This is a genomic window from Bacillus sp. GW823-FHT06A11, assembly GCF_058795355.1.
On sequence record NZ_JBXAHS010000002.1, the window covers coordinates 376,502 to 434,172 of the forward strand.

Consider the following 57,671-nt stretch of genomic DNA (forward strand, 5'->3'; position numbering starts at 1 on the left):
TAATCAAATGCCGAATATGATGCCGATAATGGATAACAATCAAATGCCGAATATGATGCCGATAATGGATAACAATCAACCACCGAATATGATGCCATATCAAATGCCGTATCAACAGCCCATGATGCCGCCGAATCCGTATTATCAACAACCAAATCCATATCAAATGCCATATCAGCAAGGAGCGCCGTTTGGACCACAATATACGTCTATGCCAAATCCGAATATGATGCCAATGGATAATAATATGCCGCCGCTTGTGCAGGGTGAGGAAGATTGTGGATGCGGAGGAGAAAGTAGACTATATAGTCCACAACCAGGTGGTCCGCAATATGCGAATCCTTTATATTATCAACCAACTCAGTCTGCATATGCACCACAGCCAGGAACGATGTATTATCAACCAGATCCACCAAATGTATTTGGAGAGCCCGTTTCAGAAGAAGAGGACGAAGAAGTTTAAAAAGGCGGGAGTATTCCCGCCTTTTTTGCATTCGTGTTAATTAAGAAAATGCAGTTTTTTTATGAAGTGCTAGAAAATTCCCAGTGAAATATTAACAGTGTAAAAACCTTCTCTGTTACTCATCATAAGAGGGAGCTTTTCAGTAGAGAAGCTCATTCTAACAGAGGGGGTTTTTGTATTGAATACGAAAGTAAAAGTGATTGCTGCTTCTTTGTTAGTTACCAGTGCATTAGCTGCATGTGGTACACCGAAAGATAACAATGCAATGGATGGACGTAACTACAATTACGAACGTACATCTTATAATGATACACACCAGTATCGTGATAATGTGACACGTAATGATCGTTATACAGATTATGTAACATATAGAAATGGTCGTAACGATACAGGATACAATTATTATCGAGATGTAAATTACAATGGACAAATTGCTAATCCGCATCCAACTCGTAATATTACAATGAACAATTCATACATTAACAATGATGGTAAAACAGCTGAAAGAATAACAAATCGTGTGAAACGTATGAATAACGTAGACCGTGTGTCTACAGTTGTATATGGAAACGATGTAGCGATTGCGGTAAAACCACGTAACACAGTGACAAATGAAACGGCGATGGCGAACGAAATTCGTCAAGCGGTTTCAAATGAAGTTGGAAACAGAAACGTATATGTTTCTGTAAGAAATGATATGTTTACTCGTGTCGATGCAATGAGTACGCGTCTACGTAACGGTACAGTTACAAACGATTTTAATCGTGACATAGTGAATATGTTCCGAGACATTCGTTACGGTTTAACTGGTACAGTGCGATAACAAAACAAAAGAGGAAGGGTGAGCCCTTCCTCTTTATTCATCGTTGTCTTGTAAACGACGTTTTTTAATAAAATAACTAACGGAGTAAGAAACTAAAAAGCATATGAAAAGAATACTACCTGTTAAAATAGCTTCAAACAGTGGTCTTTCTGGACTGAAAATAATATAAATAATAGCCATAACGATTCCTACAATAAGGGAGCGGAAGACAAGTTTATAATAAGGAGTTGACTTTATTTCCTTTTCACTTTCTTCTACATCGATTGAAACACTTAACTGTAAATAACTAAGGACGATACTTGTAAGAATAAATAATAGCCATAATGGAGATTTCGTAATTTGATCCATTCCTTCAGTGAATCCGATATAGCCTAAAATGCCAATTATACCAAGCGATTGAAAAAGAAAGGCAATACGTATGTTTTTTAATGTTTTCAGAATGAGACGTTCATCCTTTATTTTTTTCACAATATCCATCTCCTGTTTATTATGATTTCGCTGTTATATTAATTGTAATATATATATTACTTTTATCAATTTATAATTTACATATTATTCAGTTGGATAAAAGAGGGAATAAAATATTTTTATAAACATGTTGCACTTATAATTTATTAATGTTATATTAACAAAGCGATGAGCTAATTTACGTAAGACGAGAGATATGCTTAAGTGCTAAACACGCGAATGTGGTCGCCTGGTCTCTCGCCGTAAACGCATCAAGACGCCTGCTTTGCAGGCGTCTTTCATTTTATATAAAAGTAAATGATACATGCAGATGAGGTAAACCCTTATCTGCATTTTTTATTTTTCGAAAGAAATGTAATATGGATAAAACCCCCATTTCCGGAAAAACTACTAATGAAAGTATGATCTTGCCTAAAAGAGGTGAACGGAAATGAAATGGATACTGATTGCGATGCAAGCTTTCGTTATGATGTTTTGTTTCGTTTATGAAACGAATGTGAAGGCGGAAGGGCCAGTACCAGAAGTAACGGAAAAAGAACCTGAGGTTACAATTTTATTAGAGCGTATGTATGTTGATGGAGAAGTAAGTGAGGAAATACTTACAGAAAAAGTAGCGGATTTAGAAAAGTTTTTACAGCAATATAAAGAATGGCAACTTGTTGATCGTGATGATGTACAAATCGTATTACAAAAGAAAGTTGATGATATTTCTCCGTTATTGAAAACGAGCGGATATTTTGGTGTTTCAGAGGAAGGGATATTACAAATTTTCAAAGGTGTGCCAAAAAGTGATAATGCGATCCATTCTTTCTTTCAAATTGATATGAAAAAGCTTGAGAGTTATGAGCGTGCGAAATTGAAGCGTGGTATTCGGATTAAATCAAAAGAAGGTTTTGTAAAGACGATTGAAAAAATGAAACAATACGCAGTGCAAAATAAGAAAAAAAGCAGCTCATGGTGAGCTGCTTTTTCTTACTTATTTTTAGCTAAAATTTCTTTTGCGATTTCATCAATTAGCATATTTTTTCCAATTGGATTGAATGCTTTCGTATTGAAGACTTCATTTGATACTTCATATACGTGATTATTTTTAACTGCTTTATTGTCTTTCCAAACAGCACTGTTTTTGTAGTCTTCGTACACTTTATCAGCTTCGCCGCCGAAGTTTACAATAAACATTTGATCAGGCTGGAATGCAACTAGACCTTCTAGTGATACTTGCGCCATCGTTTGTTTTAAATCTGTACCTTTTGTTGCAGGAAGTTTTAAGTCGTTAAAGATGATGTCACCGTATCCGAAGCTGCCGTATACACGGAAGTTTTGAGGTGTAACTGCAACGAACATAAAGTTCTCATCTTTTGTTTTCTCTTTAATTTTTTTAGATAAAGAGTCTGCTTTCTTATCGTAGTCTGCAATCCATTTGTCTGCTTTCTTCTCTTCGTCAAATAGCTTACCTACTTCTTTAAACTTACCACGCCAGTCTTCTAAGTTTGTTTCTAGAACAACTGTAGGTGCAACCTTTTCTAGTTGATCATAAATTTTTAATTGACGGTTGTTTAAAATTATTAAGTCTGGTTTTAAAGCAGTAACAGCTTCTAAATCAACTTTAGGTGCCCAGTACCAACCAACTGCTTTTACTCCATCTAATTTGTCTGTTAAGTGATTTTGGATTTTATCTTTATATGTATTTGCTGTACCAACAGGTTTGTGTCCAAGAAGTAATAGTTCTTCTGTTGATCCAGATAAGTCAACAATTCTCTTTGGATTTACTGGAATTGTAGCTTCACCTTTAGCATGTTTTACAACTTTTGTTTTCGGTTGTTCTTTTGCTTTTGATTCTTCTTTTTGAGAAGAACAGCCAACGATAGAAAGAACAACAAGCATAATAGTAAATAAAATAAATAGCTTACGTTTCATCCTGATGTAACCCCTTTAATTAGTATTGATAATCATTATCGACCTCTGTATATTAAGGTGCTTTAACCTTTCTGTCAATGGAAAATAACAGAAGTTTCAAGTGGAGAACATTTGTTGGGGCAGTCTCGCTTTTCTATCATTAAATATGTTAAAATGGAATACATGATTTAAGAGGGAGAGATCGTATTTTGTTTGAATATGTTACAGGTTACGTGGAGTATGTAGGGCCGGAATATGTCGTAATTGACCATAATGGAATTGGTTATCAAATTTTCACACCGAATCCGTATGTATTTCAAAGAAGTAAGCAAGAAATCCGTGTCTATACATATCATTATGTGAGAGAAGATATTATGGCACTTTACGGGTTTAAAACACGTGAAGAGCGTTTATTATTTACAAAGTTGTTAGGCGTGTCTGGCATTGGGCCAAAAGGCGCTCTTGCAATTTTAGCTTCTGGTCAAACAGGACAGGTCGTTCAAGCGATTGAGCATGAAGATGAGAAGTTTTTAGTGAAATTCCCAGGCGTCGGAAAGAAAACAGCACGCCAAATGATTTTAGATTTAAAAGGAAAACTAGCAGATGTCGTACCAGATGCATTTGTGGATTTATTCTCAGACACAGAACGTTTTGATGAGAAGAAAGGTTCATCAGCTGAGCTTGATGAGGCACTGGAAGCTCTGCGCGCACTTGGATACGCAGAACGCGAAGTTTCTCGCGTTGTACCAGAGTTATTAAAAGAATCATTAACGACGGATCAGTATATTAAAAAGGCACTTAGTCTTTTACTAAATGGTAAGAGGTGAGTATAATGGACGAACGTCTCCTTTCAGGGGAATCTGCATATGAAGATGCGGATTTAGAATATTCATTACGGCCACAGACGCTCCGTCAGTATATTGGCCAAGATAAAGCGAAACATAATTTAGAAGTATTTATTGAAGCAGCGAAAATGCGTGAAGAAACGTTAGATCACGTGCTTTTATATGGACCGCCAGGTCTTGGTAAAACGACGCTTGCGAATATTATTGCAAATGAAATGGGCGTTAATGTTAGAACAACTTCAGGTCCCGCGATTGAAAGACCAGGAGATTTAGCTGCTGTATTAACAGCGCTTCAGCCAGGGGATGTATTATTTATTGATGAAATTCATCGTTTGCATAGATCAATTGAAGAAGTATTGTATCCTGCGATGGAAGACTTTTGCCTTGATATCGTAATTGGAAAAGGGCCTTCAGCACGTTCTGTACGCCTAGATTTACCGCCATTTACATTAGTTGGAGCAACGACACGCGCCGGAGCATTATCGGCACCGCTTCGTGACCGCTTCGGTGTACTTTCAAGGTTAGAGTACTACACAGTAGATCAGCTTTCTGCGATTGTTGAACGTACAGCAGAAGTGTTTGAAGTTGAAATCGATTCGTTAGCTGCATTAGAAATTGCAAGACGTGCTCGTGGTACACCTCGTATTGCGAATCGTCTTTTAAGACGTGTACGTGATTTCGCGCAAGTTCGTGGTAACGGAACGGTTACGATGGAAATTACGCAAATGGCATTAGAGCTACTGCAAGTAGATAAATTAGGTCTAGATCATATTGATCATAAATTACTGCTTGGTATTATTGAGAAATTCCGTGGTGGTCCAGTTGGATTAGAAACGGTTTCAGCAACAATTGGAGAAGAATCTCATACGATTGAAGATGTGTATGAGCCGTATTTATTACAAATTGGCTTTTTACAACGAACGCCAAGGGGCCGAATTGTAACGCCGCTTGCGTATGAACATTTCGGAATGGAGATGCCAAAAGTATGATGGAGATGCCCAAAATGCTTATTACAGCGGGAATCTTACTCATCGTTGTTGGATTAGCTTGGAAGTTCATTGGCAGGCTTCCAGGCGATATTTTTGTGAAAAAAGGAAACGTTACCTTTTATTTTCCTATCATTACATGTATTGTGTTAAGTATTGTACTATCTTTTATTATGTATATAATAAATCGATTTAAATAAGAAATAGGTGGATATAGCTATGGATATAAATCTGTTTGATTTTCATTTACCAGAAGAACTTATTGCACAAGTCCCGTTAGAAGATCGTGAAACATCAAGATTAATGGTGTTAGACCGTGAAACAGGTGATATTGAACATAAACATTTTACGGACATTCTTTCTTACTTACATGAGGGGGATTGCTTAGTTTTAAATGAAACGAAAGTTATGCCTGCTCGTTTGCACGGTGTGAAAGAAGATACAGGCGCGCACATTGAAGTACTTCTTTTAAAACAAGAAGAAGGCGATAAGTGGGAAACGCTTGTAAAGCCAGCGAAACGTGTAAAAGAAGGAACTGTTATCTCTTTTGGCGAAGGGAAATTAAAAGCAACTTGCACAGGAACTGCAGATCAAGGTGGACGTCAGCTTGAATTTTCATATGACGGCATCTTCTATGAAATTTTAGATGAACTTGGGGAAATGCCACTTCCTCCATATATTAAAGAGACGCTAGAAGATCGCGATCGCTATCAAACAGTATATGCGAAAGAAATCGGTTCAGCAGCAGCGCCGACTGCGGGACTTCACTTTACAGAAGAGTTACTTGAGAAGTTAAAGCAAAAAGGCGTTCAGTTGGCATTCATTACACTTCACGTAGGGCTTGGAACATTTAGACCAGTTTCTGCAGACACGATTGAAGAACACCATATGCACGCAGAATATTACCATATGTCTGAAGAGACAGCGGCATTATTAAATCGTGTGAAAGAGAATGGTGGACGTATTATTACTGTAGGTACGACATCAACTCGTACGTTAGAAACAATTGCAACAGATCATGACGGTAAGCTTTGCGCCGCTTCTGGATGGACAGATATTTTCATGTATCCGGGATATGAATTTAAAGCAATTGATGGTTTAATTACAAACTTCCACTTGCCGAAATCAACATTAATCATGCTTGTAAGTGCATTTGCAAATAGAGATAATGTACTTCATGCTTATAATGAAGCAGTAAAAGAAAAATATCGTTTCTTTAGCTTCGGTGATGCAATGTTCGTTGCATCTCACGCTAAAATGAGAAACAAATAAAAGGAGTAAGTTATGACAGCAATTCGTTATGAATTTATTAAGACATGTAAACAAACGGGTGCCCGTTTAGGTCGTGTGTATACACCGCACGGTTCATTTGATACACCAACATTTATGCCAGTTGGTACACTTGCGACAGTTAAGACAATGTCACCGGAAGAATTAAAAGCAATGGATTCTGGCATTATTTTAAGTAATACGTATCATTTATGGCTACGTCCAGGTCATGAAATTATTCGTGAAGCAGGCGGCTTGCATAAATTTATGAACTGGGATCGTGCAATCTTAACAGACTCTGGTGGTTTCCAAGTATTCAGTTTAAGTGACTTCCGTCGTATTGAAGAGGAAGGCGTTCACTTCCGTAATCACTTAAATGGAGATAAATTATTCTTATCACCAGAAAAAGCGATGGAAATCCAAAATGCATTAGGTTCGGATATTATGATGGCATTTGATGAGTGTCCGCCATTCCCGGCTACTTTTGAATATATGAAGAAATCTGTAGAGCGTACGAGCCGCTGGGCAGAACGTTGCTTAAAAGCGCATGAACGTCCGCAAGATCAAGGTTTATTCGGTATTGTACAGGGCGGGGAGTACGAAGAGCTTCGTCGTCAAAGTGCGAAAGACCTTGTTTCAATGGACTTCCCTGGTTACGCTGTAGGTGGTTTATCTGTTGGTGAACCGAAAGATATTATGAACCGTGTACTTGAGTTTACAACACCACTTCTTCCAGATAATAAGCCTCGTTACTTAATGGGTGTAGGTTCTCCTGACTCATTAATCGATGGTGCAATTCGTGGTATTGATATGTTTGACTGCGTACTTCCAACTCGTATCGCTCGAAATGGTACATGTATGACAAGTGAAGGTCGACTCGTTGTAAAAAATGCGAAATTCGCAAGAGACTTCGGTCCGCTTGATCCAAACTGTGATTGCTACACATGTAAAAACTACTCACGTGCGTATATTCGTCACTTAATGAAATGTGATGAAACGTTCGGAATTCGTTTAACGTCTTATCACAACCTTCATTTTCTGTTAAACTTAATGGAGCAGGTGAGACAAGCTATTCGTGAAGACCGTCTTGGCGATTTCCGCGAAGAGTTCTTTGAACAGTATGGCTTTAATAAACCGAATGCTAAAAACTTCTAATACATAATTTAAAAGGAGGAACAAAAGATGAATGCAGGTATGATGAATATCGTTATGATCGTTGCGATGTTTGCGATTTTCTATTTCTTATTAATTCGCCCGCAACAAAAACGTCAAAAAGCAGTTGCTCAAATGCAAAGTGAGTTAGCAAAAGGTGATGCTATCGTAACAATCGGTGGTTTACACGGTACAATCGAATCAGTAGATGAGACGAAAATCGTTATTAAATCTGGTGGTTCACACTTAACTTTCGATCGCAATGCGATTCGTGAAGTTGTGAAAAACTAATGTGGAAGGCCCTGCATGAAATGTGCAGGGCCTTTTTTAGTTACTTTGCTTTGACATATTTACACCGAAAATACCACCGAGTGTACTCGCCCCCATTAATGCTAATTGATAAAGTAATTGTGAGTTCGATAAGGTTTGAGAAAAGCCTAAATAGTTAACTAAAAAGACGAGTATAGTGAATGTGAGCCCTGTTGTGAAACCTACTAGCCAACCTTTTCCTTGAGCCTTTTTGCCGGCAGTAAATCCAGACATAAGCATAGATAAAAGAGCGAGTATAAAAATAGTAACGGTTAATGTCCCTTCATTTATATTTGTAAACTTTAATAAAAGAGCCATAATCATACTAGTAATAGATGCGAGAATTAGTAGTGTAACAATACCGAAGCCAATTGCAGTTGATAATTTTTTCGTTCCATCCATTTATGCATTCCCCCTTTTTAATACAAGCATATTTTCCTTTTGCCCAAGTTAGACTAGTTTCTTTTTTATAGGGGAGTCTATACGTAAAAAAGGAGATGTAGAAATGGAATGGATATCAATAATTGGACGGACAATGCTTTTGTATATCATCATCTTAATTATTTTTCGTCTTATGGGTAAACGTGAGATAGGAGAGCTAAGTGTATTAGATTTAGTCGTATTTATTATGCTTGGAGAAATGGCCGTAGTGGCAATTGAAAATACCGATAAATCACTTTGGCATCAATTAGTTCCGATGACTTTTCTTATGTGCATCCAAATTATTTTGTCAGTCATTTCCCTAAAGTATCAACGCTTTCGGCATTTAATAGAAGGTGAGCCAGCTATTCTTGTAAACGCGGGGAAGATTGATGAAAAGAAGATGAGAAAGCAACGGTATAATATAGATGATTTAATGATGCAATTAAGGGAACAAGGAGTTGGAGATATTCGGGATGTAGAATATGCTATTTTGGAACCGTCTGGGAAGTTATCTGTCTTTCAAAAACAAAAAAATAAACAAGATACATTACAGTTTACGCTTCCTCTTATTATTGATGGAGAAATTCAATCTAGTCATTTACAAATGATTGAGCATACAGATGAATGGCTTATTGAGAAATTAAAAAACTTAGGTTATAACGATGTAACACAAATTTTATACTGTAGTTTTCAAAACGGACAATTTTTTGTTGATGTAAAAGAAAATTAGAGATTTATCCTTTGAAAGAGTAAGAATGATTGGTTTAACTAATAATCAGTGGAGATTACCCCACTGATTAAAGTTTCATCTTATTTCAAAAATGAAAGTTTACGAATGATAGGGAGACGACTTAACTCTTCTTTTCGAATGAGTTTGAAAGTGAAGAGAAGTACGATATAAACAATTGTTGTTAAAGTGATTTCCCATAATGTTTGTATGCCAAGGGAATGAGAGAAAATAATATATTTATGGAGATAAAAACCGAAGGCGCCTGCGATACCGATGGCAAGTCCGCCGAAAATATAGTCTTTTGCGTAAATGGTAAATGTAATCTTTTTTAAAACAGTAGCGTAGTGAAGAAATGTTACTGTTACAATATTTGCAGCGATAGCAAGTGCAACCCCCATCATTTGAAATTCTGGCCTTGATGCTAGTACAAAAATAACGATTAATTTCACGATGGCACCAATAAATGTATTCATCATTGCAGCCCTTGCTAAGTTTAAAGCTTGCAAAACAGAGGTAAGTGGACTTTGGAAATAATGAAATAAAAAGCAAGGCGCAAGAAGTTGAATGAATGCTGTTGCGCTGTCTGATCCATACATAAGAGTTAAAACAGGAGAAGCGAATACGTATAATATAACGACAGACCATCCGCCGGTAATTAATGAAATTCGAAGTGCTTGTTGTAAACGGTGCTCCACTAATTTATGTTGTCTTTTTGCCATTGCTTCACTAATAGAAGGGACGAGCGCTGTAGAAAGAGCGTATGTAATAAAGGCGGGTAGTGATAGAAGCGGGAATGCATAACCGTTTAATATACCGTATTGCTGGGTTGCAACAGAAGCAGCGACACCAGCGATTGCTAAGCTTTGCATAACGACAATAGGTTCAAAAAAATATGAAACGGAGCCGATTAAACGACTTCCTGTAGTTGGAAGGGCAATATCCATCAGAGAATAAAATGTCCCTTTGCTTTCCTTTACAGTAGTGAAAAATCCAGAGCGTATTGATAAATGTTTTTCTCGCTGAAATAACGTGAGTAAAAATAATAAGGATGCAACTTCACCGAGAACAGCTGATAACATAGCGCCGGCTGCAGCGTATTCTATGCCGTAAGGTAAAAATAACTGGATGCATATAGCGATAATGGTAATGCGGACGACTTGTTCTAGAACTTGCGCATAAGCGCTAGGTTTCATGTTTTGTTTCCCTTGAAAGTAACCACGCAAAACAGAAGAAACAGCAATAACGGGGACAACGGGCAAAATAGCCATTAATGGATAGTACGTTCTTTCGTCGGTTAATAATGTTTTTGCTAAAATAGGCGTGAGGAACATAATTCCGATTGTTAAAATGATACTAATAACGGATGTAACAGCTAGTGATACGGTTAATATTTTTTTAACTCTTTGTTTATCGTTCACAGCTTCTGCTTCTGCTACAAATTTTGCGATGGCGACAGGAAGACCAATTTGTGTCAATGTAATTGCTAAAATGAATGTAGGAACGGCCATCATATAAAGACCAACGCCTTCTTCTCCTAAAATACGTGCCATTACTATGCGGTTGATAAAGCCGAGTATTTTTGTAATAAAGCCGGCTATCATTAAAATAAATGCGCCTTTTAAAAAGCTTTGTCTCGTCATGTTCTTCTCCTACCTTCTCAAAATCAATGGAATGATTTACAATAATTTATATGCACGTACGAGACAAGAATGACAAGCATTTAAGAGAGTGAAGTATGATAGTGCTCTTGAAAGTAGTTATTGCTGTCCATTAGAGCGGGATTAAAGCGACTTTTTCGTGCTGAAATAAGAAGGAGATGTTATAAATGTTAGATAGAGAGGCTTTGGTAGAATCATACCGCGGACAGTTACAAGTCGTTTTAGAAAGTAAAGTAGAAGAGTTTCAAATGTTCGGTTACGACCGAGTAACAGATGATGACATTTGGAAGTTTCTCAAAGTGAAAAAGTGGAAGAAGATAGACAGCGATGTTAGATTGTATGAATTAGTTAATGACGTATTAACAGTAAGTACTAATGAATATATGACATATTTAACTGTTGAAGCTTATCAAGCACCGCTTTGGTCATTTGATGAGTACGAAAATAAATAACCGACTGCAATTGGTTTGTTCTTCCTTTTGCAGTATAATGATATGTATTGATAAAGAGGAAATAATTGTGTCTAAGATTATATATAAAGGAGGTCGTGAAGAGGAAAATAAATGATGAAAGTGTAGGTAGTGTAAAAGCCTACCTATACAGCTAGTGATGAACTAGCAAAAATTATAGAAAGGAAGTCTACTAACTAGGCGTATGCACACGTATAGCAGTGAATCGTAAAAGATTTATTGAAAGTGTTAGTAGCAGAAAGAGGGTACATATGGCAAAGCGTGGTACGAGAATTGCCGCCTTTTTCCTCATCGTCTTATTAATCGGTGGAGTAATTGGTGCGGCAGGAAAAGACATAGCAAAAGGAATTAGTCTAGGACTAGACCTTCGCGGCGGTTTTGAAATTCTGTATGAAGTAAAACCAGCCAAAAAAGGTGATAAAATCGATCGAGACGTACTTGTAAGTACAGTAGGTGCTCTTGAAAATCGTGTCAATGTTCTCGGTGTAAGTGAGCCGAACATTCAAATCGAAGGGCAAGATCGAATTCGTGTACAGCTTGCTGGTGTACAAGATCAGCAAAAAGCACGTGAAATGTTATCAACACAAGCGAAATTAACATTCCGTGATGTGGATGATAACCTTCTTATGGATGGAACGGATTTAAAAGGCGGCGGAGCGAAGCAAACATTTGATGAGCAAGGCCGTGCGAGCGTAGGTCTTACACTAAAAAGCGCTGAAAAATTCCGTGAAGTAACTGAAAAAATTTCTAAAATGCCACCACCAACGAATTTAATGGTAATTTGGCTTGATTTTGAAGAAGGAAAAGATTCGTATAAAGCAGAATCTGCAAAACCGAATCCAAAGTTCTTATCAGCAGCAACAGTAAACCAAGTATTTAACCAAGCTGAAGTATCTATCGTAGGTGGAAACTTCACAGTTGAAAGTGCGAAACAACTTTCATCTTTATTAAATGCAGGTGCACTTCCTGTTGATTTAAAAGAAATGTATTCAACATCTGTTGGAGCGAAATTTGGTCAACAAGCGTTAGAGCAAACGATTTTCGCTAGTGCGATTGGTATCGCTCTTATTTTCTTATTTATGCTTGTATTCTACCGTTTACCAGGACTTGTAGCGGTTATTATGTTAGGTTTATACATTTTCGTTACATTACTTGTCTTTAACTGGATGCATGCAGTTCTTACGTTGCCAGGTATTGCGGCGTTAGTGCTCGGAGTAGGTATCGCAGTTGATGCGAATATTATTACGTACGAGAGACTGAAAGAAGAGCTGAAAATTGGTAAGTCCATGATGTCGGCATTCCGAGCTGGTAACCATCGTTCATTAGCAACAATTTTAGATGCAAACGTTACGACTCTTGCAGCAGCTGGTGTGTTATTCGTTTATGGTAATAGCTCTGTAAAAGGATTCGCAACAAGTTTAATCGTAAGTATTTTAGTTGGTTTTATTACGAACGTATTCGGTACTCGTTTCTTACTAGGTTTACTTGTAAAGAGCCGTTACTTCGATAAAAAACCAGGATATTTTGGTGTGAAACAAAAGGATATTATTCCATTAACAAAAGGTGTAGTGCATCCGCCAACGAGATTTGATCGTATTAACTTCGTGAATATCGGTCATAAATTCCTTATCTTCTCAATTGTAGTTGTAATTGCAGGTGCAATTATCTTACCAATTTTCAAATTGAATCTTGGGATTGACTTTGCAAGTGGTACACGTATTGACTTGCAATCAAAACAAGCCGTTACGGTATCTGATGTTCATAAAGATTTTAAAGAATTGAACATTGATGTGAAGGAAGAAAATATTGTACCGACTGGAGATGACAATAAAGGTTTCGCAGTTCGTACATTAGGTGTTTTATCAAAAGATGAAATTGCCAAAACAAAAACATTCTTCCACGATAAATATGGTACAGATCCAAACATAAGTACAGTTTCACCGACAATCGGTAAAGAAATTGCACGAAATGCATTTATCGCTGTACTGATTGCTTCTGCAGTTATCATTTTATATGTAAGTATTCGATTCCGATTTACGTATGCGTTATCTGCAGTGCTTGCGTTACTACATGACGCATTCGTTATGGTTGTTATGTTTAGTATTTTCCAATTAGAGGTAGACTTAACGTTTATCGCTGCAGTACTAACAATCATCGGTTATTCTATTAATGACTCAATTGTTACATTTGATAGAAACCGTGAATTATACAAGCAGAAAAAACGAGTGCGCGATATAAAAGACCTAGAAGAGATTGTAAATGCAAGTATCCGCCAAACGCTTGGTCGTTCGATTAACACCGTATTAACAGTGTTATTCCCAGTAATTGCACTGCTTATCTTCGGTAGTGAGTCACTACGTAACTTCTCGTTTGCGTTACTTGTTGGATTAATTGTAGGTACGTACTCTTCTGTTTTCGTTGCCTCTCAAATTTGGTTAATGCTTGAAAACCGTCGTTTGAAAAAGGGGAAAAACAAGAAGAAGGTTGAGAAAGTAGAATCTGAACCGCAAGTATAGAAAAGATGATGCCTTATTATGAGGCATCTCTTTTTTCGTTTGTGGATACAATAAGATAGCAACTTTTTGATGGGAAGAAGATGGAAGAAAGTGGTGGTGTTATCGCTGTTTTTGTTAAAATAAAAAGATAGGTTAAGAAAAGAAGGGATTTTAATTATGGAAAAAGATGAACGTTTTAAACAGGCCGAGTTTGGTGCTATTGTCGGGATCGTTGGTAATATTATATTAGCAATTGTAAAGGCGGTAATTGGTTATATTGGGAACAGTAAAGCACTGCTAGCAGATGCGGTGCATTCTGCATCAGATGTAATTGGTTCGCTAGCTGTACTTTTTGGATTGCGAGCGGCAAAGCAGCCACCTGATGAAGATCATCCGTATGGTCATGGTAAAGCGGAATCGATTTCAGCGATTATTGTTGCGGTATTATTATTTATTGTGGGACTTGAAATCGCGATTTCATCTATAAAAGCTTTTTCGCAAGAACTAGAACCGCCGAAAGGAATTACGATTTTTGCTGTTGTTCTTTCAATCGTCGTGAAAGAAGGAATGTTTCAATATAAATTCCGACTAGGGAAAAGGGTAAATAGTGATGCAATTATTGCAAATGCATATGAGCACCGTTCGGATGTATTTTCTTCAATTGCAGCTTTAATCGGTATTTGTGCAGCTATACTCGGTGGTAAGCTTGGTATAGACTGGCTTGTATATGCTGATCCGATTGCAGGATTAGTTGTTTCGCTTCTTGTTGTAAAAATGGCATGGAGCATTGGAGCGGAAGCAATTCATGCAACGCTTGACCATGTTCTTCATGAGGAGGATGTTATTCCGCTTAGAGAAGCAGTTCTTCAAGTAGATGGTGTGAAAAAAATTGGTTCTTTATATGCACGGGAGCATGGTCATTATGTTATTGTCGATATTAAAGTGTCTGTAGATCCATACATTACTGTAGAAGAAGGACACCGTATTGGAAAACATGTGAAAGAAATACTTATGAAACAAGATAATGTACAAAATGTATTCGTACATATAAATCCGTATTCTCCAAATTAAACATCATTAACATTTTAGTATATAGATATTGCATCGTAGTTTGCATTATATTGTCACCCCTTAATCTGTCTTGTATAATGAACAGGTTAAGGGGTGATTTCGTGTTACAACCGAAGACGCGTTGGAAAGAAAAAGAATATAATGACGAACGAGTGAGTGAATTAGCAAGTAAATTACAGTTATCGCCACTTGTCGTTTCATTATTCCTCGGTAGAGGACTAGATACAGAAGATAAGATTTTAGATTTTTTAAATACAGAAAATCAAGAATTTCATGATCCATTTTTATTAGAAGGAATGGATAGAACGGTAGAACGTGTAAATAAGGCGATTCAAAATGGAGAACAAATATTAATATTTGGTGATTACGATGCAGACGGAGTAAGTAGTACAACTGTGTTATATCTTGCTCTTCAAGAATTAGGTGCAGAAGTAGAATTTTATATTCCAAATCGTTTTACAGAAGGGTATGGGCCGAACGAAGAAGCGTTTCGTTGGGCGCATAGCGCAGGGTTCTCACTGATTATTACTGTCGACACTGGCATCGCAGCAGTACATGAAGCGAATGTAGCGAAAGAGCTTGGAATAGATCTAATTATTACAGATCACCATGAGCCACCGCCAGAATTGCCAGAAGCACTTGCGATTATACATCCGAAATTAGATGGCGGTGTATATCCGTTTCACTATTTAGCTGGTGTAGGTGTTGCGTTTAAAGTTGCGCATGCACTATTAGGCCGTGTACCAGAACATTTATTAGAGATTGCAGTAATCGGTACAGTAGCCGATTTAGTGTCACTTCATGGTGAAAATAGGTTGCTAGTGAAACGCGGTTTAAAACATATGCGTATGACGAAAAATATTGGTTTAAAGGCATTGTTTAAAGTTGCTAACGTTTCGCAAAGTGAAATTACAGAAGAGAGTATTGGCTTCTCAATTGCACCGCGTATTAATGCGGTCGGGCGTTTAGAAGATGCAACGCCGGCTGTACACCTTTTATTATCAGATGATCCTGAGGAAGCGAAAGAGTTGGCCGAAGAAATTGATGAGCTGAACAAACTGCGAAAAGATATTGTAAAGCAAATTACAGAAGAGGCTATCGCTGAAGTTGAAAATAACTTCCCACCAGAAGAAAACAAAGTGTTAGTACTTGCAAAAGAAGGTTGGAATCCAGGTGTAATTGGGATTGTCGCTTCTAAATTAGTTGAACGTTTTTATCGTCCGACTATTGTATTATGTATTGATCCTATAAAAGAAACAGCAAAAGGCTCAGCGCGTAGTATTGCAGGATTTGATTTGTTTGCAAATTTATCAGATTGTAGAGAGTTATTGCCACACTTCGGAGGGCATCCAATGGCAGCGGGAATGACGCTACATATGAATGATGTAGATGAATTACGTCGCCGCTTAAATGAACAAGCAGATGCAATTTTAACAGAAGAAGATTTTATTCCAATTACAGCAGTTGATGTTTTTTGTAAAGTAGAGGATGTAACACTAGCGGCAATTGAAGATATGCAAAAACTAGCCCCGTTTGGTGTTGGAAATCCGAAACCACGTATTGCAGTGAAAGATGCAGAGTTAGAAAGTATTCGCGCGATCGGATCAGATGGCTCTCATTTAAAAATGGCTCTTCGTGATGGACAAGCAACACTGGATACAATTGGATTTGGTTTTGGTGCATATGCGAAAGAAATCTCTCCAGTTGCAAAAGTATCTGTAATAGGAGAAGCATCCATCAATGAATGGAATAATTTTAAGAAGCCACAATTAATGGTACAAGATATTGCTGTAGAGGCGTGGCAATTATTTGATTGGCGTAGTATGCGTAATGCAGAAGCAAATTTAGCAGAACTTCCGAAAGAAAAAATAACAATGGTGTATTTTTCTGAAGAGGTATTGAATAAATTTTCTTTAGAGAGCTATAAAGAAAAGCTCATGCATGCTTCAGAAGTAACGCATTTAGATGATCAATATATCGTGTTACTTGATTTACCAAAAGGAACAGATGAATTAAGTGAGCTATTTAAAGTAGGATTCCCAGCGCGAATTTATACGCTATTTTATCAAGAGAATAACCACTTATTTAGTACAGTTCCGACGAGAGAACACTTTAAATGGTACTATTCTTTCTTAAGCCAAAAAACACCATTTTCTTTAAGACAATATGGAGAACAACTATGTCGTCATAAAGGTTGGTCAAAAGATACAGTAAATTTCATGACACAGGTGTTTTTTGAGTTAGAATTTGTTACAATAAAAGATGGCGTCATTTTTATGGCAGACAAAAAACAAAAGCGTGATTTAATTGAATCGAACACATATCGTGAGAAAATGAACCACTTACAATTAGAAAAAGAATTGGTTTATAGCACATATCAGCAACTATATACATGGTTTGAAACGATTCGTAATCATAAAGAAGTAGAACAGTTAGGGTAAAGGATTTGTATTTACAAACCTTTTAGATCTGAGGAGGATTCAGAAATATGGATTTCAAGCAACATATCGCAATTGTACCGGATTATCCGAAAGAAGGTATTGTGTTTAAAGACATTACACCTTTAATGAATGACGGTAAAGCATACAAAGCAGCAACAGATGCAATCGTTGAGTACGCAAAAGAAAGAGATATCGATGTTGTAGTAGGACCAGAAGCTCGTGGTTTCATTATCGGTTGCCCAGTTTCTTATGCGTTAGAAGTAGGATTTGCACCAGTTCGTAAATTAGGAAAATTACCACGTGAAGTAATTACTGTTGACTACGGTAAAGAATATGGTAAAGATGTTTTAACAATCCATAAAGATGCAATTAAGCCAGGTCAACGCGTATTAATTACAGATGATCTATTAGCTACAGGTGGAACAATCGAAGCGACAATTAAGTTAGTTGAAGAGCTAGGCGGAGTTGTAGCAGGGATTGCATTCTTAGTAGAGCTTACTTACTTAGATGGTCGTAAAATGTTAGATGGTTACGATGTATTAGTATTAGAAAAATACTAATCACTATATAGGTAAAACTACGGTGATAAAAAGTACCCGTGAATCTCTTGGAGAGGAGCGGGTACTTTTGTATAATTGAACAAAAAATCATGGTGAAATGTCAGTAAAATCTTTTCCTTTTCACAATTCACAATCATTGGGTTATAATGATAGAATATAATTTATTCTATTAAATAAAGATAAAGTCAATTTTCAATAAAAGGTGATTCGATGGCAAATGAGCAGGTACTAACAGCTGAACAGGTACTCGAGAAAGCAAGTCAATATTTAGCGGATGAAGATATTGAGCTAGTGGCACGTGCCTATGAATATGCACGAGATGCGCATAGCGAACAATATAGAAAATCGGGTGAACCGTATATTATTCATCCGATTCAAGTTGCAGGTATTTTAGTTGATTTACACATGGATCCAGCTACGGTATCAGCAGGTTTCTTACATGATGTAGTGGAAGATACAGAGATTACGTTAGAAGATATTGAACGGGAATTTAACAAAGAAATTGCTATGCTTGTTGATGGTGTTACAAAGCTTGGGAAGATCAAATATAAATCTCACGAACAACAACAAGCCGAAAACCATCGCAAAATGTTTATTGCAATGGCTCAAGACATTCGAGTTATTTTAATTAAATTAGCTGATCGTCTTCATAACATGCGTACATTGAAACATTTGCCTCAAGAGAAGCAGCGTCGCATTGCGAATGAAACGTTAGAAATCTTTGCACCTTTAGCACATAGACTCGGAATTAGTACTATTAAATGGGAGCTAGAGGATACGTCACTTCGCTATTTAAATCCACAGCAATATTATCGTATTGTAAATTTAATGAAGCGTAAACGTGCAGAGCGTGAAGAATACTTAGACGAAGTAATGACTGGTATTCGTGAGAAATTAAAAGAAGTTGCAATTCAACCTGAGATTTCTGGAAGACCGAAACATATTTACAGTATTTATCGTAAAATGGCACTGCAAAATAAGCAGTTCAATGAAATTTACGATTTATTAGCTGTACGTGTCGTTGTAAATAGTATTAAAGATTGTTATGCGGTGCTTGGAATTATTCATACGTGCTGGAAGCCGATGCCAGGTCGTTTTAAAGATTATATTGCAATGCCAAAAGCAAATCTATATCAATCTCTTCATACGACTGTAATTGGACCAAAAGGTGATCCACTTGAAGTGCAAATTCGTACGAAAGAAATGCATGAAATTGCAGAATTCGGGATCGCGGCACACTGGGCGTACAAAGAAGGAAAAACAGCAGAAACAACAGGTACATTAGAGAAGAAACTCACATGGTTCCGTCAAATATTAGAATGGCAAAATGAAGCTTCTAATGCAGAAGAATTTATGGAGTCATTAAAAATTGATTTATTTTCTGACATGGTATTCGTCTTTACACCGAAAGGCGATGTAATGGAATTACCACTTGGATCGGTTCCGATTGATTTCGCGTATCGTGTCCATTCGGAAATTGGGAATAAAACAATTGGTGCAAAAGTAAACGGTAAAATGGTGACTTTGGATTATAAATTAAAAACAGGCGACATCATTGAAATTTTAACGTCGAAACATTCATATGGCCCAAGTCAAGATTGGGTAAAACTTGCTCAAACATCTCATGCGAAAAATAAAATTCGTCAATTCTTTAAGAAACAACGTAGAGACGAAAATATTGAAAAAGGCCGTGAACTTGTTGAAAAGGAAGTACGTGGTCTAGAGTATGAGATGAAAGAAGTATTAGCGCCTGATAACTTAAAACGCGTCGCTGAGAAATTTAACTTTGCAAATGAAGAAGATATGTTTGCAGCAGTTGGATATAGCGGAATTACAGCTTCGCAAATTGTTACGCGACTAACGGACAAGTTCCGTAAACAACGCGAAGAAGAAGAAATTGTTGAAGTTAAAGAAGTTCGTAAACCGATGAAAATTCGAAAATGGGATTCTGGTGTAAAGGTAAGCGGTGCTGATAATTTATTAATCCGTTTATCGAAATGCTGTAACCCAGTTCCAGGCGATGATATCGTTGGATATATTACGAAAGGCCGAGGTGTATCGATTCACCGCCGTGATTGTGTAAACGTTCATACAGAAGAAGCTGTAGAACGTTTATTAGAAGTAGAGTGGGAAGGTAGCCCTGAAAAAGAAATTGAGTATAACGTTGATATTGAAATTTCGGGTTACGATCGCCGTGGTTTATTAAATGAAGTACTGCAAGCTGTTACAGAGACGAAAACGTACATTTCAGCTGTTTCTGGTAGAAGTGACCGTAATAAAATGGCAACAATTAATATGTCAATCTCGATTCGTAACTTACAACACTTGAAAAAAGTAGTAGAACGCATTAAACGCGTTCCAGAAATTTATGCAGTACGACGCATGATGCATTAATAGGGAGTGTAGAAAGATGAGAGTTGTTTTACAACGATCAAAGAAAGCGTCTGTCACAGTAGACGGTGAGATCGTAGGACAAATTCCGTTCGGTTTAACATTACTAGTTGGCATTACGCATGAAGATACAGAAAAAGATGCAACTTATATTGCGGAAAAAATTGCAAACTTACGTATTTTTGAAGATGAGAGCGGAAAGATGAATCATTCTGTACTTGATGTAGAAGGACAAGTTCTATCTATTTCACAATTTACATTATACGGAGATTGTCGCAAGGGAAGACGTCCAAACTTTATGGATGCTGCGAAACCTGACTACGCAGAGCGTTTATACGATTTCTTTAATGAAGAAGTTCGCAAACAAGGATTGCATGTGGAAACAGGGAAGTTCGGAGCAATGATGGACGTTTCTTTAATCAATGATGGTCCGGTGACCTTAATTGTAGAAAGTAAATAGTGTTGATAAAAAAGAGAGGGTTATATAATCCTCTCTTTTTTATACATTGTTGTATGTTTTGTTCATTTATTTGGAATCAATAGCAGTTTCGGTTATGTATAACTCTCTCATCAATATGGAACAATAAAAAGTAAAACATCCATATTGAATGTGAGGGATATACGTATGCGTATGAATGAAAAAGGGCATTCTGTTACAAATGGTGCAAATCAACTGTTTAACGTGAATTTTCATGATTTTATTTCAAAAGAGCAAAATAATACTTCAATGGAGCTTGCTTCCGAGTTTGGGATTTCTCTTCAAGATGTAAAGCGTTTAAAGAAGCAGATTGAACGTTCTTAGAGCACTTGACAATCCTACTTAACAAACGTATAGTAATTTTATATTTACATATGAATATAACCGTTGATAGAGAAGAGTAAATGAGATACACATGGAAAGAGAAGGAATGTCTTAGGCTGAAAACATTTCTGCATGATGACTGATTGAATGACACTCTAGAGGTTTCAACTTGAACGGCATATATGCTTAGTAGGGATGAACGCATATTTAAGCGTTATTAAAAAAGTGGAAGCATACGTGCTTCAATTAGGGTGGCACCACGGGTATAATACTCTCGTCCCTACTGTTTAAACAGTAGAGGCGGGAGTTTTTTTATTTTTATTAAGATTAAAACAATTTGAGGAGGAACTGAATATGTCTATTCAAATCCCACGCGGAACGCAAGATATTCTTCCAGGCACTGTTGAGTTATGGCAGTATATCGAAGGGCAAGCACGCGAAATTTGCCGTCGTTACAATTATAAAGAAATTCGTACACCAATTTTTGAGCACACTGAGCTATTTTTACGCGGTGTTGGTGATACGACAGATATCGTACAAAAAGAAATGTACTCATTCCAAGATCGTGGAGAGCGTAGCTTAACATTACGTCCAGAAGGTACTGCACCTGTTGTACGTTCTTACGTTGAAAATAAAATGTTTGGTGATGGAACACAACCAACGAAATTATACTATATCGGTCAAATGTTCCGTTATGAAAGACCACAAGCAGGTCGCTATCGTCAATTCGTACAATTCGGTATCGAAGCAATCGGCAGTAATGACCCTGCAATTGATGCAGAAGTAATTGCACTTGCTGTTGAATTTTACCGCGGCATGGGCTTAAAAAATATTAAAGTTGTATTAAACAGTTTAGGTGACGCAGCGAGTCGTCAAGCACACCGTGATGCATTAATCGCACACTTTGAGCCACGTATCGGCGAATTCTGCTCTGACTGTCAATCTCGCTTAGAAAAGAACCCACTTCGAATTTTAGACTGTAAGAAGGACCGTAACCATGAATTAATGGCAACAGCTCCATCTATTACAGAATACTTAAACGAAGATTCAGCAGTATACTACGACAAAGTACAAGAACTATTAACGATGATGGATGTTCCATTTGAAAAAGATCCGAACTTAGTGCGTGGTTTAGACTACTATCAACATACTGTTTTTGAAATTATGAGTGAGGCAGAAGGTTTCGGTGCGATCACTACATTAAGCGGTGGTGGCCGTTATAACGGACTTGTACAAGAAATCGGTGGACCAGAAATGCCAGGTATCGGTTTTGCAATGAGTATTGAACGTTTAATTATGGCGCTAAAAGCTGAAAACATTGAATTACCACTTGAACATAGCATTGATTGTTACGTTGTAGCGCTTGGTGAAAAAGCGAAAGACCATGCTGCAAAAGTGGCATTCGATCTTCGTAAAGCTGGATTGTCGGTTGAAAAAGATTATTTAAATCGCAAAATGAAAGCACAATTTAAATCAGCAGATCGTCTAAAGGCGAAATTTGTAGCTGTATTAGGAGAAGATGAGCTAGATAAAGGCATCATTAACTTAAAAGATATGGCAACAGGTGAACAAGAAGAAGTAGCGTTAGATGTATTTGCTTCATACGTAGCAGAGAAATTAATATAGGGGGAACTTACAGTGGCTGAAAGAACACATGCATGTGGAAAAGTAACAGTAGAAGCTGTTGGACAAACAGTTCAATTAAAAGGTTGGGTACAAAAACGCCGTGACTTAGGTGGATTAATCTTTATCGATTTACGTGACCGTACAGGTATCGTACAAGTTGTATTTAACCCAGAAACATCAAAAGAAGCGTTAGAAGTAGCAGAAACAATTCGTAGCGAATACGTATTACACATAGAAGGTACAGTTGTTGAACGTGGTGAAGGCGCAATTAATGACAATATGGCAACTGGTCGTATTGAAGTACAAGCAACAAAAGTAAATGTACTAAATGCAGCGAAAACAACACCAATTATCATTGCTGATGATACAGATGCATCAGAAGATGTGCGTTTAAAATATCGTTATTTAGACTTACGTCGTCCTGTAATGTTCAACACATTCAAAATGCGTCACGACGTAACAAAAACAATTCGTAACTTCTTAGATACAGAAGAGTTCTTAGAAGTAGAAACACCAATTTTAACGAAAAGTACGCCAGAAGGAGCTCGTGACTATTTAGTACCAAGTCGTGTACATGACGGTGAATTCTATGCATTACCACAGTCACCACAGTTATTTAAACAGCTTCTTATGGTCGGCGGATTTGAGCGTTACTATCAAGTAGCACGTTGTTTCCGTGATGAAGATTTACGTGCAGATCGTCAACCGGAATTCACGCAAATCGATATCGAAGCTTCATTCTTAACACAAGATGAAATTTTAGAAATGATGGAGCGTATGATGACGAAAGTTATGAAGGATGCAAAAGGTGTAGAAGTTAGTGCACCATTCCCTCGTATGAAATATGCTGATGCAATGGCTCGCTACGGTTCTGATAAGCCAGATACACGCTTTGAAATGGAACTAACAGACTTATCTGAGTTTGCAGCAGGTTGTGGCTTTAAAGTGTTTACAAGTGCTGTAGAAAGCGGCGGACAAGTAAAAGCAATCAATGCAAAAGGTGCTGCAAGTAAATATTCTCGTAAAGACATCGATGCATTAACTGAATTCGTGAAAGTATACGGTGCAAAAGGTCTAGCTTGGCTTAAAGTTGAAGAAGACGGCCTAAAAGGACCGATTGCGAAATTCTTCGGTGAAGAAGATGCAAATGTGTTAATGAGCACATTAGAAGCTACTGCTGGCGACTTATTACTATTCGTAGCAGATAAGAAGAGCGTTGTTGCAGATAGCTTAGGCGCACTTCGTTTACGTCTAGGTAAAGAGCTTGAGTTAATTGATGAAAGTAAATTTAACTTCCTATGGGTAACTGATTGGCCACTTCTTGAGTACGATGAAGATGCAGATCGTTATTTCGCAGCTCATCACCCATTCACAATGCCATTCCGTGAAGACGTTGAGCTACTAGAAACAGCACCAGAAAAAGCACGTGCACAAGCATATGACCTTGTATTAAACGGTTATGAGCTTGGTGGTGGATCACTTCGTATTTACGAGCGTGACGTACAAGAAAAAATGTTCAAAGCACTTGGATTCTCACAAGAAGAAGCGCAAGAGCAATTCGGATTCTTATTAGAAGCATTCGAATACGGTACACCACCACACGGCGGAATCGCATTAGGTTTAGATCGTCTTGTTATGTTACTTGCAGGCCGTACGAACCTTCGTGATACAATTGCATTCCCAAAAACAGCAAGCGCAAGCTGCTTATTAACAGAAGCTCCAAGCCCAGTTGCAGAAGCACAGCTTGAAGAGTTAAACTTAAAATTAAGCTTAAAAGAAGAAAAGTAAGAATAGGGTCTAGATGGTTATACTATAACCATCTAGACTTTTTTAATGGATAATTAAAAGAAGAAACAAAATCCCGGTTTACACTATGTTTTCATTATCGAAATATGTATTTTTAGGAATTCTATAACTTTTTCTATACAAATAGTCGGAAAAACGCTAGAATACATGGTAGACCATTTTTGTAATAGGAGTGTAGAGCTGAATGTTACATCAATTTTCACGTAATGAATTAGCCTTCGGTAAAGAAGGACTTGAAATATTAAAAAATAGTACAGTCGGTATTTTAGGAATTGGCGGCGTAGGTTCATTTTCAGCTGAAGCGTTAGCGCGTTCTGGAGTAGGACGTCTCGTATTAGTTGATAAAGACGTTGTAGATATTACAAACGTAAACCGTCAAATTCACGCTTTAGTATCTACTGTAGGACGTTCAAAAGTAGAATTAATGAAAGAGCGTATCGCAGACATTAATCCGGAATGTGAAGTAATTGGACTAGAAATGTTTTATACAGATGAAACATATGAAGAGTTCTTTAAACACGGTTTAGATTTCGTAGTGGATGCATCTGATACGATTACGTTCAAAATCCATTTAATTAAACAATGTTTACGTCGTAAAATTAAAATTATCTCATGTATGGGTGCAGCAAATAAAATGGACCCAACTCGTTTCCGTATTGCGGACATTTCTAAAACACATACAGATCCAATTGCGAAAGTAATTCGTACGAAGCTTCGTAAAGAGGGTATTAAAAAAGGTGTAAAAGTTGTCTTCTCTGACGAAAACCCAATCGTAATTCGTGAAGAAGTACGTAAAGAAATCGTACCAGACGAGAATGCAAAAATTCGTAAAGCGAAATTACCGCCTTCATCAAATGCATTCGTACCATCTGTGGCAGGCTTAATTATGGCAAGTCACGTTGTACGTGAACGTATTAAAAATGTAGAAGTGAAACGTGTAGGGCAAGAATAAAAGAAAAGCATATATCCATTTTGGATATACGCTTTTTTTATATGTATTAAAGAAATATGGATACTTGCATCACTACTAGTTCAAATGTAAGTAAGGTTAGTAAGTAATAATCATATTTATATGATTTATAGGCGGAAGTCTTTTTTAGACTGTTAATGGTGAAAAGAGCTAAAGTCAGGACGAGAAGGCCAAGAGTTATTTTGAAGATTATTAATGAAATAGCAACCATCCCCCTTTAAAGGTATATGTTTATAATAACATTTTAGTAAAAAATATCTAATCCGTTTTAGGAGTTTCCTTGTATGACAAGGAGGAATGTTATTGTCAATCTTTGTCGTTAAATCGATATCCTTTATTAAATCGTTGATATATTGCAAGTTGTGATAGATATATTCGAAAAATCGTTGATATATTGCAAGTTGTGATAGATATATTCGAAAAATCGTTGATATAATTTCATTTACCGACATGTATATATATGATTTACCGAAAACAAACAGGGATGTCACTCAGTCAAAAAAGTGACATCCCTGTTTTTAATTCTCAGCAGAATAAATAATATCTAAATTCCCGTTTTGATCGGTTTTGAAAATCGGGGCAATTTGCTCTTCTTGCTCTTCGACCGAAACAAGTTTTCGAGCACGATCCATAATTCGAACAAGCATCGCGTAATCTTCTTCGATTGCTTGTTGTTTTTTTGTGAGTACCGCTAATTTCGTTTCAAGTTCATGATTCGTTTTTTGCAGAGAAGTGAGCTGAGCTTGTAATACATCATTTTCAGTTTGCAACTTTGCGAGTGAAGGGTTATTATGCTCCAAGTTTTGCAAAAATGAGATGACATTTTGCATCGTAAGTTCTTGTTTACTTGGCGTAATATCTTCAGAAAACTCAGCATCGATTACGAGTTGTTTCGTTTTCGTGAACTGATTTTTTTCTATTTTAGCTTCAGAGCGCTTTAATTCTTTACGTTGTTTCTTCGCAAGCTGCACAGCATCTTCGTAATTCGGCCTTACTTCAGCATTCCATCTAAAGCCGCAAGCTGCTGAAGTCCGGTTCAACGTATCGCCGACTTCATCAAACGCTTTTATTTGTGTACTTCCGCTGCGAATATGTCGCAAAACAGTTTCTGCTAAAAGGAGATCATCTTCTTTTGTCCATGCATCTTGACGTGTTTTCATAAGCGAAGCCTCCATAATGGTGACGTTTTCGTTTATGTTACCCTTTATTTTTCGTTTTATTCGAAGTTTGTAATCTTTCATAAACAGTAGAAAGTGCTTGCTCAAATTTCCCTGTCGTTTTCGGTTTATAATATTGCTTGTTTTTTATTTTATCAGGTAAGTATTGTTGCCTTACCCAGCCATTTGGATGGTCGTGTGGATATAAATATCCAATGCCTCTTCCGAGTGATTCTGCGCCTTTGTAATGACTATCTTTTAAATGGCTTGGAATGTCACCTGTTTGACCGTTGCGTAAATCGTGTAATGCAGCATCAAGTGCTTTATAAGCTGAATTTGATTTTGGTGATAAGCATAGTTCTATAACGGCATTTGCAAGTGGGATGCGTGCTTCTGGGAATCCAACTCGTTCAGCTGATTCAATTGCAGCTAGTGTACGCGGTCCAGCTTGTGGGCTAGCAAGTCCAATATCTTCATAAGCCATAATAAGAAGGCGTCTGCCAATACTTTGTAAATCACCTGCTTCAATAAGGCGTGCTAAATAATGGAGCGCTGCATTTACATCACTTCCGCGCACTGATTTTTGAAATGCTGATAATACGTCATAATGAGCATCGCCGCCTTTGTCGTGAACGAAGCTCTTCTTTTGTAAGCATTCTTCCGCAATCTCGAGTGTGATTTCAGCCGCTTGATCGTCTGTAGTAAAGCTAGATAATACAGCAAGTTCAAGTGCGTTATAAGCGGAACGCATATCACCACCAGAGGCATTTGCAAAATGATGTAGTGCTTCATCTGTTACCGTTACAGCATATTCTCCAAGGCCTTTTTCTTTATCTTCTAAAGCTCTTTTTAACCCAATTAAAATATCATCTTCTGTTAGTGCGTGTAATTCGAAAATTTGACACCTGCTTCGAATAGCCGAGTTTATTGCATGGAACGGATTACTTGTCGTTGCACCAATTAAAGTAAGAAGTCCGCTTTCTAAGTGAGGTAATAGAAAGTCTTGCTTTGCTTTATCTAGACGGTGAACTTCATCTAAAATTAAAACGAGGTGTCGATGCATCTTTGCTTCTTGTACGACAACTTCCATATCTTTTTTATTGTGAGTAACAGCGTTTAATAGACGAAACGGGGTACCGGTACTTCCTGCAATTGCACTGGCAATGGATGTTTTTCCTGTACCTGGAGGACCGTATAAAATCATAGATTGAAAATGATTTGCTTGGACCATTCGCCATAAAATCTTTCCTTCACCAACTAAATGTTGTTGCCCAATAATTTCTTGAATATTAGTAGGGCGCATTCGATGTGCGAGTGGTTGTTTCATTTAGACCGTCTCCCTTAATATATAATCTCGTTCTATCGTATCATTTTTTTCTACGAAATTTGAAATAGGATGCTGTTTTATGGGAAAAATGAAGAATAATATTTTCATTTTTCTTTCAATTGTAATAATTTCCGAGTTTTTCAATGTGATTTTATGTTATCATTTTGATACACAAGTTGAAATTTCTTATAATACTATATTATGCTATAATTTCATAGGATTTTAAATTGTGTTCTTTTTATAGATAAGATATAACCAATAGAAGTGAAAATTTGAAAAGAGGTGCAAAATAGATGAAAATTTCAACGAAAGGCCGCTATGGCTTAACAATTATGATTGATCTTGCAAAAAAGTTTGGTGAAGGTCCAATTTCATTAAAATCAATTGCGCAGGCGCATGACTTATCCGAGCATTACTTAGAGCAATTAATTTCACCACTTCGTAACGCTCGTCTTGTAAAGAGTACGCGCGGGGCATATGGCGGATATGTATTATCTGATCAACCGGCTAACATTACAGCTGGGGATGTAATCCGTGTATTAGAGGGACCGATTAGTGTTGTAGAAATGATAGAAGAAGAAGAGCCAGCACAGCGCCAGTTATGGATGCGTGTTCGTGATGCCGTGCAAGAAGTGTTAGATAGTACAACGTTAGAAGATTTAGTACGTTATGAGGAAGAAAATCACGGGGGCTATATGTTTTACATTTAATTCCTTGTGAAACGATTTGGAAAGAAGGAGATTTAATGGAACGCATTTACTTAGATCATGCTGCGACATCTCCGACTCACCCAGAAGTGGTCGAAAAGATGATTCCATATATGACAGAAATATTCGGGAACCCGTCTAGTATTCACTTTTATGGACGTCAAACTCGTCACACAGTAGATGAGGCGAGACGAGTGTGTGCACGCAGCATTCATGCGAATCCGAATGAAATTATATTTACGAGCGGTGGTACAGAAGCTGATAATTTAGCGCTTATAGGTGTAGCACGTGCGAACCGTCATAAAGGTAACCACATAATAACGACGCAAATTGAACATCATGCGATTTTGCATACGTGCGAATTGTTAGAGCGTGAAGGGTTTGAAGTGACATATTTACCTGTCGATGAAACAGGACGCATTCAAGTTTCTGACATACAAAAGGCATTAACAGAAGAGACGATTCTTGTATCTGTTATGTTTGGGAATAATGAAGTAGGGACAATGCAACCAATTGTGGAAATAGGAAAGCTGCTAAAAGAGCATCAAGCTTATTTCCATACAGATGCGGTACAAGCTTACGGTTTAGTAGAATTTGACGTGAAAGAGTTTGGTATTGATTTATTATCAATTTCAGCTCATAAAATTAATGGGCCAAAAGGTGTAGGGTTCTTATTCGCTGGTGCAAATGTGAAATTTGAGCCGTTATTAATAGGCGGAGAGCAAGAAAGAAAACGCCGTGCTGGTACGGAAAATGTGCCTAGTATTGCTGGGCTTCAGCATGCAATTCTTATAGCTGAAAAAACTCGTGAGCAAAAAAATGCCCAATATGAAGAGTTTAAAGATATAATGGTATCTGTCTTCAAAAATGAAGGCATTACTTTCGAGGTAAACGGAAACTTAGAACATCGCTTACCGCATGTACTTAATGTAAGTTTTACAGGAATGAACATTGAACCGTTTCTTGTGAACTTAGACCTAGCTGGCATTGCAGTATCAAGTGGTTCTGCTTGTACAGCTGGTTCGATTGATCCATCACATGTATTAGTAGCGATGTTTGGAAAAGACTCCGATCAAATACGTTCATCCGTACGCTTTAGTTTTGGACTTGGAAATACGAAAGAGCAAATTGAAAAAGCGGCGTACGAAACAGTGAAAATCGTGAAGCGATTAACACAAAATTAGCATGGGAGGTGACATGATGAACAAACTACCTCACGAAACACGCGTTGTCATCGGAATGTCCGGTGGCGTCGATTCATCTGTAGCAGCACTTTTATTAAAAGAGCAAGGTTATGATGTAATCGGAATTTTTATGAAAAACTGGGATGATACAGATGAGAATGGTGTCTGCACAGCAACAGAAGATTACAATGATGTAATTGAAGTGTGTAACCAAATTGGTATTCCGTATTATGCAGTAAACTTTGAAAAACAATACTGGGATAAAGTATTTACGTACTTCTTAGATGAGTACCGAGCTGGTCGTACACCAAACCCAGATGTAATGTGTAATAAAGAAATTAAATTTAAAGCATTTTTAGAGCATGCAATTGCGCTTGGTGCCGATTATGTAGCAACAGGTCATTATGCACGCGTTGCTTATATGGACGGCGAATATAAAATGCTTCGCGGCGTTGATGACAATAAAGATCAAACATACTTCTTAAATCAATTAAGCCAAGAGCAATTATCAAAAACAATGTTCCCGTTAGGTGAACTGAAGAAACCACAAATTCGTGAAATGGCGAAAGAAGCTGGCTTAGCGACAGCGGCGAAAAAAGATAGTACAGGTATTTGCTTCATTGGTGAGCGTAACTTTAAAGATTTCTTAAGTAACTACTTACCAGCACAACCAGGTGTAATGCAAACATTATCTGGTGAAGTGAAAGGGAAGCATGACGGTTTAATGTATTATACAATTGGACAACGTCATGGTCTTGGAATTGGTGGTAATGGTGATCCATGGTTTGCTGTTGGAAAAAATCTAAAAGAAAACATTTTATATGTTGATCAAGGATTCCATAACGAACTTCTATATGGTGATGAAGTTATTGCTACGAATGTAGGATGGGTAAGTAACAAAGAAAAAGAAACAGAATTTAAGTGCACGGCGAAATTCCGTTATCGTCAAGAAGACAATAAAGTAACGGTTCAAATCGTTGATGAAAATACAGTTCGTATTCTTTGTGATGAGCCAATTCGTGCAATCACACCAGGACAAGCAGTCGTTTTCTATGATGGAGATGAGTGCTTAGGCGGTGCTACAATTGATGAAGTATACCGTAGTGGTAAGAAATTGGATTATTTAGGATAAATGAGAAGCCTCTGCCGATTAGCGGTTAGAGGTTTCTTTTACATAAAGCGAATTTTCGTTCGCTTGGAAAATACATTCTTTGTTATAATTTGTTGTAGAGGTGAAGGACATGTCAAACAAACTTGAAACAGGTATTCAATATATGCAAGAAGGAAATTGGGAAGAAGCAGCTAAAAATTTTACAGAAGCAATTGAAGAAAATCCGAAAGATGCGCTTGGATACATTAATTTTGCAAATTTATTAGACGTATTAGGTGATAGTGAGCGAGCGATTTTATTTTATAAACGTGCATTAGAGTTAGATGATAAATCTGCAGCTGCTTATTATGGCTTAGGAAACGTATATTATGGCCAAGAGCAATTTACTGAGGCGAAAGCTGTATTCGAACAAGCAATGCAAGCTGGATTACAATCAGCTGATGTAACATTTATGTTAGGTATTACACATGTACAGCTTGGAAATGATCGTCTTGCACTACCATTCTTACAAAGAGCAACAGAATTAGATGAAAATGATGTAGAAGCTGTATTCCAGTGCGGACTTTGCTTTGCGCGACTAGAACATATTCAAGAGGCGAAACCTTATTTTGAAAAGGTATTAGAAATGGATGAAGAGCATGCAGATGCGTATTACAATTTAGGTGTTGCTTACGTATTTGAAGAAAATAACGAGAAAGCTCTCGCTTTATTTAAGAAAGCAACTGAAATTCAGCCAGATCACTTTTTAGCTGGTAATGGCGTTCGTTTATTAGAGCAAGAAGCTGAATAAGATAAAAATATAGTTTAATGGGTAGTTATCCCTCATCTAAAAAGGTGGGGGATGTACTGCTCATTAAAGTGAAAATATCGGAAAGGAGAGGAAAGATGGGAAATCAACATGCAATGGATTTGTTTGAGGAAGAGAAAAAATTTATAAAAGCGCAAGTTCTTCATACCATTTTCCACAACGAAGAAAACCTCTATTCCGTTGTCAGTATGAAAGTCATTGAAACGAATGAAACGTATGACGAAAAGAAAGTAATGATAAACGGTCATTTTCCCCGCATGCATGAAGATGAAGTGTTTACATTGACAGGTCACTTTAAGGACCATCCAAAGTATGGAAAACAATATATGGTTGAAACATTTAAAAAAGAATTGCCGCAAACAAAAGCAGGTATGGTGCAATATTTAGCGAGTGATTTATTTAAAGGGATAGGAAAGCGTACAGCGGAAAAAATTGTGGATCATCTCGGGGAACATGCTATTTCTAAAATTATGGATGACCCTGAGACGTTAAATGGTGTTGTTAACAAACAAAAGGCTCAGGAAATATATGAGACAATTGTTGAACATCAAGGATTAGAGAAAGTAATGAGCTTTTTAAATGGTTACGGTTTTGGAACGAAACTTTCTATTAAGATTTACCAGCAATATAAAGAGATGACATTAGAAGTGATTCGTAATAATCCGTATCAACTTATTGAAGAAGTGGACGGGATTGGTTTTGGACGAGCGGATGATATAGGGCGTGCGTTAGGGATATCGGGTAATCACGACGACCGTGTACGAGCGGGATGTTTTTACACATTAGAGAATGTCTCATTGCAACTTGGTCACGTTTATATGAGGAAAGATCAACTTGTAAGAGAAACGATGTCACTTTTAAACAATCAAGAAGGAAGAGTGACTGAAGAAGATATTATAGGTTGTATTGAAACGATGCAAAGTGAAGGGAAAGTCATCATAGAAGAAGAACGAGTGTATTTAGCAACTTTATTCTACTCTGAAAAAGGTGTTGTAAAGTCTATTCGTCGATTGATGAATCAAGAGGAAACACCTTCATTTCCTGAAGCAGAAGTGTTAAAAACATTAGGTGAAATTGAAGAACAGTTGAATGTACAATATGCACCGTTTCAGCAAGAAGCGATTCAAACGGCACTTCATAAACCGATGATGTTATTAACAGGTGGACCAGGAACAGGAAAAACAACCGTTATTAAAGGGATTGTTGAAATGTATGCGTCACTTCACGGATTATCGTTAAATCCGAATGAATACAGTGATGATAATCCATTTCCAATACTATTAACAGCTCCAACAGGAAGAGCAGCGAAGCGGATGAGTGAATCGACAGGACTTCCAGCTTGCACAATTCACCGTTTGCTTGGCTGGACGCCAGAAGGATCTTTCCAGCGTAATGAAACGGATCCTGTCCAAGGTAAGCTCCTTATTATCGATGAATTTTCAATGGTTGATATTTGGCTCGCAAATCAGCTATTTAAGTCGCTACCAACGAATATTCAAGTTATCGTTGTAGGTGATGAAGATCAGTTGCCATCTGTAGGACCTGGACAAGTATTAAAAGATTTATTAAATGCAGGTGCAGTTCCGACAGTGAAGCTTACTGAGATTTATCGTCAAGCAGAAGGCTCATCTGTTATTCAACTTGCCCATGCGATCAAAGACGGCACACTCCCACCAGATTTAGCGCAAAATAAAAAAGATCGTTCGTTTATCAGCTGTACAGGGGCTCAAATTGTTGAGGTTGTGAAAAAAGTTTGCGAAAACGCTAAAACAAAAGGCTTTAGTGCAAGGGATGTTCAAGTATTAGCACCGATGTACCGCGGGCCTGCTGGTATTAATGTATTAAACGAAGCGCTGCAACAAGTATTTAACCCGAAAAGGGAAAAGAGTAAAGAAATCCAGTACGGTGATGTTGTATACCGAAGAGGCGATAAAGTACTGCAACTCGTTAATCAGCCGGAGAGCCAAGTGTTTAATGGGGATATCGGAGAAATTGTTTCGGTGTTTTATGCGAAAGAAAACGTTGAGCAACAAGATATGATTATCGTTTCATTTGATGGAATTGAGGTAACGTATACAAAGCCGGATTTAAATCAAATTACACATGCATATTGTTGTTCGATTCATAAATCACAAGGTAGTGAATTTCCGATTGTTATTATGCCGATTGTGAAAAGTTACAACCGTATGTTACGCCGTAATTTAATTTACACGGGCATTACAAGAAGTAAGAAGTTCCTTATTATTTGCGGGGAGGAAGTAGCTTTCCAATCTGGTGTAAATCGCCTTGATGATGCAATGCGTCAAACAACTTTAGCTAGTCGCTTGCAGGAATCACAAGGAGAAGTACAGATGGTCACAGTTAATGGCGAGGAAATGGACGTGGAAAACATTTCACCGTATGATTTCATGTAACAAGGTGAAATTATATAGTGAAACTTTCAAACGCATAGCGTTGAAAGGCTCCAGCAATGTATAAATGAATGCGGTTTGGACATAATGGCGAATAGAATCTGGGAGACTGTAAGGAGATGAAAGCCATATGTTCATTTGTCCAAATTGCAAAGGGAAAGACATTGGAAAAATAGGTGTCAACCAATTTTATTGCTGGAATTGTTATATCGAATTATCGGTTTCAAAGGGGAAAATCCATACGCATCAAGTTGAGGAAGATGGTTCATTAAGCTCTCTTGATGATTTATTTGATGAGAATGAAAGAACGATCGGATAACGAAAAGGGGGATTTACTTTGAATCTACGCAATTCATTAATCGCATTAGGGGTTGGAGCTGCAGCATATCAATATGCTCGTAAGCAAGATGTATTTTCAAAACGCAATATGAAAAAAGCACGTAAGATGATTAAGTCTTACTTATAATCATTTCGATAAAGTGAAAAACTCCCTTATAGACAAGGGAGTTTTTTTATGCACTCATATGCAAATAAAAAAGTCCAATTTCTGAGAAAAGATAAGATAAACCGTAACAGCCAACGCCAAGTATTCCATACTGCCATAATTGCTTCGCTTTTTCTTTACGTGAGGAACGAATAAAGAACCCCTTCCAAATACCAAAGCCGATACAAATCCATTCAAGAATCATAAAAAGTGCTGATAATCCAAGCATAAACAAAACCATAATTAGCCCTCCTGATTACATTATTTCATGCTGTATTCTCAGGGGTGGTTGTCCTTGTTATGTTATTTATATGTACGTCTTTAAAAAACAGTATGGTCCGTATGAAAAGATTTTAAAAGTTTCACACATAACCTAACCCATTTATTTTCAAAATAAAGGTGGAGGAGGTTTTTCATGTGAAGAATCTTAAAATCATTTGGATATATCGTTTAGGATTATTGTTACTTGTTTTTCTTTGTTTGCTCGTCTTTTTAAAAATTAAGCCACTATGGGCACCGATTATTTTTGTATTTAAAGTAGCAATTACGCCGTTTCTTATCGCCTGTTTTATTGCGTATTTATTGCACCCTTTAATTGAAAAAATTCATAAGGAAGGGATGCCCCGTACACTTGCCATTTTGCTCATTTATATCCTTTTCTTCGGCGGAATTGGTTATGGGATTTATAAAGGAACACCAGTCGTTATTAAACAGTTACAAGAGATTAATGAACAATTTCCGCAGTTTACAAAGATGTACGATTCGTGGATGGATGGCGTTACAGAACAAACAGCGAATTTCCCTTCGTTCATTCATGAAAAGGTGAAACAACTTTTTGTGGGTGTGGAAACGAAGATTCAAGCGCTTTTAAATAAAGTGATGAGTACAGCTCGTGGTGTACTCGATTCATTGCTCATTATTTTCTTAATACCGTTCATTGTATTTTACATATTAAAAGATTATGGTGAGTTTTATCATATCTTTTGGAAACTAGTCCCAAGTAAATGGCGAGGTACGGGGCAAATGCTTGCGAAAGAAATTGATAAGTCACTTGGAAGTTATATTCGAGGACAGTTATTTGTTTGTTTAGTATTAGGGGGAGTATCAGCTCTTTCTTTTTGGTTTATCGGTATGAAATATCCATTATTGCTTGGCATTATTATTGGGGTAACGGATATAATCCCGTACTTTGGTCCTATTTTAGGAGCGATCCCGACGTTAATGATTGCAGCAACAGTATCAACGAGTTTACTTATTAAGGCGGGGATTACGATTGCTATTTTGCAATTTGTGGAAAGTAACATTTTATCGCCTTACATTGTTGGTAAGTCACTTCGTATGCATCCTGTTATTATTATGCTTGCATTACTTGTTGGAGGGGAAGTAGCTGGTATTGTAGGATTACTAATATCGGTTCCGATTTTAGCAGTTATTCGTACTGTCATTGTTCATGTGAGACCTCTCTTGAAAAAAGAAAATGTGTAAGTATAGAAGCCCTCTATGTAAGAAATAGAGGGCTAATCATATATTTATTTAGAAAGCTGCTCGTGTATCTTTTGAACGAGGGAGCTCACATCATTTGTTTGAATATGTTTTATTTTTTTCCATTCGTTATCATACATAAATACAATTTGATTGTTGAAAAGACGCTTTTGTTCTTTTAGATTAGAAATTTTTGCGAAAGAGTACTCTTCAAATATTGGATTCTTACTTACATCTGGCCCGTAAAAGAATAGCCTTTTGTTCGTTAAAATTAGCAATCCTGGCCTTGCGACGGAACGATAAATAAATATGTCTAATGAACATGCTGCGTAAAATAATATCGTTTCGTCAGTCGCTAATATGTTTTTAGCTTTGTTAAGTAAGGTTGTCATTGTGATCGCTCCTTTATTTTATTAACAATAATTTAATTATAGCAAAAAAAGTAATATTTAGAAATTTTTATAAATAATTATTGTAAGGAGATTCCAATTTATTAATAAACGCATAATATATGAAAAGGCTGTTAAGAATGAATAGTAGAATACCTATGATTAATAAGCGATTAATACAATATAAATGATTATCTACATTGACAAACTTAAGAGAATTCTATTATATTTAGTCATATAATACATTAAATCAATGACGGAACAAGTACGTTACAGTCCATTTATAGAGAGAAGCTTCCATATGGCTGAAAGAAGCTTTAAATGAAGGGTAACAGAAAGCTAATCCTGAGAGCAGCTAATCACTGCCGTCTTGCCACGTTACGGCACCATGAGGTGATGAATTGATTGTTATTGTAATCAATTCATAATTAGGGTGGTATCGCGAGTTAACTCTCGTCCCTTTTATAGGGACGGGAGTTTTTTATATTTAAGGAGGAAAATACAATGAAACAACTAACAGGCGCACAAATTCGTCAAATGTTTTTAGACTTTTTCCAAGAAAAAGGACATGCAGTAGAACCTAGTGCATCACTAGTTCCACATGAAGATCCATCTCTTCTATGGATTAATAGTGGTGTAGCAACATTAAAAAAATATTTTGATGGACGTGTAATCCCACAAAATCCACGTATTACAAATGCTCAAAAATCAATTCGTACAAACGATATTGAAAACGTAGGGAAAACAGCTCGTCACCATACATTCTTTGAAATGTTAGGAAACTTCTCAATTGGTGATTACTTCAAAGAAGAAGCAATTACATGGGCTTGGGAATTCTTAACGAGCGACAAATGGATCGGATTCGATAAAGAATTACTATCAGTTACAATCCATCCAGAAGATGAAGAAGCATTCACAATTTGGAATGAGAAAATGGGCGTTCCAAAAGAGCGTATTATCCGCTTAGAAGAAAACTTCTGGGATATCGGTGAAGGACCAAGTGGACCGAATACAGAGATTTTCTATGACCGCGGAGAAGCTTACGGTAATGACTTTAGTGACCCAGAATTATATCCAGGCGGAGAAAACGAGCGTTACTTAGAAGTATGGAACCTTGTATTCTCTCAATTTAATCATAATCCAGATGGTTCATATACACCACTTCCTAAGAAAAACATTGATACAGGGATGGGTCTAGAACGTATGACATCTATCGTTCAAGATGTGCCTACGAACTTTGATACAGATCTATTCATGCCGATGATTGGTGCAACAGAATCAATTTCTGGTGAGAAATATCGTAATGGCGATTTAGAAAAAGATATGGCGTTTAAAGTAATTGCTGACCATATCCGTACAGTAACATTTGCTGTTGGTGACGGTGCTCTTCCTTCTAACGAAGGCCGTGGTTATGTATTACGTCGTTTATTACGCCGCGCTGTTCGTTATTCGAAGAAATTAAACATTAACCGTCCATTCATGTTTGAATTAGTACCGGTTGTTGGAGAAGTAATGAAAGACTTCTATCCAGAAGTACTTGAAAAGAAAGATTTCATTGCGAAAGTTGTGAAAAACGAAGAAGAGCGTTTCCATGAAACACTTCATGATGGTGAAGCAATTTTAGCTGAAGTTATTACAAAAGCAAAAGAAGAAAAAACAACTGTTATTTCTGGAGTAGATGCGTTCCGTCTATATGACACATACGGTTTCCCAATCGAATTAACAGAAGAATATGCAGAAGAAGCTGGTATGACAGTTGACCAAGAAGGCTTCGAAAATGAAATGGAAAAACAACGTGAGCGTGCACGTGCTGCTCGTCAAGACGTTGACTCAATGCAAGTTCAAGGCGGTGTACTTGGAGAAGTTAAAGTAGCGAGTGAGTTCGTTGGTTACGGTACAGTTGCAACAGAAAGTAACGTTGTTGCACTTGTGAAAAACGGCGAATACACAGATAGCTTACAAGCTGGTGAAGAAGGACAATTAATGCTTGATGTAACACCATTCTATGCTGAGAGCGGTGGACAAATTGCAGACCGTGGTTACCTTCTTGCTGATGGCGTGAAAGTTCTTGTAAAAGACGTGCAAAAAGCACCAAATGGTCAAAACTTACACAAAGTTGTTGTTGAAGAAGGTACATTAACGAAAGATGCGGCTGTGAAAGCTATTATCGATACGAAAAACCGTAGTAGCGTTGTGAAAAATCATACAGCAACTCACTTACTACACCAAGCATTAAAAGATGTACTTGGAACACACGTTAACCAAGCAGGTTCTCTTGTAACTTCTGAACGTTTACGCTTTGACTTCTCTCACTTCGGTCAAGTACAAGCTGACGAATTAGAAAAAATTGAGCGTATGGTAAACGAGAAAATTTGGGAAAGTATTGATGTTGAGATTTCTCAAAAAGCAATCGAAGAAGCGAAAGAAATGGGCGCAATGGCATTATTCGGTGAAAAATACGGTGATGTTGTACGCGTTGTACAAGTTGGCGATTACAGCTTAGAGCTTTGTGGTGGTTGTCACGTTGATAATACAGCTTCTATCGGTATTTTCAAAATCGTTGCTGAATCTGGTATCGGTGCAGGAACTCGTCGTATTGAAGCAGTAACTGGTAAGTCTGCATACGAATTAATGAACGATCAAGTAGGTTTATTAAAAGAAGCAGCAGGAAAAATGAAAACAAATCCGAAAGATATTTTAACAAGAGTTGATGGTCTATTTGCCGAAGTAAAACAACTGCAAAAAGAAAACGAATCTCTTGCTGCGAAATTAAGCAATATCGAAGCTGGAAACTTAACTGATTCTGTAATGACAGTTGATGGTGTGAATGTATTAGCAGCGAAAGTAAATGTCGCAGATATGAACAACTTACGTACGATGATGGATGATCTAAAAAATAAATTAGAGTCGGCAGTTGTTGTATTAGTGTCTGTTAATGACGATAAAGTAAATATCCTAGCAGGTGTAACGAAAGACTTAATTGGCCAAGGTTACCATGCTGGTAAACTTGTGAAAGAAGTAGCTTCTCGTTGCGGCGGTGGCGGTGGTGGCCGTCCTGATATGGCACAAGCAGGCGGTAAAAACCCAGCTCAAGTCGAAGAAGCTTTAGCATTTGTACAAGAGTACGTTAAATCTGTTTCAAAATAAAGAGATAGTAGTGTACAATGGTAGGGAGAGGAGAAGTTCTTCTCCCTATACTTACTATATAAGTGAGGTGCTTGAAATGGACGGTTTTGATAAAACAATGAAGTTTAGCATTCAAGATGAAAAACAGAGTGTCCATGTAAATGATGTACTTTTAACTGTGTATGATGCACTTCAAGAAAAAGGCTATAATCCGATTAACCAAATCGTCGGTTATTTATTAAGTGGAGACCCAGCATACATACCTCGCCATAAAGATGCACGTAGCATCGTTCGCAAGCTTGAACGTGATGAGATTATTGAAGAGCTTGTGAAGTCTTACTTGAAACATCATCGTGAGGAGTAGTTTATGCGGATATTAGGTTTAGATGTAGGTACAAAAACAGTCGGAGTTGCAATTAGCGACGAAATGGGCTGGACAGCACAAGGATTAGAAACAATTAAGATTAACGAAGAACGAGGTCACTTTGGTTTTGATCGTATTTCTGAGTTAGTAAAGCAGTACAATGTGGATAAAATAGTAGTAGGTTTACCTAAAAATATGAATGGTACAATTGGCCCACGTGGTGAAGCGTGCCAACAATTTGCAGAAAACCTACGAGAGCTGTTACAATTAGACGTTGTAATGTGGGACGAGCGTTTGTCAACGATGGCAGCGGAACGTCTACTCATTTCAGCTGATGTAAGTCGTAAGAAGCGAAAACAAGTAATCGATAAGATGGCTGCAGTCGTAATCTTACAAGGATTTTTAGATAGTAAATAAGAGGTGACCAAAATGGAAGAAAATCAAATTACAATTGTAGACGAAAAAGGTAACGAACATTTATGTGAAATTATTTTCACTTTTGATGCTGAAAAATTTGGTAAAAAATCATATGTAGTCTTCTCTCCAATCGGTGAAGTAGACGAAGATGGAGACCCAATTTATGATGCAATGGCTTATGAGCAAAATGAAGAAGAGGGCGGAAGCTTACTTCCAATCGAATCTGAAGAAGAGTGGGAAATGGTACAAGAAATGTTCAACACTCTTGCTGATGAGCAAGAAGCTGAATAATAAGTACTGAAAAGATGGACGACATACAGTCCATCTTTTTTTGTATTTATATGTAAAATGAAAGATTTTTTGTCGAAACTGTGTAAGTCTTTGTAGTATAATGAGACGGATTGTAGAAAAATAAAGTGTCTATTAAAAAAAGATAAGTGAATTTGTTGCGTTTTTACATCGTGCTGTATAGAAAGGTGTACATACGGTCTACAATTAAGTAAGGAGGAAATGTTTTGATAGAGAATCAAGTGAAAAAGAAGCGTAGACGCATCTTTTTATTTTCGATTATTGCACTGCTTTTAGTTTGTGGTTCAGTCTATGCGTATATTTCATCCGCATTAGGACCAGTTGATAGCGGGAATAAAAAAGAGATTGAAGTAGAAATTCCGAAAGGATCATCTACAAGTAAAATTGGAGAAATTTTAGAAGAAAAAGGCGCTGTAAAAAACGGTACAGTTTTTAGTTTTTATACAAAGGCTAAATCGAAAAGTTTACAAGCAGGTACATATTTATTAAACCCTTCAATGAATGCTGAAGATGTGATCGAACAAATGTCATCTGGCAACGTGCATCGTCCAGCTCTTTATAAAGTGACGATTAAAGAAGGGGCGCAAGTAACTGAAATTGCAGAAACGATTGCGACAGAACTAAAGTGGAATAAAGATGATGTTACGCGTCAATTAAACGATAAAGCATTTATTCAAAAAATGCAGCAAAAGTATCCGAAGTTATTAACGGATAAAATCTTTGATAGTAATATTAAATACCCATTAGAAGGTTATTTATATCCTGCAACGTATTCGTTTTATAAGAAAGATACAACGTTAGAAGAAATTGTAATTCCGATGCTTGAGAAAACAAATGCAATCATTGTTCAAAATGAGGCGAAAATGAAAGCGAAGAATTGGGATGTTCATCAGCTTTTAACATTATCTTCACTTATTGAAGAAGAGGCAACTGGTTTTACAGATCGTCAAAAGATCGCTAGTGTCTTTTATAATCGTTTAGCAAAAGGTATGCCGCTTCAAACGGATCCAACGGTATTATATGCACTTGGAAAACATAAACAACGTGTATTATACGAAGATTTAAAGGTCAACTCACCGTACAATACGTATGTTGTAAAAGGATTGCCGGTAGGGCCGATCGCAAACTCTGGTAAACATTCAGTGGAAGCTGCGTTAGAACCTGCGCAAACAGATTATTATTATTTCTTAGCTGCACCAAGTGGTGAAGTGTACTATGCGAAAACATTAGAAGAGCATAATGCATTAAAGCAAAAATACATTACGAAAAAACAGTGAAATGGGGAGGGATAGCGAAAAAAGTCGCACATCCCTCTTTTTTGTGGTAAAATATATCGGGTTAAAAACTGGCAGAAGAATCGTTTTTAATATCAAAACGGGACGTACAAGCTAAGGGTAAAGCTGGCTTGTATTTTTATTGCATTCTATGTGGGAAAAGACGTCATAGAGGCACTTCTCCATGTAAATAAGGAGGACCATTTATGGAGGATGCAGTTAACGAGTACCTATTATCATTTATTGATCCGAAAGATAAATTAATTCTTGAAATGGAAGAATATGCAACAGAAAATCATGTGCCGATTATGGATCGACTTGGAATGGAATTTATGCTGCAATTTTTACGTTTAATTGGACCGAAAAGCATTTTAGAACTTGGAACAGCAATCGGTTATTCTAGTATTCGTATGATGCAAGCTATTCCAAATTCACGTATTGTGACAGTTGAGCGCAATCGTGAGCGATATGAAAAAGCACTTGAATATATAGAACGTTCCCCAGTAACAGATCGTATTTCAGTTATTTACGGTGATGCGTTAGAGACAGGTGAACAAGTAAAAGAACACGGGACATTTGACGTTATTTTTATTGATGCAGCAAAAGGACAGTATCGTCGCTTTTTTGACTTATATGAACCGTTATTAAATCCTGGTGGCGTAATTATTTCAGATAATGTTATGTACCATGGTCTTGTAACGACAAAAGAGAAGATTGAAAACAGACGTACACGTGGTTTAATCCGTCGTATTAAGACGTACAATGAGTGGCTTATGAACCATGAAGGATATGATACAACGATTTTCCCAATTGGTGATGGAGTAGCTGTTAGTAAAAAGAGAGGGTGACCAAGGTATGAAGAAACCTGAATTGTTAGTAACGCCAAGAGCGGTGGCGGATATCGAACTTCTTGCGAAAGCAGGAGCAGATGCGGTAATGATCGGTGAGCAAAAGTTTGGTTTACGTTTAGCAGGGGAGTTTTTACGTGAAGATGTAAAACAAACTGTGAAGATTGCGCATGAAAATGGTGTGAAAGTATACGTAGCAATGAACGCTATGTTCCACAACGATAAAGTAGAAGAATTAACAGATTACGTTTCATTTTTAAATGAAGTAAATGTAGATGCAATTGTTTTCGGAGATCCAGCAGTATTAATGGCTGTTCGCGAAGTAGCGCCAAATATGCAGTTGCACTGGAATACAGAAACGACAGCAACGAATTGGTTCACTTGTAATTACTGGGGCCAAAGAGGAGCGAAGCGTGCTGTATTAGCTCGTGAGCTGAGCTTAGATGAAATTGTTGATTTAAAAGAAAATGCTGAAGTGGAACTAGAAGTACAAATTCACGGTATGACTTGTATGTTCCAATCGAAGCGTTCATTAGTAGGAAACTACTTTGAGTATCAAGGACGTAATCTTGACGTTGAAAAGAAAAAATATGAAGAGAATATGTTCTTATATGACCCAGAGCGTAATAATAAATATCCAATCTATGAAGATGAAAATGGTACTCATATTATGAGTCCGAACGATATTTGTTTCATCGATGAATTAGAGGAACTAATCGAAGCTGAAGTTGACAGCTTAAAAATCGATGGTGTACTAAAAAGTTCTGAATACATTATTGAAGTAACGAAGAAATATCGTCAAGCGATTGATTTATGCGTAGAAGATCGTGATGCGTATTATGACGTGAAAGATGCTCTATATAAAGAAATAGAAGAAATGCAACCAGTAAATCGTCCGTTAGACACAGGATTCTTCTTTAAAGAAACGGTTTACTAAACGAGGAGGGTGTAGGAAATGACTGTACAAGAAATTTCACGAGTGATCGATGGCAAGCGCGTTATTGTGAAGAAACCTGAACTGTTAATCCCTGCGGGTAACTTAGAAAAATTAAAAGTAGCTATCCATTATGGGGCAGATGCTGTATATTTAGGTGGACAAGAATTTGGTCTTCGTTCGAATGCAGGTAACTTTACGCTGGAAGATATGGCAGAAGGCGTTGAATTTGCAAAGAAATATGGAGCGAAAATATATGTAACAACAAATATTTTCGCACATAATGAAAATATGGATGGGCTAGAGGAATATTTAAAAGGGATTGAAAAAGCTGGCGTAACGGGAATTATCGTTGCTGATCCGCTTATCATTGAGACGTGTAAACGTGTAGCGCCTTCTGTTGAGGTGCATTTAAGCACACAGCAATCACTATCCAACTGGAAAGCAGCACAGTATTGGAAAGAAGAAGGTTTACATCGTCTTGTATTAGCTCGTGAAGCAAGCTATGAAGAAATGAAAGAAATTAAAGACAAAGTGGATATTGAAATTGAAGCATTCGTCCATGGTGCAATGTGTATCGCATATTCAGGAAGATGTACACTAAGTAACCATATGACAGCGCGTGACTCTAATCGTGGCGGTTGTTGCCAATCTTGCCGCTGGGATTATGATTTAGTTCAAACAGTATCACAACATAAAGATGCAAAAGAGCTTCCTCTATTCCAAGAAGAAGATGCTCACTTTGCGATGAGTCCAAAAGATTTAAATTTAATTTTATCAATTCCGAAAATGATTGAAATTGGAATCGATAGTTTAAAGGTAGAAGGACGTATGAAATCAATCCATTACGTAGCGACTGTAGCAACTGTATATCGTAAAGTAATTGATGCTTATTGTGCGGATCCGGATAACTTTGAGTTTAAACAAGAATGGTTAGATGAGCTTGATAAATGTGCAAATCGTGATACAGCTCCTGCATTCTTTGAAGGGGTTCCAGGACATCAAGAGCAAATGTTTGGAAATCATAGTAAGAAAACAACGTATGATTTTGCTGGTTTAGTGTTAGATTATAATGAAGAAACGGGCATCGTAACGCTTGAGCAACGTAATCATTTCAAACCAGGACATGAAGTGGAGTTCTTTGGACCAGAAATAGAAAACTTTACGCAGACGGTGGAGAAAATTTGGGATGAGGATGGAAACGAATTAGATGCAGCGAGACATCCGTTGCAAATCGTGAAATTCAAAGTGGATCAACCAGTGTATGTGAATAATATGATGCGCAAAAGCATACTTCAATAAGAAAGAGTGGTAGTCGAATGGGGACGAATAAGCCTGTTGTAATTGGAATCGCTGGTGGTTCAGGATCAGGAAAAACAAGTGTAACGAAAGCGATTTTTGACCATTTTAAAGGTCATTCCATTTTAATCTTGGAGCAAGATTATTATTACAAAGATCAAAGCCATTTACCAATGGAAGAGCGTTTAAAAACAAATTATGATCATCCGCTTGCGTTTGATAATGATCTGTTAATTGAACATTTGCAGCAGTTGCTTGCATATGAGCAAATTGATAAGCCTGTATATGACTATACATTGCATACGCGTTCAGAAGAAATTATTCCAGTTGAGCCGAAAGATGTAATTATTTTAGAAGGAATTCTTATTTTAGAAGACCCACGTCTTTGTGAGTTGATGGACATTAAGTTATTTGTTGATACAGATGCTGACCTTCGTATTCTGCGCCGCATGCAGCGTGATATTAAAGAGCGCGGTCGTACGATGGATTCAGTTATTGATCAGTACGTAACTGTTGTACGTCCAATGCACAATCAATTTATTGAGCCTTCTAAGAAGTTTGCGGATATTATTATCCCTGAAGGTGGACAAAACCATGTTGCAATTGATATTATGGTGACAAAAATTGCAACAATTCTTGAACAAAAAGTAAATTTGTAATAGCATAGTAAAAGATATACGGTAGGAAGGGATTTTTTCCCTTCCCATCGAATACAATGAAACATGCAACCTCATCTATATATAGGTGAGGGCATATTTATATCAACTTTCCATACATATCTTCTTTATATAAAGAAGAATTGGAAATACGGGGTTGTATGTGACAACTCCGCTAGTGCAAGGGTACTAGAAACCTCCGCTAACAATGGAAGCGGAGGAGTTTTCATATGGAACTCCTCTTTTTTTCGGGGGATTGGTATATAAAAGGAGTGGAAAATATGTCAACAGAAAAAACATACCCTATGACGCAAGAGGGTAAGCAAAAACTAGAGAACGAACTTGAGCAATTAAAAACAGTAAGACGTAAAGAAGTAGTGGAACGTATTAAAATCGCACGTAGCTTCGGGGACCTTTCTGAGAACTCTGAGTACGATGCAGCAAAAGATGAGCAAGCGTTCGTAGAAGGACGTATTACACAATTAGAAAATATGATTCGTAACGCAGTTATCATTAAAGATAATGGCGAAGTATCTACTGTTGTTACATTAGGTAAAACAGTAACATTTAAAGAATTACCAAATGGAGATGAAGAAGCGTACACAATCGTAGGTAGTGCGGAAGCTGATCCATTTGAAGGAAGAATTTCTAACGATTCTCCAATCGCAAAAAGCTTATTAGGTAAGCAAATTGGTGAGAAAGTAACAATCCAAACACCAGGCGGAGAAATGCAAGTAGAGATTGTCTCTGTAAAATAATAAAAAAATCACTCGTGTAAAAACGAGTGATTTTTTTATTTGTATAAAAGATGAAACACTCCGTCCAAACTATAATAGACGAGGTGTTTTTTTATGAAAATAAAACGGAGAATTACAATTGTTTTAATTTGTTTTATGGGCATTATGTTTTTATTGCTTTGTCGTTTAATTCAAATCCAAATTATAGATACAGAATCATTTACTGATCGCAAAATAAATTTAATTGAAAAAAGTGTTACGCAACGTACGCAATCCATTGCAGTAGACGATGGACGTGGGCAGTTTATAGATCGTAGTGGTAAAGAAATAGGTGAGGAAAAGTATCCTGTTTTAATTGTTTTTCCATTTTTACAAATAAAAAATGACATGTTAGAGAAAATCGCGCATATCATTGGTGTGTCGAGACAAGAGATCAGAAGACAAATGAAAAATAAAAAAAATGCATTTATACTGCAAGGGGAAACTGCTCCATTTCGAGTGACACGAGAGCAGATGGAGAAGGTGAATCAATTACATGTATTAGGTATTGTAGCAGCTGAAGTGCGATTAAAACAAACTGGGGAGATAAATCATTTAATTGGTGATGTAGGGGAGAACGAAAGAGAATTTCAAAAGCGATATGGAGAAGTGAAAAAAATTTCAAAACAAACGCCGATAGGTATTTCAGGATTACAGCAATCTTTTGATGAATTTTTATTGACTGATGGAGAGGCAAAAGTATTGTATCAAGTAGATCGGCAAGGAGAACCAATTTTCGGAAAGCAAGCGAAATATACTTCACCAGGAAATCCATTTTACCCAGTTAGGATTCAAACTACTTTACATAAAGGGTTGCAGCAAAAAGCAGAAGAAGTGATTGAAGCAAATGAAATAAAGAAGGGGGGATTAGTATTACTTGATGTAAAGACAAATGAAATATTAGCGATGGTCAGTAAGCCGTCTTTACAAGTAAGAGATAAGAATTTATATAAGACTACACTTGAAAATCAAATGTTAACGCCGCATTTTCCAGGCTCTGTTTTTAAAACAGTAGTTGCAGCTGCAGTCATTGATCAAAAAGTAAATTTGTTTAATCGGACATTTAATTGTAATAAAGATTTATATGGTGAAAACGACCCACAAGTTATGATGGGTACACTTAACTTCAAAGAGAGCTTTGCTAGGAGCTGTAACAGGACATTTTCCGAGTTAGGTAACGAGCTATTACAAAAGGATAGGACGGTGCTAGAAACATACGTAGCAGCTTTAGGAGCAAATGAAAAGGTCGGATGGAAAGGTTCTGTATTTCATACACCTCATTTCGAGCAAATGCCAGAAGAAAAAGGCACTACTATTTGGGGGAATGAAGAAAACAAAAATAGTAAAAAAGCGGTAGAGCAAACAGCGATTGGACAGAAAGATGTACGTATATCACCTCTAGCAATTGCTAATATGATGGCGACGATTGCGAGGAATGGAGAAAAGATGGAAGTGAAAGCTGTTGAAAAAATAGTATATAAAAATGGAGCGGATTTTTTTACATTTGAGAACCATACGTTACATGGAAAACAGCTTTCGTATGAAACAGTGAAAACATTACAAGAGTTATTAAGAGGCGTTGTAACAAGGGAGAAAGGAACAGGAACGGCATTCCGCTCGTTACCGCTCAGTGTCGCTGGAAAATCCGGGACAGCGCAAACAGGGAAAGGGACGAGGGTGAATCGCTGGTTTGCAGGTTATTTTCCGTATGAGAATCCAAGATATGCTTTAGTTGTTGTTGATCTAGAGACTGATAACAAAGTGAATAAAGTAACACCTATTTTTAAAGATATGGTAGGAGCAATCTATCAATTGGAGAATGAAAAGTAATCTTGCAATTTATAGTGAATTGTTTTCATTTCATGAAAATATCATTGTAAATGTTCAACCTTTCTAGATTTAATGTTACAATAGCAATTAGGAAAAACTGCATGGAGGTTTGGAGAATGGCAGGAGGATCAAGATTCCAACAGAAACAACAAAAACGTCGTCAAAACGGTGTTTTAAATATTGCAATCGCTATTGTATTACTATTAGTAGCTATTGTAGCATATCAATTGTTCGTTCCTAGTACGAAAGAGCAAGCATCTTCTACTGATAAGAAAGTCTCTCAACAAACAACAAAGAATGAGAAAGCTGGAAAATCAGAAGATAAAGAATCTGCTAAGAAAAAAGAAAAAGAAAAAGAGCAAGCAGAAGCTAAGCAAAAAGCTGAAGAAGAGAAGTTAAAGGCTGAGGAAGAAAAGAAAAAAGCTGAAGAAGAAGCGAAAGCTAACGAGAAAGTATCAGCTGAAAAAACTGTATCCAAGGCAAAAGAGGCTTATACAAAACCTTCTTGGAAAGCTGTAGGAACAGAACAAGGTTCATCACCAGCGATGACGTTTAAACAGGGGTCATCAGATTGGAATGAGATGCAAAGTGCAATTGCTGCAGGTATTGAAGTACCGAAGGAGCAATTAGTATTCCATTTTGTTGGAAGAGACAAAACTGGAAAGAGTAAAGCTTATGGTGACGTTCAAGATAAGCAAAGTGGAAAAAGATATTACGTAAATATTGATTGGGTAGACAATGAGGGCTGGAAACCAGTACTTGTTCAAACTCTAAACTAAAAAAGAGAAGCTCCTTAGGAGCTTCTCTTTTTTAGTTAACGCAATTTCTTTAATTTAAAATGAACAACCGCGCTATAATACGGTCTTTTGCTTTCAGGATCCATAACCATTTGATGTGAGATGTGATGAACTTCAAGCATAAGTGCTTTATTATTATCGATTTGTTCACTAATTTTTCGTTCTAAAGAAGCTAAGTCTCCCGCTTCAAAAAATTCTACTTTATCTTCTAACATTTCAAAGGTAAATGACATGAAGACGGCCCCTCTCCTATGTAATCAACTATAGTGTAACAAAGAAAAGAAGGAAATACCATGTACATTTCAATTGACATTTTTAGAAAGAGGGAATATCATACTGATAAAACCGATAAGAAAAAGGGGGATTTTTATGGGCACAGAATTTAATGGTTTATTTGATGAGTGGGCTCATACGTACGACTCATTCGTACAAGGCGAAGATATACAATATAAAGAAGTTTTCGCCCATTATGAGGATATTCTAGAGGATGTAGTTAACAAGTCATTTGGTAATGTATTAGAATTTGGTGTCGGTACAGGTAATTTAACAAATAAATTATTACTTGCTGGCCGCACAGTTTACGGTATAGAACCGTCGCGTGAAATGCGTATGATTGCAAAAGAGAAATTGCCAAAAGAATTTTCGATTACAGAAGGTGATTTTCTTTCGTTTGAAGTCCCAAATTCAATTGATACCATTGTAAGCACCTATGCATTTCATCATTTAACAGATGATGAAAAAAATGTAGCGGTTGCGAAGTATAGTCAATTGCTAAACAAAGGTGGTAAAATAGTGTTTGCTGATACGATATTTGCAGATCAAGATGCATATGATAAAACTGTTGAAACTGCAAAACAAAGAGGTTTTCACCAGTTAGCAAACGATTTGCAAACGGAATACTATACATGTATTCCAGTTATGCAGACTATTTTTGAAAACAATGGCTTCCATGTAACGTTTACGAGATTAAATCATTTCGTTTGGGTAATGGAGGCAACTAAGCAATAGAAAGAGGGATTAGATTGAGAATTGCTGTAATTGGAGCAATGGAAGAAGAAGTACGTATTTTACGTGACAAATTAGAACAAGCAGAAACAGAAACGGTTGCAGGTTGTGAATTTACGAAAGGGCTATTAGCAGGACATGAAGTAATCTTGTTAAAGTCTGGTATTGGTAAAGTAAATGCAGCGATGTCAACGACAATTTTATTAGAAAAATATAAGCCTGAAAAAGTAATTAATACTGGTTCAGCTGGTGGATTCCATCATTCTCTAAACGTTGGTGATGTAGTTATTTCCACTGAAGTTCGTCACCATGACGTAGATGTAACAGCATTTAACTATGAATATGGTCAAGTACCAGGAATGCCGCCTGGATTTAAAGCTGATGAGGCGTTAGTTGCATTAGCTGAGAAATGTATGCAAACTGAAGAAAATATTCAAGTTGTAAAAGGCATGATTGCAACAGGCGATTCATTTATGAGTGATCCGAACCGCGTTGCAGCCATCCGTGATAAATTTGAAAATCTTTATGCGGTAGAAATGGAAGCAGCAGCTGTCGCACAAGTATGCCACCAATATGAAGTTCCGTTTGTTATCATTCGCGCACTTTCTGATATTGCTGGTAAAGAATCAAATGTTTCATTTGATCAGTTTTTAGATCAAGCAGCTCTTCATTCTACAAACTTTATCGTAAAAGTGTTAGAAGAGTTAAAGTAATGTAACAAAAAGGCAACTGTCTCATATAAAGAAAATACATACAGTTGCCTTTTCTTTATTGGCAAACAAGGGGGAGAACACGATGAATGTATATCGTGGAGTTCATGAGTTAATTGGTCATACACCAATTGTAGAAATTACTCGTTTTTCACTTCCGAAAGGGGTCCGCTTATTTGCAAAGCTTGAATTTTATAACCCAGGCGGAAGCGTTAAGGATCGTTTAGGAAGAGAATTAATCGAAGATGCGCTAGAAAAAGGGCTTGTTACCCAAGGTGGAACAATTATTGAACCGACTGCTGGGAATACTGGTATTGGACTGGCACTTGCAGCATTAGAACATGATTTACGTGTTATCGTTTGTGTACCAGAGAAATTTAGTATTGAAAAACAAGAATTAATGAAAGCACTAGGTGCAACGGTCGTGCATACACCGACTGAGCAAGGAATGACCGGTGCAATTGCAAAAGCAAAAGAATTAGTAAATGAAATACCGAATTCATACTCTCCAAGTCAGTTTGCGAATGAAGCAAACCCGCGTGCTTATTTCAAAACACTAGGTCCTGAACTTTGGGATGCACTGAATGGAGAGATTAACATATTTGTTGCTGGAGCAGGAACTGGCGGTACGTTTATGGGGACTGCATCTTATTTGAAAGAAAAAAATATAGATATTAAAACAGTTATCGTAGAGCCAGAAGGATCTATTTTAAATGGTGGTAAGGCTGGTTCACATGAGACCGAAGGAATTGGACTGGAATTTATCCCGCCATTTTTGAAGACATCTTATTTTGATGAAATTCATACGATTTCTGATCGAAATGCATTTTTACGAGTGAAAGAATTAGCGCAAAAAGAAGGACTTCTCGTTGGGAGCTCTTCAGGAGCAGCATTTCATGCGAGCTTACTTGAGGCAGAGAAGGCAGCACCAGGTACAAATATTGTAACCATTTTTCCTGATAGTAGTGAGCGCTATTTAAGTAAAGACATATACAAAGGATGGGAATAAAAAATGAGAGCAAAGACAAAGTTAATTCATGGTATTCGCATAGGAGAACCTTCAACTGGATCTGTAAACGTACCGATCTATCAAACAAGTACGTACAAACAAGAAGCGGTTGGTAAGCATCAAGGATATGAATATTCACGTACAGGTAACCCAACACGTGCAGCTTTAGAAGAAATGATTGCTGTATTAGAAAATGGTCATGCTGGATTTGCATTCGGTTCTGGAATGGCTGCTATTACAGCGACAATTATGTTGTTCTCAAAAGGTGACCACGTTATTTTAACAGATGATGTTTATGGTGGAACGTATCGTGTTATTACGAAAGTATTAAACCGCTTCGGTATTGAACATACATTTGTAGACACAACAAACTTAGAGGAAGTTGTAGAAGCAATTCGTCCAAATACGAAAGCGATCTATGTGGAAACACCAACGAACCCATTACTAAAAATTACTGATATTAAGAAAATATCTACTCTTGCTAAAGAGAAAGATTTATTAACAATTATTGATAATACATTCATGACGCCATATTGGCAGTCGCCGATTTCTTTAGGAGCAGACATTGTACTTCATAGTGCAACGAAATATTTAGGAGGTCATAGTGACGTAGTTGCAGGTCTAGTAGTGGTAAATAGCCCACAACTAGCAGAAGACCTTCACTTTGTACAAAACTCAACAGGAGGTATTCTTGGACCACAAGATAGCTTCTTACTACTTCGCGGTTTAAAAACATTAGGAATTCGTATGGAAGAACATGAAACGAATTCACGCGCTATTGCTGAATTCTTAAATAATCATCCAAAAGTAAATAAAGTATATTACCCAGGTCTTGAATCACATCAAAACCACGAATTAGCAACAGAACAAGCAAATGGATTTGGTGCTATTATTTCGTTTGATGTAGATAGTGAGGAAACATTAAATAAAGTACTTGAGAAACTGCAATACTTTACACTTGCTGAAAGCTTAGGAGCAGTAGAAAGTTTAATTTCTATCCCATCTCAAATGACACATGCATCAATCCCAGCAGATCGCCGTAAAGAATTAGGAATTACAGATACATTAATTCGTATTTCTGTCGGTATTGAAGATGGTGAAGATTTAATTGAAGATTTAGCACAAGCGCTAGCGTAATAAAAAATGCACTGCTAATGTGGAGCAGTGCATTTTTATTATGTTAATTTGTGAAACATTTCACAAATTAGACATACACAAATGAAATGATTTCATGTATATTGAATTCATGAAATGTTATTCACGAGTAAACTTGTGAAATGTTTCACAAACAATGGGATTCATGTAGGACGGTAACTCTATTTTTTTTCGCTAATCGGGACTTATTATGACCTGTAGGGACTTATAAAGACCGTGATAACAGAATAGGAGGAAATTTACATGGTAGTCAAAGAGAAAGTTGTAAATGAAATGCAAGAGGTAAAAGAGATGATTGATACGTTAGTAAATAACGGTCAACAAGCTTTACAAGCAGTAGAAAGTTTTACACAAGAGCAGATTGACAACATTGTTCATGAAATGGCATTAGCAGGTGTTGATCAACATATGCCACTTGCAAAATTGGCTGTTGAAGAAACAGGCCGTGGTGTCTATGAAGACAAATGCATTAAAAATATTTTTGCCACTGAATATATTTGGCATAGTATAAAGCAAGATAAAACGGTAGGAATTATTCACGAAGATCCTCATGAAGAAATAATAGAAATTGCAGAACCTGTCGGTGTAGTAGCTGGGGTAACACCAGTAACGAATCCAACGTCGACAACAATGTTTAAAGCTTTGATTGCGATAAAAACGAGAAATCCAATTATTTTCGCATTTCATCCTTCTGCACAAAATTGTTCGGTGGCAGCAGCGAAAACCGTATATGATGCAGCAATGAAAGCTGGTGCACCAAAACATTGTATTCAATGGATTGAAAGACCGTCTGTCGAAGCGACAAAACAATTAATGAACCATGAGGGTGTGGCACTCGTTCTAGCAACTGGAGGCGCTGGTATGGTGAAATCAGCTTACTCTACTGGAAAACCAGCACTAGGTGTAGGGCCTGGTAATGTACCGTGTTATATAGAAAAATCAGCACATGTAAAACGAGCTGTTAATGATTTAATTTTATCGAAAACATTTGATAACGGTATGATTTGTGCATCGGAACAAGCAATCATTGTCGATAAAGAAATCTATGATGATGTTAAAACAGAAATGATCGAAAACAATTGTTACTTTGTAACAGAAGAAGAAAGAAAAAAATTAGAAAAGCTCGTTATAAATGAAAATACATGTGCAGTAAATAGTGATATTGTAGGAAAATCAGCACAGTATATTGCCGAATTAGTTGGGATTACTGTTCCTGAACATACAAAAATGCTTGTAGCTGAAATTCAAGGTATCGGAGCAGCATACCCGTTATCTCGTGAGAAACTGAGCCCAGTATTAGCCTGTGTGAAGGCGAATTCATTAGAAAAAGGATTTACATATTGCGAAGAAATGTTGAACCTCGGTGGTTTAGGACATTCAGCAGTTATTCATTCTACAAATAAAGAAGTGCAAAAGCAATTTGGATTACGTATGAAAGCTTGCCGTCTCATTGTAAATGCACCTTCATCACAAGGTGGAATAGGGGATATATATAACGGATTTATTCCATCACTTACACTTGGTTGTGGTTCTTACGGAAAAAATTCAGTTTCCCAAAATGTAACAGCGACTCATTTATTAAATATAAAAAGGCTGGCAAATAGAAAAAAGAATATGCAGTGGTTCAAATTGCCGCCAAAAATTTATTTTGAAAAACATGCTACAGCGTATTTAGCAAATATGCCTAACATTTCACGTGCATTTATTGTAACGGATCCTGGAATGGTTGAACATGGCTATGTGGATACAGTCACGCACTATTTAAACAAGCATGCAAATGATGTGAAAATTGAAGTTTTCTTTGAGGTCGAACCAGATCCATCAGATGAAACTGTCTTTAAAGGTGCGGAAATGATGAGAAGCTTTAAGCCAGATGTAATTATCGCACTTGGTGGTGGTTCAGCTATGGATGCAGCAAAAGGAATGTGGTTATTCTATGAGCATCCAGAAACGACATTCTATGGCATTAAACAGAAGTTTTTAGATATAAGAAAACGTACATGTAAATATCCGGAATTAGGAAATAAGGCGCAGTTTGTTGCGATTCCAACAACATCAGGAACAGGATCAGAAGTGACACCATTTGCGGTTATTACAGATAAGAAAAATAATATAAAGTATCCGCTCGCAGATTATGAATTAACACCAGATGTAGCAATTGTTGATCCGCAATTTGTAATGACAGTACCACCACATGTAACAGCAGATACTGGTATGGATGTTTTAACACATGCAATTGAGGCGTATGTGTCTGTTATGGCAAATGACTATACAGATGGATTAGCATTAAAAGCTATTGATCTCGTATTCAAATATTTACCGAGAGCATATAAAGATGGAAATGATGAAGAAGCACGGGAAAAAATGCATAACGCTTCTGCAATTGCAGGGATGGCATTTGCAAATGCTTTTCTAGGTATTAATCACAGCTTAGCACATAAAATTGGTCCAGAATTCCATATTCCGCACGGACGTGCAAATGCAATTCTTATGCCGCATGTAGTCCGCTATAATGCTATTAAGCCAAGAAAACACGCATTGTTCCCAAAATATGAGCACTTTGTAGCAGATGAACGCTATGCACATATTGCGAGAATGCTCGGGCTTCCAGCAAGCTCAGTAGCAGAAGGTGTGGAATCACTCGTCAAAGCAATTATTGAGCTTGGAAAAAGCTTAAATATTAATATGAGTATTGCCGGACAAGGGGTAGATAAAGAGCAATTTGAAGAGGTTGTTGGAGTATTAGCAGAAAGAGCTTTTGAAGATCAATGTACAACTGCTAATCCAAAGTTACCGCTTATTTCAGAGCTGAAAGAAATTTATATGGAAGCATATAAAGGTGAATAATGATTAAAAAAGAGCCGCAGTAAAGCGGCTCTTTTTTTGTTGGAAAACATCTCCCAGAATGGCTGTATTTACTGGTCTTTCAGTTTCATAGAATATGATAAAGTGAAATGGAGGAGTGAGAATATAATGAAAGAATTACAAGGGAAAATAGAAGATTATACTAGGTTCGGACAAATTCTTCTCGCTGTAAGTACATTGTTAATGGTTGGCTTGTTGATTCCGGATGGAGCAAAAGAGACAATCCAATTTTTTGTTATGATGGGGAGCATCGTTATATTTTTAAGTTTATCGTTCTTTTTCTTTCAGCGTGTGAAAGTGATGCGTGACCAGTTAGAGGAAAATGAATGTGAATAATATTGTTAACTAGAGCACGGCGAAAAGAAAGAATCTTTTTGTCGCGCTTTTTGTTTTTTGTAGAAAAATGTATGCGTTTCATGTTGACAATGATAATCCTTATCAATTAAAGTAGAATAGTAGTTAATGATTATCATTATCAATTAGAGGTGAAGGAATGAAAAAATCTATTACGCTATTTACAGCGTTTTTATCTATTTTTTTCTTGTTAATAGGTTGCAGTGCCAAAGAGGACGAAAAAGCGTCTGCAACCAAAACAGAAAAAGGAAAAGAAAAAATCGAAATTACCGACCTGTCAGGGAGAAAGGTAACATTCGATAAAGTACCAGAAAGTTTTGCAACATTAAGTATGGGAGACATGGATATTATTCATGCTTTAGGTGGAAAAGTAGTAGGTCGTCCGGATACGAAATTAACTCTTCCAGAGGAGTTAAAGAAAGCAAAAGTAATCGGGAATGCACATCAACCGAACTTTGAGCAAATTGCTAGTTTAAAGCCCGATGTACTTGTTGCTAACAATGGATTCCAAAAGAATGTGCCAACGGTTGAAGGACAGGGAACGAAAGTAATCATTTCTTCTGCGAATTCTGTACAAGATATTCAAAAGAATATTGAATTATATGGAACGGTAATGAAGAAAGAAGATAAAGCAAAAGAACTTAATCAAAAAATCAATGATCAAATGAAGAAATATGAGAAAAAGAGCGATGTGAAAGCATTGCTAGTGTATGGCGCACCAGGTACTTATTTAGCGGCATTACCAACATCTTTATCAGGTGATGTTTTAGAAAAAACAGGCGGGAAAAATATTGCTTCTGATTTTCCAGAAACGAAAGAATATCCGCAATATGCACAGCTAAGTGTAGAACGTATTATTGAGGCGAATCCAGATGTCATTTATTTAATTACACACGGAGATCCAAAAAGTGTGAAAAAAGCATTCGAAGGCGAAATGATGAAAAATGAAGCGTGGAAAAATTTAGATGCAGTAAAACAAAACCGCGTAGTTATTTTGCCACCTGATTTATTTGGATCTAATCCTGGGACAAAAGTTACAGAAGCAATGGACTTTATGTATAAAAGTATACAAGATGTAAGGAAATGATACGTATGGAAAGTAGTGAAGTAGTAAGAGAAAAGGAACATCCTTTTGCGAAAAAAAGATGGATAATAGCAGTTACTTTAGTTGTATTAACAATTCTAGGCCTCTTTTACGGACTTTTCGCAGGAAGTTTATCTTTTTCTGT

The 57,671-nt window shown here is 37.0% G+C and carries 57 protein-coding genes, 1 pseudogene and 2 other annotated features (1 of these 60 cut by a window edge); of the genes and pseudogenes, 49 read left to right on the plus strand and 9 right to left on the minus strand.

Features of this window, described 5'->3' with window-relative positions; genetic code table 11:
* Nucleotides 1-463 (plus strand): annotated as a pseudogene (locus AC1Q8L_RS10415) (peptigoglycan-binding protein LysM); the annotation flags it as partial.
* A 178-nt stretch (nt 464-641) separates the two neighbouring features.
* Nucleotides 642-1,286: a YhcN/YlaJ family sporulation lipoprotein gene (locus AC1Q8L_RS10420; protein WP_001093537.1), complete on the plus strand. Its 645-nt coding sequence runs from the start codon at nt 642-644 to the stop codon at nt 1,284-1,286.
* 33 nt (nt 1,287-1,319) lie between these two features.
* Here the strand turns inward: AC1Q8L_RS10420 and AC1Q8L_RS10425 are convergent, their stop codons facing one another.
* Nucleotides 1,320-1,754, minus strand: a complete 435-nt coding sequence (locus tag AC1Q8L_RS10425; RefSeq protein WP_000721216.1) for a hypothetical protein — start codon at nt 1,752-1,754, stop codon at nt 1,320-1,322.
* Between the two features lie 430 nt (nt 1,755-2,184).
* Between AC1Q8L_RS10425 and AC1Q8L_RS10430 the strand changes: the two genes are divergently transcribed.
* Nucleotides 2,185-2,715, plus strand: a complete 531-nt coding sequence (locus AC1Q8L_RS10430) for a BofC C-terminal domain-containing protein (RefSeq protein WP_000871172.1) — start codon at nt 2,185-2,187, stop codon at nt 2,713-2,715.
* An 11-nt stretch (nt 2,716-2,726) separates the two neighbouring features.
* Here AC1Q8L_RS10430 and AC1Q8L_RS10435 read toward each other — a convergent pair whose 3' ends face one another.
* The gene (locus AC1Q8L_RS10435; RefSeq protein WP_025117781.1) at nt 2,727-3,671 is read right to left on the minus strand and encodes an iron-hydroxamate ABC transporter substrate-binding protein; all 945 of its coding nucleotides are present in this window, start codon (nt 3,669-3,671) and stop codon (nt 2,727-2,729) included.
* A gap of 188 nt (nt 3,672-3,859) precedes the next feature.
* Here AC1Q8L_RS10435 and ruvA point away from each other — a divergent pair, with 188 nt between their 5' ends.
* From ruvA to yajC, 6 genes are read left to right on the plus strand one after another with little or no spacing between them, the layout of a single operon-like run.
* Nucleotides 3,860-4,477: a Holliday junction DNA helicase RuvA gene (gene ruvA / locus AC1Q8L_RS10440; RefSeq protein WP_000464511.1), complete on the plus strand. Its 618-nt coding sequence runs from the start codon at nt 3,860-3,862 to the stop codon at nt 4,475-4,477.
* A gap of 5 nt (nt 4,478-4,482) precedes the next feature.
* Complete coding sequence (gene ruvB, locus AC1Q8L_RS10445) at nt 4,483-5,484, plus strand: Holliday junction branch migration DNA helicase RuvB (protein WP_000344450.1); 1,002 nt, start codon at nt 4,483-4,485, stop codon at nt 5,482-5,484.
* A complete protein-coding gene (locus tag AC1Q8L_RS10450; protein ID WP_000970410.1) occupies nt 5,481-5,681 on the plus strand; it encodes a DUF2905 domain-containing protein in 201 nt (66 codons plus the stop codon). The genes ruvB and AC1Q8L_RS10450 overlap by 4 nt, the downstream gene beginning before the upstream one ends.
* 19 nt (nt 5,682-5,700) lie before the next feature.
* Complete coding sequence (gene queA / locus AC1Q8L_RS10455; protein ID WP_000354014.1) at nt 5,701-6,753, plus strand: tRNA preQ1(34) S-adenosylmethionine ribosyltransferase-isomerase QueA; 1,053 nt, start codon at nt 5,701-5,703, stop codon at nt 6,751-6,753.
* Nucleotides 6,754-6,765: 12 nt separating this feature from the next.
* Nucleotides 6,766-7,905 (plus strand): tRNA guanosine(34) transglycosylase Tgt, encoded by a 1,140-nt coding sequence (tgt, locus tag AC1Q8L_RS10460; RefSeq protein WP_098582176.1) that lies wholly within the window; start codon nt 6,766-6,768, stop codon nt 7,903-7,905.
* A gap of 27 nt (nt 7,906-7,932) precedes the next feature.
* Complete coding sequence (yajC, locus tag AC1Q8L_RS10465; protein ID WP_000991115.1) at nt 7,933-8,193, plus strand: preprotein translocase subunit YajC; 261 nt, start codon at nt 7,933-7,935, stop codon at nt 8,191-8,193.
* A gap of 36 nt (nt 8,194-8,229) precedes the next feature.
* Here the strand turns inward: yajC and AC1Q8L_RS10470 are convergent, their stop codons facing one another.
* Entirely contained in the window at nt 8,230-8,613 is a 384-nt protein-coding gene (locus AC1Q8L_RS10470) for a TIGR04086 family membrane protein (RefSeq protein ID WP_000349148.1), read from the minus strand.
* 103 nt (nt 8,614-8,716) lie between these two features.
* Between AC1Q8L_RS10470 and AC1Q8L_RS10475 the strand changes: the two genes are divergently transcribed.
* Nucleotides 8,717-9,364, plus strand: a complete 648-nt coding sequence (locus tag AC1Q8L_RS10475; RefSeq protein WP_000454821.1) for a DUF421 domain-containing protein — start codon at nt 8,717-8,719, stop codon at nt 9,362-9,364.
* Between the two features lie 80 nt (nt 9,365-9,444).
* On the opposite strand, the gene spoVB is transcribed toward AC1Q8L_RS10475, so the two are convergent.
* The gene (spoVB, locus tag AC1Q8L_RS10480) at nt 9,445-11,004 is read right to left on the minus strand and encodes a stage V sporulation protein B (protein WP_000198301.1); all 1,560 of its coding nucleotides are present in this window, start codon (nt 11,002-11,004) and stop codon (nt 9,445-9,447) included.
* Nucleotides 11,005-11,189: 185 nt separating this feature from the next.
* Between spoVB and AC1Q8L_RS10485 the strand changes: the two genes are divergently transcribed.
* The 11 genes from AC1Q8L_RS10485 to AC1Q8L_RS10535 all read left to right on the plus strand — a co-directional run bounded on the left by AC1Q8L_RS10485 (nt 11,190) and on the right by AC1Q8L_RS10535 (nt 25,636).
* Complete coding sequence (locus AC1Q8L_RS10485) at nt 11,190-11,474, plus strand: post-transcriptional regulator (protein WP_000886979.1); 285 nt, start codon at nt 11,190-11,192, stop codon at nt 11,472-11,474.
* 269 nt (nt 11,475-11,743) lie between these two features.
* Nucleotides 11,744-14,008: a protein translocase subunit SecDF gene (gene secDF / locus AC1Q8L_RS10490; RefSeq protein ID WP_001119065.1), complete on the plus strand. Its 2,265-nt coding sequence runs from the start codon at nt 11,744-11,746 to the stop codon at nt 14,006-14,008.
* 156 nt (nt 14,009-14,164) lie between these two features.
* A complete protein-coding gene (locus tag AC1Q8L_RS10495) occupies nt 14,165-15,058 on the plus strand; it encodes a cation diffusion facilitator family transporter (protein ID WP_000409746.1) in 894 nt (297 codons plus the stop codon).
* A 101-nt stretch (nt 15,059-15,159) separates the two neighbouring features.
* Nucleotides 15,160-17,499: a single-stranded-DNA-specific exonuclease RecJ gene (gene recJ, locus AC1Q8L_RS10500; RefSeq protein WP_000941225.1), complete on the plus strand. Its 2,340-nt coding sequence runs from the start codon at nt 15,160-15,162 to the stop codon at nt 17,497-17,499.
* A gap of 47 nt (nt 17,500-17,546) precedes the next feature.
* Nucleotides 17,547-18,059 carry an adenine phosphoribosyltransferase gene (locus AC1Q8L_RS10505; RefSeq protein WP_000346215.1) on the plus strand — a complete coding sequence of 171 codons (513 nt, stop codon included), beginning with the start codon at nt 17,547-17,549 and terminating at the stop codon, nt 18,057-18,059.
* Between the two features lie 210 nt (nt 18,060-18,269).
* On the plus strand, nt 18,270-20,453 hold the full coding sequence (relA, locus tag AC1Q8L_RS10510; RefSeq protein ID WP_001262795.1) for a GTP diphosphokinase: 2,184 nt from the start codon (nt 18,270-18,272) through the stop codon (nt 20,451-20,453).
* Between the two features lie 16 nt (nt 20,454-20,469).
* On the plus strand, nt 20,470-20,910 hold the full coding sequence (locus tag AC1Q8L_RS10515) for a D-tyrosyl-tRNA(Tyr) deacylase (RefSeq protein ID WP_001266965.1): 441 nt from the start codon (nt 20,470-20,472) through the stop codon (nt 20,908-20,910).
* Nucleotides 20,911-21,075: 165 nt separating this feature from the next.
* Complete coding sequence (locus AC1Q8L_RS10520) at nt 21,076-21,252, plus strand: hypothetical protein (protein WP_001242605.1); 177 nt, start codon at nt 21,076-21,078, stop codon at nt 21,250-21,252.
* Nucleotides 21,253-21,306: 54 nt separating this feature from the next.
* Nucleotides 21,307-21,537, plus strand: a binding site (T-box leader).
* A 69-nt stretch (nt 21,538-21,606) separates the two neighbouring features.
* Nucleotides 21,607-22,878 (plus strand): histidine--tRNA ligase, encoded by a 1,272-nt coding sequence (gene hisS / locus AC1Q8L_RS10525; protein ID WP_098311722.1) that lies wholly within the window; start codon nt 21,607-21,609, stop codon nt 22,876-22,878.
* Between the two features lie 12 nt (nt 22,879-22,890).
* Nucleotides 22,891-24,666, plus strand: a complete 1,776-nt coding sequence (gene aspS / locus AC1Q8L_RS10530) for an aspartate--tRNA ligase (RefSeq protein WP_000840885.1) — start codon at nt 22,891-22,893, stop codon at nt 24,664-24,666.
* A gap of 202 nt (nt 24,667-24,868) precedes the next feature.
* On the plus strand, nt 24,869-25,636 hold the full coding sequence (locus tag AC1Q8L_RS10535) for a tRNA threonylcarbamoyladenosine dehydratase (protein WP_000903182.1): 768 nt from the start codon (nt 24,869-24,871) through the stop codon (nt 25,634-25,636).
* Nucleotides 25,637-26,172: 536 nt separating this feature from the next.
* Here the strand turns inward: AC1Q8L_RS10535 and AC1Q8L_RS10540 are convergent.
* Together AC1Q8L_RS10540 and AC1Q8L_RS10545 are read right to left on the minus strand one after the other, a co-directional pair.
* Complete coding sequence (locus AC1Q8L_RS10540) at nt 26,173-26,814, minus strand: RsfA family transcriptional regulator (RefSeq protein ID WP_000857722.1); 642 nt, start codon at nt 26,812-26,814, stop codon at nt 26,173-26,175.
* A gap of 37 nt (nt 26,815-26,851) precedes the next feature.
* Nucleotides 26,852-28,138, minus strand: a complete 1,287-nt coding sequence (locus AC1Q8L_RS10545) for a replication-associated recombination protein A (protein WP_000812919.1) — start codon at nt 28,136-28,138, stop codon at nt 26,852-26,854.
* A 293-nt stretch (nt 28,139-28,431) separates the two neighbouring features.
* On the opposite strand from AC1Q8L_RS10545, the gene cymR reads away from it, so the two are divergent.
* From cymR to AC1Q8L_RS10580, 7 genes are all read left to right on the plus strand, one after another.
* A complete protein-coding gene (cymR, locus tag AC1Q8L_RS10550) occupies nt 28,432-28,848 on the plus strand; it encodes a cysteine metabolism transcriptional regulator CymR (protein ID WP_000704116.1) in 417 nt (138 codons plus the stop codon).
* A gap of 35 nt (nt 28,849-28,883) precedes the next feature.
* The gene (locus AC1Q8L_RS10555) at nt 28,884-30,029 is read left to right on the plus strand and encodes a cysteine desulfurase family protein (protein ID WP_016512300.1); all 1,146 of its coding nucleotides are present in this window, start codon (nt 28,884-28,886) and stop codon (nt 30,027-30,029) included.
* Between the two features lie 16 nt (nt 30,030-30,045).
* A complete protein-coding gene (gene mnmA / locus AC1Q8L_RS10560; RefSeq protein WP_001038010.1) occupies nt 30,046-31,161 on the plus strand; it encodes a tRNA 2-thiouridine(34) synthase MnmA in 1,116 nt (371 codons plus the stop codon).
* Between the two features lie 109 nt (nt 31,162-31,270).
* Entirely contained in the window at nt 31,271-31,930 is a 660-nt protein-coding gene (locus AC1Q8L_RS10565) for a tetratricopeptide repeat protein (protein ID WP_000066406.1), read from the plus strand.
* A 95-nt stretch (nt 31,931-32,025) separates the two neighbouring features.
* Nucleotides 32,026-34,362 (plus strand): SF1B family DNA helicase RecD2, encoded by a 2,337-nt coding sequence (gene recD2, locus AC1Q8L_RS10570; RefSeq protein ID WP_097877498.1) that lies wholly within the window; start codon nt 32,026-32,028, stop codon nt 34,360-34,362.
* Nucleotides 34,363-34,489: 127 nt separating this feature from the next.
* Nucleotides 34,490-34,678: a YrzR-like zinc ribbon domain gene (locus AC1Q8L_RS10575; RefSeq protein ID WP_000469281.1), complete on the plus strand. Its 189-nt coding sequence runs from the start codon at nt 34,490-34,492 to the stop codon at nt 34,676-34,678.
* 18 nt (nt 34,679-34,696) lie between these two features.
* Complete coding sequence (locus AC1Q8L_RS10580) at nt 34,697-34,825, plus strand: YrzQ family protein (protein ID WP_001053553.1); 129 nt, start codon at nt 34,697-34,699, stop codon at nt 34,823-34,825.
* Nucleotides 34,826-34,871: 46 nt separating this feature from the next.
* Here the strand turns inward: AC1Q8L_RS10580 and AC1Q8L_RS10585 are convergent, their stop codons facing one another.
* A complete protein-coding gene (locus tag AC1Q8L_RS10585) occupies nt 34,872-35,084 on the minus strand; it encodes a hypothetical protein (RefSeq protein WP_000242539.1) in 213 nt (70 codons plus the stop codon).
* Nucleotides 35,085-35,260: 176 nt separating this feature from the next.
* Between AC1Q8L_RS10585 and AC1Q8L_RS10590 the strand changes: the two genes are divergently transcribed.
* The gene (locus tag AC1Q8L_RS10590) at nt 35,261-36,328 is read left to right on the plus strand and encodes an AI-2E family transporter (protein WP_000793129.1); all 1,068 of its coding nucleotides are present in this window, start codon (nt 35,261-35,263) and stop codon (nt 36,326-36,328) included.
* Nucleotides 36,329-36,372: 44 nt separating this feature from the next.
* Here AC1Q8L_RS10590 and AC1Q8L_RS10595 read toward each other — a convergent pair whose 3' ends face one another.
* Complete coding sequence (locus AC1Q8L_RS10595) at nt 36,373-36,717, minus strand: PH domain-containing protein (RefSeq protein ID WP_000209466.1); 345 nt, start codon at nt 36,715-36,717, stop codon at nt 36,373-36,375.
* A 241-nt stretch (nt 36,718-36,958) separates the two neighbouring features.
* Nucleotides 36,959-37,178: a binding site (T-box leader), on the plus strand.
* A 40-nt stretch (nt 37,179-37,218) separates the two neighbouring features.
* Here AC1Q8L_RS10595 and alaS point away from each other — a divergent pair.
* The 12 genes from alaS to AC1Q8L_RS10655 all read left to right on the plus strand — a co-directional run bounded on the left by alaS (nt 37,219) and on the right by AC1Q8L_RS10655 (nt 49,326).
* Complete coding sequence (gene alaS / locus AC1Q8L_RS10600) at nt 37,219-39,861, plus strand: alanine--tRNA ligase (protein WP_071713644.1); 2,643 nt, start codon at nt 37,219-37,221, stop codon at nt 39,859-39,861.
* 76 nt (nt 39,862-39,937) lie between these two features.
* Complete coding sequence (locus AC1Q8L_RS10605) at nt 39,938-40,204, plus strand: IreB family regulatory phosphoprotein (protein ID WP_000348591.1); 267 nt, start codon at nt 39,938-39,940, stop codon at nt 40,202-40,204.
* A 3-nt stretch (nt 40,205-40,207) separates the two neighbouring features.
* Nucleotides 40,208-40,621, plus strand: a complete 414-nt coding sequence (gene ruvX / locus AC1Q8L_RS10610; protein WP_001221193.1) for a Holliday junction resolvase RuvX — start codon at nt 40,208-40,210, stop codon at nt 40,619-40,621.
* Nucleotides 40,622-40,633: 12 nt separating this feature from the next.
* Nucleotides 40,634-40,912, plus strand: a complete 279-nt coding sequence (locus AC1Q8L_RS10615; protein ID WP_000392245.1) for a DUF1292 domain-containing protein — start codon at nt 40,634-40,636, stop codon at nt 40,910-40,912.
* 224 nt (nt 40,913-41,136) lie between these two features.
* Nucleotides 41,137-42,207, plus strand: a complete 1,071-nt coding sequence (mltG, locus tag AC1Q8L_RS10620) for an endolytic transglycosylase MltG (protein ID WP_000572135.1) — start codon at nt 41,137-41,139, stop codon at nt 42,205-42,207.
* A 203-nt stretch (nt 42,208-42,410) separates the two neighbouring features.
* Nucleotides 42,411-43,052, plus strand: coding sequence for an O-methyltransferase (locus AC1Q8L_RS10625; RefSeq protein ID WP_000389102.1), 642 nt, complete (start codon nt 42,411-42,413; stop codon nt 43,050-43,052).
* Between the two features lie 7 nt (nt 43,053-43,059).
* A complete protein-coding gene (locus AC1Q8L_RS10630; protein WP_097846015.1) occupies nt 43,060-43,989 on the plus strand; it encodes a peptidase U32 family protein in 930 nt (309 codons plus the stop codon).
* A gap of 18 nt (nt 43,990-44,007) precedes the next feature.
* The gene (locus tag AC1Q8L_RS10635; protein WP_000217961.1) at nt 44,008-45,288 is read left to right on the plus strand and encodes a peptidase U32 family protein; all 1,281 of its coding nucleotides are present in this window, start codon (nt 44,008-44,010) and stop codon (nt 45,286-45,288) included.
* A 17-nt stretch (nt 45,289-45,305) separates the two neighbouring features.
* Entirely contained in the window at nt 45,306-45,944 is a 639-nt protein-coding gene (gene udk, locus AC1Q8L_RS10640) for a uridine kinase (protein ID WP_000537080.1), read from the plus strand.
* A gap of 278 nt (nt 45,945-46,222) precedes the next feature.
* The gene (greA, locus tag AC1Q8L_RS10645) at nt 46,223-46,699 is read left to right on the plus strand and encodes a transcription elongation factor GreA (RefSeq protein WP_014894880.1); all 477 of its coding nucleotides are present in this window, start codon (nt 46,223-46,225) and stop codon (nt 46,697-46,699) included.
* A 93-nt stretch (nt 46,700-46,792) separates the two neighbouring features.
* Complete coding sequence (locus tag AC1Q8L_RS10650; RefSeq protein ID WP_000695142.1) at nt 46,793-48,547, plus strand: peptidoglycan D,D-transpeptidase FtsI family protein; 1,755 nt, start codon at nt 46,793-46,795, stop codon at nt 48,545-48,547.
* 116 nt (nt 48,548-48,663) lie between these two features.
* Nucleotides 48,664-49,326: a YrrS family protein gene (locus AC1Q8L_RS10655; RefSeq protein ID WP_000897094.1), complete on the plus strand. Its 663-nt coding sequence runs from the start codon at nt 48,664-48,666 to the stop codon at nt 49,324-49,326.
* A 35-nt stretch (nt 49,327-49,361) separates the two neighbouring features.
* Here the strand turns inward: AC1Q8L_RS10655 and AC1Q8L_RS10660 are convergent, their stop codons facing one another.
* Nucleotides 49,362-49,577, minus strand: a complete 216-nt coding sequence (locus AC1Q8L_RS10660) for a YrzA family protein (RefSeq protein WP_000010984.1) — start codon at nt 49,575-49,577, stop codon at nt 49,362-49,364.
* Between the two features lie 136 nt (nt 49,578-49,713).
* Between AC1Q8L_RS10660 and AC1Q8L_RS10665 the strand changes: the two genes are divergently transcribed.
* From AC1Q8L_RS10665 to AC1Q8L_RS10700, 8 genes are all read left to right on the plus strand, one after another.
* A complete protein-coding gene (locus tag AC1Q8L_RS10665) occupies nt 49,714-50,352 on the plus strand; it encodes a class I SAM-dependent DNA methyltransferase (RefSeq protein WP_098311718.1) in 639 nt (212 codons plus the stop codon).
* 14 nt (nt 50,353-50,366) lie between these two features.
* Nucleotides 50,367-51,062 (plus strand): 5'-methylthioadenosine/S-adenosylhomocysteine nucleosidase, encoded by a 696-nt coding sequence (mtnN, locus tag AC1Q8L_RS10670; RefSeq protein ID WP_001217027.1) that lies wholly within the window; start codon nt 50,367-50,369, stop codon nt 51,060-51,062.
* An 82-nt stretch (nt 51,063-51,144) separates the two neighbouring features.
* Complete coding sequence (locus AC1Q8L_RS10675; RefSeq protein WP_001103877.1) at nt 51,145-52,068, plus strand: O-acetylserine dependent cystathionine beta-synthase; 924 nt, start codon at nt 51,145-51,147, stop codon at nt 52,066-52,068.
* A 3-nt stretch (nt 52,069-52,071) separates the two neighbouring features.
* On the plus strand, nt 52,072-53,205 hold the full coding sequence (locus tag AC1Q8L_RS10680) for a bifunctional cystathionine gamma-lyase/homocysteine desulfhydrase (protein ID WP_001201921.1): 1,134 nt from the start codon (nt 52,072-52,074) through the stop codon (nt 53,203-53,205).
* A 261-nt stretch (nt 53,206-53,466) separates the two neighbouring features.
* Nucleotides 53,467-56,070 carry a bifunctional acetaldehyde-CoA/alcohol dehydrogenase gene (gene adhE / locus AC1Q8L_RS10685; RefSeq protein ID WP_492339437.1) on the plus strand — a complete coding sequence of 868 codons (2,604 nt, stop codon included), beginning with the start codon at nt 53,467-53,469 and terminating at the stop codon, nt 56,068-56,070.
* 126 nt (nt 56,071-56,196) lie between these two features.
* Nucleotides 56,197-56,424, plus strand: coding sequence for a YrhC family protein (locus AC1Q8L_RS10690; RefSeq protein WP_000661454.1), 228 nt, complete (start codon nt 56,197-56,199; stop codon nt 56,422-56,424).
* A gap of 157 nt (nt 56,425-56,581) precedes the next feature.
* A complete protein-coding gene (locus tag AC1Q8L_RS10695) occupies nt 56,582-57,529 on the plus strand; it encodes an ABC transporter substrate-binding protein (RefSeq protein WP_000748441.1) in 948 nt (315 codons plus the stop codon).
* Nucleotides 57,530-57,534: 5 nt separating this feature from the next.
* Nucleotides 57,535-57,671, plus strand: partial view of a FecCD family ABC transporter permease gene (locus AC1Q8L_RS10700; protein WP_002082127.1) — the 5' end (the start) only. It continues 892 nt past the right edge of the window; 137 of the gene's 1,029 nt are visible here — the first part of the coding sequence; its start codon is at nt 57,535-57,537; the stop codon falls past the right edge of the window.

Bases quoted from the DNA above. Each gene is read 5' to 3' on its own strand.
- AC1Q8L_RS10430 (WP_000871172.1), top strand. From the start codon at position 2,185: ATGAAATGGATACTGATTGCGATGCAAGCTTTCGTTATGATGTTTTGT.
- AC1Q8L_RS10435 (WP_025117781.1), bottom strand. From the start codon at position 3,671: ATGAAACGTAAGCTATTTATTTTATTTACTATTATGCTTGTTGTTCTT.
- ruvB (WP_000344450.1), top strand. From the start codon at position 4,483: ATGGACGAACGTCTCCTTTCAGGGGAATCTGCATATGAAGATGCGGAT.
- AC1Q8L_RS10450 (WP_000970410.1), top strand. From the start codon at position 5,481: ATGATGGAGATGCCCAAAATGCTTATTACAGCGGGAATCTTACTCATC.
- queA (WP_000354014.1), top strand. From the start codon at position 5,701: ATGGATATAAATCTGTTTGATTTTCATTTACCAGAAGAACTTATTGCA.
- tgt (WP_098582176.1), top strand. From the start codon at position 6,766: ATGACAGCAATTCGTTATGAATTTATTAAGACATGTAAACAAACGGGT.
- yajC (WP_000991115.1), top strand. From the start codon at position 7,933: ATGAATGCAGGTATGATGAATATCGTTATGATCGTTGCGATGTTTGCG.
- AC1Q8L_RS10470 (WP_000349148.1), bottom strand. From the start codon at position 8,613: ATGGATGGAACGAAAAAATTATCAACTGCAATTGGCTTCGGTATTGTT.
- AC1Q8L_RS10475 (WP_000454821.1), top strand. From the start codon at position 8,717: ATGGAATGGATATCAATAATTGGACGGACAATGCTTTTGTATATCATC.
- spoVB (WP_000198301.1), bottom strand. From the start codon at position 11,004: ATGACGAGACAAAGCTTTTTAAAAGGCGCATTTATTTTAATGATAGCC.
- AC1Q8L_RS10485 (WP_000886979.1), top strand. From the start codon at position 11,190: ATGTTAGATAGAGAGGCTTTGGTAGAATCATACCGCGGACAGTTACAA.
- secDF (WP_001119065.1), top strand. From the start codon at position 11,744: ATGGCAAAGCGTGGTACGAGAATTGCCGCCTTTTTCCTCATCGTCTTA.
- AC1Q8L_RS10495 (WP_000409746.1), top strand. From the start codon at position 14,165: ATGGAAAAAGATGAACGTTTTAAACAGGCCGAGTTTGGTGCTATTGTC.
- AC1Q8L_RS10505 (WP_000346215.1), top strand. From the start codon at position 17,547: ATGGATTTCAAGCAACATATCGCAATTGTACCGGATTATCCGAAAGAA.
- relA (WP_001262795.1), top strand. From the start codon at position 18,270: ATGGCAAATGAGCAGGTACTAACAGCTGAACAGGTACTCGAGAAAGCA.
- AC1Q8L_RS10515 (WP_001266965.1), top strand. From the start codon at position 20,470: ATGAGAGTTGTTTTACAACGATCAAAGAAAGCGTCTGTCACAGTAGAC.
- AC1Q8L_RS10520 (WP_001242605.1), top strand. From the start codon at position 21,076: ATGCGTATGAATGAAAAAGGGCATTCTGTTACAAATGGTGCAAATCAA.
- hisS (WP_098311722.1), top strand. From the start codon at position 21,607: ATGTCTATTCAAATCCCACGCGGAACGCAAGATATTCTTCCAGGCACT.
- AC1Q8L_RS10535 (WP_000903182.1), top strand. From the start codon at position 24,869: ATGTTACATCAATTTTCACGTAATGAATTAGCCTTCGGTAAAGAAGGA.
- AC1Q8L_RS10540 (WP_000857722.1), bottom strand. From the start codon at position 26,814: ATGAAAACACGTCAAGATGCATGGACAAAAGAAGATGATCTCCTTTTA.
- AC1Q8L_RS10545 (WP_000812919.1), bottom strand. From the start codon at position 28,138: ATGAAACAACCACTCGCACATCGAATGCGCCCTACTAATATTCAAGAA.
- cymR (WP_000704116.1), top strand. From the start codon at position 28,432: ATGAAAATTTCAACGAAAGGCCGCTATGGCTTAACAATTATGATTGAT.
- AC1Q8L_RS10555 (WP_016512300.1), top strand. From the start codon at position 28,884: ATGGAACGCATTTACTTAGATCATGCTGCGACATCTCCGACTCACCCA.
- mnmA (WP_001038010.1), top strand. From the start codon at position 30,046: ATGAACAAACTACCTCACGAAACACGCGTTGTCATCGGAATGTCCGGT.
- AC1Q8L_RS10565 (WP_000066406.1), top strand. From the start codon at position 31,271: ATGTCAAACAAACTTGAAACAGGTATTCAATATATGCAAGAAGGAAAT.
- recD2 (WP_097877498.1), top strand. From the start codon at position 32,026: ATGGGAAATCAACATGCAATGGATTTGTTTGAGGAAGAGAAAAAATTT.
- AC1Q8L_RS10575 (WP_000469281.1), top strand. From the start codon at position 34,490: ATGTTCATTTGTCCAAATTGCAAAGGGAAAGACATTGGAAAAATAGGT.
- AC1Q8L_RS10585 (WP_000242539.1), bottom strand. From the start codon at position 35,084: ATGGTTTTGTTTATGCTTGGATTATCAGCACTTTTTATGATTCTTGAA.
- AC1Q8L_RS10595 (WP_000209466.1), bottom strand. From the start codon at position 36,717: ATGACAACCTTACTTAACAAAGCTAAAAACATATTAGCGACTGACGAA.
- alaS (WP_071713644.1), top strand. From the start codon at position 37,219: ATGAAACAACTAACAGGCGCACAAATTCGTCAAATGTTTTTAGACTTT.
- AC1Q8L_RS10605 (WP_000348591.1), top strand. From the start codon at position 39,938: ATGGACGGTTTTGATAAAACAATGAAGTTTAGCATTCAAGATGAAAAA.
- ruvX (WP_001221193.1), top strand. From the start codon at position 40,208: ATGCGGATATTAGGTTTAGATGTAGGTACAAAAACAGTCGGAGTTGCA.
- AC1Q8L_RS10615 (WP_000392245.1), top strand. From the start codon at position 40,634: ATGGAAGAAAATCAAATTACAATTGTAGACGAAAAAGGTAACGAACAT.
- AC1Q8L_RS10625 (WP_000389102.1), top strand. From the start codon at position 42,411: ATGGAGGATGCAGTTAACGAGTACCTATTATCATTTATTGATCCGAAA.
- AC1Q8L_RS10630 (WP_097846015.1), top strand. From the start codon at position 43,060: ATGAAGAAACCTGAATTGTTAGTAACGCCAAGAGCGGTGGCGGATATC.
- AC1Q8L_RS10635 (WP_000217961.1), top strand. From the start codon at position 44,008: ATGACTGTACAAGAAATTTCACGAGTGATCGATGGCAAGCGCGTTATT.
- udk (WP_000537080.1), top strand. From the start codon at position 45,306: ATGGGGACGAATAAGCCTGTTGTAATTGGAATCGCTGGTGGTTCAGGA.
- greA (WP_014894880.1), top strand. From the start codon at position 46,223: ATGTCAACAGAAAAAACATACCCTATGACGCAAGAGGGTAAGCAAAAA.
- AC1Q8L_RS10650 (WP_000695142.1), top strand. From the start codon at position 46,793: ATGAAAATAAAACGGAGAATTACAATTGTTTTAATTTGTTTTATGGGC.
- AC1Q8L_RS10655 (WP_000897094.1), top strand. From the start codon at position 48,664: ATGGCAGGAGGATCAAGATTCCAACAGAAACAACAAAAACGTCGTCAA.
- AC1Q8L_RS10660 (WP_000010984.1), bottom strand. From the start codon at position 49,577: ATGTCATTTACCTTTGAAATGTTAGAAGATAAAGTAGAATTTTTTGAA.
- AC1Q8L_RS10665 (WP_098311718.1), top strand. From the start codon at position 49,714: ATGGGCACAGAATTTAATGGTTTATTTGATGAGTGGGCTCATACGTAC.
- AC1Q8L_RS10675 (WP_001103877.1), top strand. From the start codon at position 51,145: ATGAATGTATATCGTGGAGTTCATGAGTTAATTGGTCATACACCAATT.
- AC1Q8L_RS10680 (WP_001201921.1), top strand. From the start codon at position 52,072: ATGAGAGCAAAGACAAAGTTAATTCATGGTATTCGCATAGGAGAACCT.
- adhE (WP_492339437.1), top strand. From the start codon at position 53,467: ATGGTAGTCAAAGAGAAAGTTGTAAATGAAATGCAAGAGGTAAAAGAG.
- AC1Q8L_RS10690 (WP_000661454.1), top strand. From the start codon at position 56,197: ATGAAAGAATTACAAGGGAAAATAGAAGATTATACTAGGTTCGGACAA.
- AC1Q8L_RS10695 (WP_000748441.1), top strand. From the start codon at position 56,582: ATGAAAAAATCTATTACGCTATTTACAGCGTTTTTATCTATTTTTTTC.